Source organism: Streptomyces sp. NPDC005435 (assembly GCF_040703155.1).
Classification (GTDB): Bacteria; Actinomycetota; Actinomycetes; order Streptomycetales; family Streptomycetaceae; genus Streptomyces.
On sequence record NZ_JBEXEQ010000001.1, the window covers coordinates 1 to 56,734 of the forward strand.

50 protein-coding genes (1 of these 50 cut by a window edge) are annotated in these 56,734 nt (G+C 73.2%); 19 read left to right on the forward strand and 31 right to left on the reverse strand.

Features of this window, described 5'->3' with window-relative positions:
- Positions 1-344 precede the first annotated feature (344 nt).
- From proC to AB0898_RS00035, 7 genes are all read right to left on the reverse strand, one after another.
- Positions 345-1,157: a pyrroline-5-carboxylate reductase gene (gene proC / locus AB0898_RS00005; RefSeq protein WP_366800499.1), complete on the reverse strand. Its 813-nt coding sequence runs from the start codon at positions 1,155-1,157 to the stop codon at positions 345-347.
- 68 nt (positions 1,158-1,225) lie between these two features.
- Positions 1,226-1,987, reverse strand: coding sequence for an ABC transporter permease (locus AB0898_RS00010; protein ID WP_366800500.1), 762 nt, complete (start codon positions 1,985-1,987; stop codon positions 1,226-1,228).
- Positions 1,984-2,769 carry an ABC transporter ATP-binding protein gene (locus AB0898_RS00015; protein ID WP_366800501.1) on the reverse strand — a complete coding sequence of 262 codons (786 nt, stop codon included), beginning with the start codon at positions 2,767-2,769 and terminating at the stop codon, positions 1,984-1,986. The genes AB0898_RS00010 and AB0898_RS00015 overlap by 4 nt, the downstream gene beginning before the upstream one ends.
- 122 nt (positions 2,770-2,891) lie before the next feature.
- Positions 2,892-3,683, reverse strand: coding sequence for a class I SAM-dependent methyltransferase (locus tag AB0898_RS00020; RefSeq protein ID WP_366800502.1), 792 nt, complete (start codon positions 3,681-3,683; stop codon positions 2,892-2,894).
- A gap of 145 nt (positions 3,684-3,828) precedes the next feature.
- Positions 3,829-4,341: an EamA/RhaT family transporter gene (locus tag AB0898_RS00025; protein ID WP_366800503.1), complete on the reverse strand. Its 513-nt coding sequence runs from the start codon at positions 4,339-4,341 to the stop codon at positions 3,829-3,831.
- Between the two features lie 44 nt (positions 4,342-4,385).
- Entirely contained in the window at positions 4,386-4,748 is a 363-nt protein-coding gene (locus AB0898_RS00030) for an SH3 domain-containing protein (protein ID WP_366800504.1), read from the reverse strand.
- A 21-nt stretch (positions 4,749-4,769) separates the two neighbouring features.
- A complete protein-coding gene (locus tag AB0898_RS00035; RefSeq protein WP_366800505.1) occupies positions 4,770-5,087 on the reverse strand; it encodes an SH3 domain-containing protein in 318 nt (105 codons plus the stop codon).
- Positions 5,088-5,271: 184 nt separating this feature from the next.
- Here AB0898_RS00035 and AB0898_RS00040 point away from each other — a divergent pair, with 184 nt between their 5' ends.
- Positions 5,272-7,419, forward strand: a complete 2,148-nt coding sequence (locus AB0898_RS00040; protein WP_366800506.1) for a protein kinase domain-containing protein — start codon at positions 5,272-5,274, stop codon at positions 7,417-7,419.
- Between the two features lie 52 nt (positions 7,420-7,471).
- Here AB0898_RS00040 and ilvD read toward each other — a convergent pair whose 3' ends face one another.
- The 4 genes from ilvD to AB0898_RS00060 form a co-directional block, all read right to left on the reverse strand.
- Complete coding sequence (gene ilvD / locus AB0898_RS00045) at positions 7,472-9,325, reverse strand: dihydroxy-acid dehydratase (protein WP_366800507.1); 1,854 nt, start codon at positions 9,323-9,325, stop codon at positions 7,472-7,474.
- Between the two features lie 253 nt (positions 9,326-9,578).
- Positions 9,579-10,184 (reverse strand): TetR family transcriptional regulator, encoded by a 606-nt coding sequence (locus tag AB0898_RS00050; protein WP_366800508.1) that lies wholly within the window; start codon positions 10,182-10,184, stop codon positions 9,579-9,581.
- Positions 10,181-10,993, reverse strand: coding sequence for a sugar phosphate isomerase/epimerase family protein (locus tag AB0898_RS00055; RefSeq protein WP_407078266.1), 813 nt, complete (start codon positions 10,991-10,993; stop codon positions 10,181-10,183). Before AB0898_RS00055 ends, AB0898_RS00050 begins: the two co-directional genes overlap by 4 nt.
- Before the next feature lie 1,371 nt (positions 10,994-12,364).
- Positions 12,365-13,297 (reverse strand): Ppx/GppA phosphatase family protein, encoded by a 933-nt coding sequence (locus tag AB0898_RS00060; RefSeq protein ID WP_366800509.1) that lies wholly within the window; start codon positions 13,295-13,297, stop codon positions 12,365-12,367.
- A gap of 71 nt (positions 13,298-13,368) precedes the next feature.
- On the opposite strand from AB0898_RS00060, the gene AB0898_RS00065 reads away from it, so the two are divergent.
- On the forward strand, positions 13,369-14,226 hold the full coding sequence (locus AB0898_RS00065; RefSeq protein ID WP_366800510.1) for a hypothetical protein: 858 nt from the start codon (positions 13,369-13,371) through the stop codon (positions 14,224-14,226).
- Positions 14,227-14,244: 18 nt separating this feature from the next.
- Here the strand turns inward: AB0898_RS00065 and AB0898_RS00070 are convergent, their stop codons facing one another.
- Positions 14,245-15,945, reverse strand: coding sequence for a BACON domain-containing protein (locus tag AB0898_RS00070; RefSeq protein ID WP_366800511.1), 1,701 nt, complete (start codon positions 15,943-15,945; stop codon positions 14,245-14,247).
- A 242-nt stretch (positions 15,946-16,187) separates the two neighbouring features.
- On the opposite strand from AB0898_RS00070, the gene radA reads away from it, so the two are divergent.
- Both radA and disA read left to right on the forward strand, forming a co-directional pair.
- Positions 16,188-17,597 carry a DNA repair protein RadA gene (radA, locus tag AB0898_RS00075; RefSeq protein WP_366800512.1) on the forward strand — a complete coding sequence of 470 codons (1,410 nt, stop codon included), beginning with the start codon at positions 16,188-16,190 and terminating at the stop codon, positions 17,595-17,597.
- 90 nt (positions 17,598-17,687) lie between these two features.
- The gene (gene disA, locus AB0898_RS00080; RefSeq protein ID WP_026248940.1) at positions 17,688-18,812 is read left to right on the forward strand and encodes a DNA integrity scanning diadenylate cyclase DisA; all 1,125 of its coding nucleotides are present in this window, start codon (positions 17,688-17,690) and stop codon (positions 18,810-18,812) included.
- 211 nt (positions 18,813-19,023) lie between these two features.
- Here the strand turns inward: disA and AB0898_RS00085 are convergent, their stop codons facing one another.
- Complete coding sequence (locus AB0898_RS00085) at positions 19,024-19,863, reverse strand: hypothetical protein (protein ID WP_366800513.1); 840 nt, start codon at positions 19,861-19,863, stop codon at positions 19,024-19,026.
- 181 nt (positions 19,864-20,044) lie between these two features.
- Here AB0898_RS00085 and AB0898_RS00090 point away from each other — a divergent pair, with 181 nt between their 5' ends.
- From AB0898_RS00090 to cseC, 5 genes are all read left to right on the forward strand, one after another.
- The gene (locus AB0898_RS00090) at positions 20,045-20,920 is read left to right on the forward strand and encodes an A/G-specific adenine glycosylase (RefSeq protein ID WP_366800514.1); all 876 of its coding nucleotides are present in this window, start codon (positions 20,045-20,047) and stop codon (positions 20,918-20,920) included.
- Between the two features lie 267 nt (positions 20,921-21,187).
- A complete protein-coding gene (locus tag AB0898_RS00095; RefSeq protein ID WP_366800515.1) occupies positions 21,188-21,727 on the forward strand; it encodes a SigE family RNA polymerase sigma factor in 540 nt (179 codons plus the stop codon).
- 41 nt (positions 21,728-21,768) lie between these two features.
- Positions 21,769-22,365, forward strand: coding sequence for a hypothetical protein (locus AB0898_RS00100; protein WP_366800516.1), 597 nt, complete (start codon positions 21,769-21,771; stop codon positions 22,363-22,365).
- A 67-nt stretch (positions 22,366-22,432) separates the two neighbouring features.
- Positions 22,433-23,134 carry a two-component system response regulator CseB gene (cseB, locus tag AB0898_RS00105; RefSeq protein ID WP_366800517.1) on the forward strand — a complete coding sequence of 234 codons (702 nt, stop codon included), beginning with the start codon at positions 22,433-22,435 and terminating at the stop codon, positions 23,132-23,134.
- Between the two features lie 11 nt (positions 23,135-23,145).
- Positions 23,146-24,489 carry a two-component system sensor histidine kinase CseC gene (gene cseC / locus AB0898_RS00110; protein WP_366800518.1) on the forward strand — a complete coding sequence of 448 codons (1,344 nt, stop codon included), beginning with the start codon at positions 23,146-23,148 and terminating at the stop codon, positions 24,487-24,489.
- Positions 24,490-24,574: 85 nt separating this feature from the next.
- On the opposite strand, the gene AB0898_RS00115 is transcribed toward cseC, so the two are convergent.
- Entirely contained in the window at positions 24,575-26,170 is a 1,596-nt protein-coding gene (locus AB0898_RS00115) for an MDR family MFS transporter (RefSeq protein WP_366800519.1), read from the reverse strand.
- 119 nt (positions 26,171-26,289) lie between these two features.
- On the opposite strand from AB0898_RS00115, the gene AB0898_RS00120 reads away from it, so the two are divergent.
- Positions 26,290-26,889 carry a TetR/AcrR family transcriptional regulator gene (locus AB0898_RS00120; RefSeq protein WP_366800520.1) on the forward strand — a complete coding sequence of 200 codons (600 nt, stop codon included), beginning with the start codon at positions 26,290-26,292 and terminating at the stop codon, positions 26,887-26,889.
- Positions 26,890-26,948: 59 nt separating this feature from the next.
- On the opposite strand, the gene AB0898_RS00125 is transcribed toward AB0898_RS00120, so the two are convergent.
- Positions 26,949-27,497: a M23 family metallopeptidase gene (locus AB0898_RS00125; RefSeq protein WP_366800521.1), complete on the reverse strand. Its 549-nt coding sequence runs from the start codon at positions 27,495-27,497 to the stop codon at positions 26,949-26,951.
- 471 nt (positions 27,498-27,968) lie between these two features.
- On the opposite strand from AB0898_RS00125, the gene AB0898_RS00130 reads away from it, so the two are divergent.
- On the forward strand, positions 27,969-28,580 hold the full coding sequence (locus AB0898_RS00130) for an HAD family acid phosphatase (protein ID WP_366800522.1): 612 nt from the start codon (positions 27,969-27,971) through the stop codon (positions 28,578-28,580).
- A 99-nt stretch (positions 28,581-28,679) separates the two neighbouring features.
- Here the strand turns inward: AB0898_RS00130 and AB0898_RS00135 are convergent, their stop codons facing one another.
- Positions 28,680-31,208, reverse strand: coding sequence for an ATP-dependent Clp protease ATP-binding subunit (locus AB0898_RS00135; protein ID WP_366800523.1), 2,529 nt, complete (start codon positions 31,206-31,208; stop codon positions 28,680-28,682).
- Between the two features lie 430 nt (positions 31,209-31,638).
- On the opposite strand from AB0898_RS00135, the gene AB0898_RS00140 reads away from it, so the two are divergent.
- Complete coding sequence (locus AB0898_RS00140) at positions 31,639-32,391, forward strand: SCO3374 family protein (RefSeq protein WP_366800524.1); 753 nt, start codon at positions 31,639-31,641, stop codon at positions 32,389-32,391.
- Positions 32,392-32,414: 23 nt separating this feature from the next.
- Here AB0898_RS00140 and AB0898_RS00145 read toward each other — a convergent pair whose 3' ends face one another.
- The 10 genes from AB0898_RS00145 to AB0898_RS00190 form a co-directional block, all read right to left on the reverse strand.
- A complete protein-coding gene (locus AB0898_RS00145; RefSeq protein WP_366800525.1) occupies positions 32,415-32,750 on the reverse strand; it encodes an Lsr2 family protein in 336 nt (111 codons plus the stop codon).
- 203 nt (positions 32,751-32,953) lie between these two features.
- Positions 32,954-33,505: an amino-acid N-acetyltransferase gene (locus AB0898_RS00150; RefSeq protein WP_366800526.1), complete on the reverse strand. Its 552-nt coding sequence runs from the start codon at positions 33,503-33,505 to the stop codon at positions 32,954-32,956.
- 9 nt (positions 33,506-33,514) lie between these two features.
- Entirely contained in the window at positions 33,515-33,919 is a 405-nt protein-coding gene (locus AB0898_RS00155) for a BlaI/MecI/CopY family transcriptional regulator (RefSeq protein ID WP_407078278.1), read from the reverse strand.
- A 1,125-nt stretch (positions 33,920-35,044) separates the two neighbouring features.
- Positions 35,045-35,218, reverse strand: coding sequence for a hypothetical protein (locus tag AB0898_RS00160; protein WP_366800528.1), 174 nt, complete (start codon positions 35,216-35,218; stop codon positions 35,045-35,047).
- Between the two features lie 715 nt (positions 35,219-35,933).
- Entirely contained in the window at positions 35,934-36,857 is a 924-nt protein-coding gene (locus AB0898_RS00165) for a hypothetical protein (protein ID WP_366800529.1), read from the reverse strand.
- 107 nt (positions 36,858-36,964) lie between these two features.
- Positions 36,965-37,762: a type III pantothenate kinase gene (locus AB0898_RS00170; protein ID WP_366800530.1), complete on the reverse strand. Its 798-nt coding sequence runs from the start codon at positions 37,760-37,762 to the stop codon at positions 36,965-36,967.
- A gap of 4 nt (positions 37,763-37,766) precedes the next feature.
- The gene (gene nadC, locus AB0898_RS00175; protein WP_366800531.1) at positions 37,767-38,750 is read right to left on the reverse strand and encodes a carboxylating nicotinate-nucleotide diphosphorylase; all 984 of its coding nucleotides are present in this window, start codon (positions 38,748-38,750) and stop codon (positions 37,767-37,769) included.
- A 73-nt stretch (positions 38,751-38,823) separates the two neighbouring features.
- A complete protein-coding gene (locus tag AB0898_RS00180) occupies positions 38,824-40,521 on the reverse strand; it encodes an L-aspartate oxidase (protein ID WP_366800532.1) in 1,698 nt (565 codons plus the stop codon).
- Positions 40,518-41,519, reverse strand: coding sequence for a pantoate--beta-alanine ligase (gene panC / locus AB0898_RS00185; protein ID WP_366800533.1), 1,002 nt, complete (start codon positions 41,517-41,519; stop codon positions 40,518-40,520). Before panC ends, AB0898_RS00180 begins: the two co-directional genes overlap by 4 nt.
- A complete protein-coding gene (locus tag AB0898_RS00190) occupies positions 41,516-42,472 on the reverse strand; it encodes a DUF2520 domain-containing protein (RefSeq protein WP_366800534.1) in 957 nt (318 codons plus the stop codon). The genes panC and AB0898_RS00190 overlap by 4 nt, the downstream gene beginning before the upstream one ends.
- A gap of 162 nt (positions 42,473-42,634) precedes the next feature.
- Here AB0898_RS00190 and AB0898_RS00195 point away from each other — a divergent pair, with 162 nt between their 5' ends.
- The gene (locus AB0898_RS00195; RefSeq protein WP_366800535.1) at positions 42,635-43,825 is read left to right on the forward strand and encodes a beta-eliminating lyase-related protein; all 1,191 of its coding nucleotides are present in this window, start codon (positions 42,635-42,637) and stop codon (positions 43,823-43,825) included.
- A 395-nt stretch (positions 43,826-44,220) separates the two neighbouring features.
- Complete coding sequence (locus tag AB0898_RS00200; protein WP_366800536.1) at positions 44,221-45,327, forward strand: DUF5937 family protein; 1,107 nt, start codon at positions 44,221-44,223, stop codon at positions 45,325-45,327.
- Positions 45,328-45,415: 88 nt separating this feature from the next.
- Here AB0898_RS00200 and AB0898_RS00205 read toward each other — a convergent pair whose 3' ends face one another.
- On the reverse strand, positions 45,416-46,087 hold the full coding sequence (locus tag AB0898_RS00205; protein ID WP_366800537.1) for a response regulator transcription factor: 672 nt from the start codon (positions 46,085-46,087) through the stop codon (positions 45,416-45,418).
- Between the two features lie 65 nt (positions 46,088-46,152).
- Positions 46,153-47,358, reverse strand: a complete 1,206-nt coding sequence (locus tag AB0898_RS00210; protein ID WP_366800538.1) for a sensor histidine kinase — start codon at positions 47,356-47,358, stop codon at positions 46,153-46,155.
- 211 nt (positions 47,359-47,569) lie between these two features.
- Between AB0898_RS00210 and AB0898_RS00215 the strand changes: the two genes are divergently transcribed.
- Together AB0898_RS00215 and AB0898_RS00220 are read left to right on the forward strand one after the other, a co-directional pair.
- Positions 47,570-48,409 carry an NAD(P)H-binding protein gene (locus AB0898_RS00215; protein ID WP_366800539.1) on the forward strand — a complete coding sequence of 280 codons (840 nt, stop codon included), beginning with the start codon at positions 47,570-47,572 and terminating at the stop codon, positions 48,407-48,409.
- Between the two features lie 29 nt (positions 48,410-48,438).
- Entirely contained in the window at positions 48,439-49,458 is a 1,020-nt protein-coding gene (locus tag AB0898_RS00220; RefSeq protein ID WP_366800540.1) for an SAM-dependent methyltransferase, read from the forward strand.
- Between the two features lie 6 nt (positions 49,459-49,464).
- Here the strand turns inward: AB0898_RS00220 and AB0898_RS00225 are convergent, their stop codons facing one another.
- From AB0898_RS00225 to AB0898_RS00235, 3 genes are all read right to left on the reverse strand, one after another.
- Entirely contained in the window at positions 49,465-50,613 is a 1,149-nt protein-coding gene (locus tag AB0898_RS00225; protein WP_366800541.1) for an NADH-quinone oxidoreductase subunit D, read from the reverse strand.
- A gap of 170 nt (positions 50,614-50,783) precedes the next feature.
- Entirely contained in the window at positions 50,784-52,166 is a 1,383-nt protein-coding gene (locus AB0898_RS00230; RefSeq protein WP_366800542.1) for a hypothetical protein, read from the reverse strand.
- Positions 52,167-52,262: 96 nt separating this feature from the next.
- Entirely contained in the window at positions 52,263-53,396 is a 1,134-nt protein-coding gene (locus AB0898_RS00235; protein WP_366800543.1) for an alpha/beta hydrolase-fold protein, read from the reverse strand.
- A 204-nt stretch (positions 53,397-53,600) separates the two neighbouring features.
- Between AB0898_RS00235 and AB0898_RS00240 the strand changes: the two genes are divergently transcribed.
- The 3 genes from AB0898_RS00240 to AB0898_RS00250 form a co-directional block, all read left to right on the forward strand.
- Complete coding sequence (locus AB0898_RS00240) at positions 53,601-55,439, forward strand: phosphatidylglycerol lysyltransferase domain-containing protein (RefSeq protein ID WP_366800544.1); 1,839 nt, start codon at positions 53,601-53,603, stop codon at positions 55,437-55,439.
- Between the two features lie 126 nt (positions 55,440-55,565).
- The gene (gene folP, locus AB0898_RS00245; protein ID WP_366800545.1) at positions 55,566-56,480 is read left to right on the forward strand and encodes a dihydropteroate synthase; all 915 of its coding nucleotides are present in this window, start codon (positions 55,566-55,568) and stop codon (positions 56,478-56,480) included.
- A protein-coding gene (locus AB0898_RS00250) for a nuclear transport factor 2 family protein (RefSeq protein ID WP_366800546.1) crosses the window boundary here: on the forward strand, positions 56,477-56,734 show its beginning. 273 nt of this gene lie beyond the right edge of the window; 258 of the gene's 531 nt are visible here — the first part of the coding sequence; the start codon lies at positions 56,477-56,479; its stop codon lies off the right edge, out of view. Before folP ends, AB0898_RS00250 begins: the two co-directional genes overlap by 4 nt.

The following is a 56,734-nucleotide window of genomic DNA, read 5'->3' on the forward strand; positions in this document are numbered from 1 at the left end:
TCCCTTTCCGGCGGTTCCGACTCTATCAGATCCTTTTCAGTGTCTGACCCCCAGTCAGCGGGGTTTGTCTTCCCGGCCTCGCGGCCGTTCCGACGAGTGAGACTTTAGCGGATTCCCGGCCCCCGAAGCCAATCGGGGTCCCTGCGCTCTTTCGAACACGGATTCCTCATTTCGCAAATGCGCACAACGAAACAAGCGACGCAGGAGCGTCGATGTCGAGTGGGCCTTGCGGAATGGCTGTCCGGGGACCGACCGGAGTCGGCTCTCACGTCGGACAACTCGGAGAACATTACGCACCCCAGGAGGGAGTGTCAACCCCCTCCTGGGAAGAATCTTGGAGTGGGTCAGTCCTTGGTGCCGGAGGCCAGCTCACGGCTGCGGTCGCGGGCCGCTTCCAGGGCGGCGATGAGGGCGGCGCGTACGCCGTGGTTCTCCAGCTCGCGGATGGCGTTGATGGTCGTACCGGCCGGCGAGGTGACGTTCTCGCGGAGCTTGACCGGGTGCTCGCCGCTGTCGCGGAGCATCGTGGCGGCGCCGATGGCGGACTGGACGATCAGCTCGTGCGCCTTGTCGCGGGGCAGGCCGAGCAGGATGCCCGCGTCGGTCATGGCCTCGACCAGGTAGAAGAAGTACGCCGGGCCGGAGCCGGACAGGGCCGTACAGGCGTCCTGCTGGTTCTCCGGGACGCGCAGGGTCTTGCCGACGGCGCCGAAGATCTCCTCGGCGGTGGCGAGGTGGGCGGCGGTGGCGTGGCTGCCCCCGGAGATGACGGACATGGCCTCGTCCACCAGGGCGGGCGTGTTCGTCATGACGCGTACGACCGGGGTGCCCTCGGCCAGGTGCTCCTCGATGAGCGAGGTGGGGATGCCGGCGGCGCCGCTGATGACCAGGCGGTCGGCGGGGACGTGCGGGGCCAGTTCGGCGAGCAGCGTGCCCATGTCCTGCGGCTTGACGGTGAGGATCAGGGTGTCGGCGGTCTTGGCGGCCTCGGTGTTGGTGACCGGGGTGACGCCGTGCCGGGCGCGGAGCTCTTCGGCGCGCTCGGGGCGGCGGGCGGTGACCAGGAGATCGGCGGGGGCCCAGCCCGCCCGGATCATTCCGCTGAGCAGGGCTTCGCCGATCTTGCCGGTGCCGAGGACTGCGACTTTCTGGCTCATGCGGTTCATCCTCGCACCGGGGGTGCCGGGTGCGGGGGCTTGTCCGGTGGGCGGACCCCCGGTGGGGTTCAGTCCGTGCGGCGGCGCAGGGTGGCCGCGCCCAGGGCGAGGACCAGGAGGGCGCAGCCGGCCACGATCAGGACGTCGCGGAGGAAGGTCGTCGTCATGTCGGGGTGGTGGAGGACCTCGTTCATGCCGTCGACGGCGTAGGACATGGGGAGGACGTCGGAGATGGCCTCCAGTGCGGGGTGCATGTCGGGGCGCGGGGTGAAGAGGCCGCACAGCAGGAGCTGGGGGAAGATCACCGCGGGCATGAACTGGACCGCCTGGAATTCCGAGGCCGCGAAGGCCGAGACGAAGAGGCCGAGGGCCGTGCCGAGCAGGGCGTCCAGGAGCGCGACCAGGAGGAGGAGCCAGGGCGAGCCGGTGACGTCGAGGCCGAGGAGCCAGACGGCGAGGCCGGTGGCGAGGGCGGACTGGACGGCGGCTACGGCGCCGAAGGCGAGGGCGTAACCGGCGATGAGGTCGGCCTTGCCGAGCGGCATGGCCAGGAGGCGTTCCAGGGTGCCGGAGGTGCGTTCGCGCAGGGTGGCGATGGAGGTCACCAGGAACATCGTGATCAGCGGGAAGATCCCGAGCAGGGACGCGCCGATGTTGTCGAAGGTGCGGGGGCTGCCGTCGAAGACGTAGCGCAGCAGGACCAGCATCAGGCAGGGGACCAGGAGCATCAGGGCGATGGTCCGGGGGTCGTGGCGGAGCTGGCGCAGGACGCGGGCGGCGGTGGCGGTCGTGCGGCCGGGGTTCAGCGCGGCCGCGGTGGTCGTGCTCATCGGGTCGGCTCCTTGGTGCGGTCGGTGGCGGCGGCCTCGTCCACGAGGTGCAGGAAGGCGGCCTCGACGGTGTCCGTGGCGGTGCGGGTGCGCAGGTTCTCCGGGGTGTCGTCGGCGAGGACGCGCCCGTCGCGCATGAGGAGGAGGTGGTCGCAGCGCTCGGCCTCGTCCATGACGTGGGAGGAGACGAGGAGGGTGGTGCCCCGTTCGGCGGCGAGGGTGTGGAAGAGGGTCCACAGGTCGCGGCGGAGTACGGGGTCGAGGCCGACGGTCGGTTCGTCCAGGACGAGGAGTTCGGGGGTGCCGAGGAGGGCGACGGCGAGGGAGACGCGGCTGCGCTGGCCGCCGGAGAGGTTTCCGGCGAGGGCATCCGCGTGAGTGGTGAGGTCCACGTCGGCGAGGGCGCGGGTGACGGCGGTGCGGCGGCGGTCGGCGGCTGCGCGGCCGGGGTCGAGGATCGCGGCGAAGTAGTCGAGGTTCTGGCGGACGGTGAGGTCGTCGTAGACGGAGGGGGCCTGGGTGACGTAGCCGAGGCGGTGGCGCAGGGCGGGGTGGCCCGCCGGGCGGCCGAGCACGTCGAGGGTGCCGGTGACCTTGGCCTGGGTGCCGGCGATGGCGCGCATCAGCGTGGACTTTCCGCAGCCGGAGGGGCCGAGCAGGCCGGTGATGCGGCCCCGGGGGACGGTGAAGCCGAGGGCGTGGAGGACGGTGCGGGGGCCGCGTACGACGGTGAGGGCGTCGGCGTGGACGGCCGCCGGGGTGGGTGGAGGCTCGTTATTCATCACGTGATGAATAATTCTCCCGTGGCGTGTCGCCGTCAAGGGGCCGGGCATGCGGAACGGCGGCCGGGTAGGGGTACCGGGCCGCCGTTCCGTGGGGTTACGCCGTTACGGCGGGGTGGGCGTCAGGGTTTTACGGCGACGATCAGCTGCACGTCGTACGTCTCCTCGACCACGCCGTCCGGGAAGACCTTCCGCAGGTGGGCGCGCTCCTCGGCCATGAAGGCGGTGCGGTCCTCCTGCGGGGTGAGGAGGAAGGCGGAGTGGCTGCCGAGGTTCGCGAGGTGGACGTCGAGGGGGACGCGGCGGCTCCAGCGGACCACGCGGCGCCGGAAGTCGAGTCGGCCGCTGGGGTCGGCCAACTCGGTGCGGGCCGGCGCCTTGCGCTTCTCGGCGGGCAGGTCGAGGCCGAAGAAGCGCGCGATGCGCTCACCGGCCTCGGAGATCCACTCGATGTCGGGGGCGTCGGTGTTCCACCACAGCGCGAGCGCGCCGCCCGGACGCAGGACCCGCAGCGCCTCCGGCACCGAGCGGGCCGGGTCGGTCCAGTGCCAGGCCTGGGCGTAGGTGATGAGGTCGGCGTGGGCGCCGGCGACCGGGAGGGCGTTGCCGTCGCCCCGGACCAGGGGGACGTCCGGCAGGGCCCGGCGGAACTCGGCGGCCATGCCCGCGCCGGGCTCGACGGCGAGGACGCGTGCCCCGCGCTCGTGCAGCACGCGGCTCGCGATGCCGGTGCCCGCGCCCACGTCCACCACGCGGGCCCCGGCCAGGGGGCGGCCGGACAGCTCCTCCAGCGCGTCCAGGAGGGCGGGCGGGTAGGAGGGGCGGCTCGCGGAGTACTGGGCGGCGGCCGCGTTGAAGGAGTGGGCGCGCGTGGAGCGGGAGGGCGGGGCTGCGGTGGGTTCGCATGGGGGCATGCGGTCCATGGTGCGCGGGGTGGGGCGGGTGTGGGGAGTGGGTTTCGGGCGGGGGGTGCGTGGGGCGGGGTGCGCGGCAGGCTTCGCGCGGGACGGCTCGCGGGGCGCCCCGGCGCCTCGCCCCCGGCGCCGCCGCCCCCGTGTCCTACTTGCCGCGCTTTTTCTTCGCCGGGTTGCCCGTGCGGCGGGAGCGGGTGCGGGTGTACTCGGTGTGGGCCTTGTCGTACTCGGCGCGGGCGAGTTTTTCGCCGGGGGCTTCCAGGAAGGCGCGGCAGGCGTAGGCGAGGAGGGAGCCGACGAAGCCGATGGTGAGGAGGCCGCGCAGGGAGGCCTGGCGGTCGGGGTCGGGGCGGCGTTCGTAGCTCTGCCAGGTGTTGCCGAAGGCGAGCGCGCTGCACACGGCGAACATGCCGACGACCAGGAGCGTCACGAAGGAGCCGGTGCCCGCGATCTGGAGGCCCTGGTAGGCGAAGCGCAGGACCAGGCAGGCGGCGCCGGCGGCGGCGAGGGCGCCCAGGGCGGTGCCGGCGCGGCGGGCCGCGTAGCCGCTGCCGTGGTCCACCCAGGACGTGCCGTAGAAGCGCAGGGGCTCGGGGCGGGGGCCCGCGTCGCCGCCCCCGGCGCGGGTTTCGGGGCTGGTGCCGGTTTCGTCGCTCACGGGGACGATTATGGCGGCCCGGGGGCGGCGGCCGGCGGGCCGGGTCAGAGGCAGCGGTTGGCGACGTAGCCGTCGCTGCCGGTGTGCACGTAGGCGTCGGAGACGAACTCGCCGGAGCCTATGTTGTCCCAGATGTTCGAGGTGCCGTAGTAGCCGTTGACGGTGGTGCCCGGCGACTGGCAGTTGATGGTGACCTGGGCGCCCTCGGGCAGCTCGCGGATGAGGGCGTACCCGGTGCCGGGGCCGCTGCGGACGTTCAGACGGACGCCCGGAGCGACGGCGTAACTGGCCGTGGCGGTCGCGGGCGCGGCCGGGGCGGCACTCGCGGGGGCCGCGAGGCCCGTCACCAGGAGGAGGGCTCCCGCGGCGCCTGCGAGCAGGGCGGATCTGCGGCGTGGGGAAGTCATGTCGTTGCCTTTCCGGTGGGATCAGGAGCAGCGGTCGGCCACGTAGCCGTCGCTGCCGGTGTGCACGTAGGCGTCGGAGACGTACTCGCCGTTGTCGATGTTGTCCCAGATGTTCGAGGTGCCGTAGGGACCGCTGACCTTGGTGCCCGGCGTCTGGCAGAAGATCGGGACGCGGGCACCCTCCGGCAGGAGGCGGACGATGCCGTACCCGGTGCCGGGGCCGCTGCGGACGTTCAGACGGACCCCCGGGGCGACGGGGTAGGTGCTGACGGTCGCCTGCGCCGTGAGCGCTTCCGGCACGGTGGCGGTGGACACTTCCTCGGTACGGTCGACGGACATGACGCCCCCCCTCGGACCCCATGGCGGTCACGGGATCGTTCGACTACCGCGCATCGAATCATGAAACAGGCGTGCCTAGTTCGAACAAAACCCTCAATGGTCCCGGAGGGCCCACCCGGATTCGTACGGGTCATCGACTAGGCTCCCTGCGTCGCGCGTGACCCGAAGATCACGGGGGTGGTCCATGGCGCCACAGCCGAACACCGGAGCGGGCACGGAAGCGGAACTTCCCGAGTACGCCGGTAACTACCGCCTGGAGTCCCGGCTGGGGTCCGGCGGCATGGGCGTGGTGCACATGGCCCACAGCACCTCGGGACTGAAACTCGCAGTGAAGGTCGTCCATGCCGGATACGCCGAGAACCCCGAGTTCAGAGGCCGCTTCCGGCAGGAGGTGGCGGCGGCTCGCCGGGTGAGCGGCGCCTTCACGGCCCCCGTCGTCGACGCCGATCCGGACGCCGTACGGCCCTGGATGGCGACGCTGTTCATCCCCGGTCCGACGCTGGCGGAACAGGTGAAGCGGAATGGCCCGCTGGACGCGACGCAGTCCCGGCGGCTGATGGCCGGGCTCGCCGAGGCGCTGCGGGACATCCACCGGGCCGGGGTCGTGCACCGGGATCTGAAGCCGGGCAACGTGCTGCTCGCCGAGGACGGCCCGAAGGTGATCGACTTCGGCATCTCCCGGCCCGCGGACAGTGAACTGCGCACCGAGACGGGCAAATTGATCGGCACGCCGCCGTTCATGGCGCCCGAGCAGTTCCGCCGGCCGAAGGAAGTGGGACCGGCTGCCGATGTCTTCGCCCTGGGATCGGTGCTGGTGCACGCGACGACGGGGCGAGGACCGTTCGACTCCGACAGCCCCTATGTCGTGGCTTATCAAGTGGTGCACGACGAACCGGACCTGACCGGTGTTCCGGAGGATCTCGCGCCGCTCGTGCGGAGCTGCCTCGCCAAGGAGCCCGGGGACCGGCCGACCCCGGACGAGCTGATGCGGGAGCTGAGGTCGACGGCGGCCGCGTACGAGACTCGCCCGTTCTTCCCGGCACAGCGCCCCCTGGGGCCCGGACCGGCGCGGGAGGCCGCCGCCGAGGGCGCTTCCGTCGCCGGGGGCGTCTCCGCGACGACGCCCGCGGCTGCTTCCCGGGGGTGGCTGCGCGGCCGGGGGACTCGCGCGGCCGCGGCGGTCGTGCTCGTGGTGCTCGTCGTGGGCGGTGCGGCAGGTGCCGTGCGGTGGTTCGGCGGCGGCCAGGCCGCGGAAGGAACGGAGAAGGTCGCGGTGCGCGGCGCCGCGGCAGTCGCGCCATGGCTGCGGAAGCCCGCGGGCGACGGTTCCGGGATGCCTCAATGCGTCTACGACGAGGGAAAGTTGCTCTGCCTGCGCGCCGGAGAGGCGTTCGCGCTCGACGCGGCGCGCGGCACCCGGCTGTGGCGGCGGTCCGTCGCCGGGGACGGTACGAGCGGCAGGCCGTCGCTGTCGGGCGGTCTTCTCCAGGTGGTGACGGGGCGGCGCGTCGAGGCACTCGTCCCCTCGTCGGGCAGGACACGCTGGAAGCGGGAGGTGGCGGGGCAGGGCACCGCGCCCGGCACCGCACCCGGCTCCGCCGACGTGTTCCTCGTGACGGGCGCCGACGGGTCGGTATCCGGGATCGACGGCGGATCGGGCGGCACGCGGTGGCGGCGGGCGGTCCCGGGCGGTGGCACACCGACGCTCGCCTCGTTCCCCGGTGATCCGTCGGTGTACGCGGTGACCACCTCGGCGGACGGAACCTCCACGCACGTCATTGCCGTGGATCCGGTCACCGGTGCCGAACGCCTGCGGACGCGGCTGGCGGGCTCGCTGCGGCCGGTCGGCAGCGAAGGGGGCGCCCTGTACTTCCTCTCGGTCGATCGTGCCTCCGGGCAGACGGACGCGGTGGTGCGTTACACCCCGGCGACGAAGGCACTGCGGCGGGCGCCGCTCGCCGTCCCCCGGCTGGCACCCCAGGCCGGCGTCGGCGGCGGCGTCGTGTACCTGCTGGCCGCGGGCGGTGCGCTGGAGGCCGTCGATGTCTCACGCCCCAAGCAGGGATGGGTCCTTCAGACGGCGGTGAGCCGCGGCTCCGCACCGGTGGCCGCCGGTGGCCGCGTGTACTTCTCCGCCGCCGACGGACGCCTGATCGCCGTCGACGCGCGCCACGGAACACTCCTCGGGCAGACCCCGCCGAGGCTGGGGGCACACGCCGGCGAACTCGTCGGCTCGCTCCCGGCCCCTCTGGTGGCCGGCTCCCGCGTCTACGCCTCCGCTCCCGACGGGAGCGTCTTCGCCGTGGACGCGCGGCATCCGTCCGGCTGGTGACGACACGAAGGGGACCGGCGTCGCGCACCGGCCCCCTTTCGCTGTCGTCCGGTCAGCCCAGGAGGCTCACGTCGCGCACGGCGCCCCGGTCGGCGCTGGTGGCCATCGCGGCGTAGGCGCGCAGGGCGGCGGAGACCTTGCGGTCGCGGTTGGCCGGGGCGTAGACCCCGCCCAACTCCGCGTCGCGGCGGGCCAGTTCGGCGTCGTCCACGAGGAGTTCGATGGTGCGGTTCGGGATGTCGATGCGGATGCGGTCGCCGTCGCGGACCAGGGCGATGGTGCCGCCGGAGGCCGCTTCCGGGGAGGCGTGGCCGATGGAGAGGCCCGAAGTGCCGCCGGAGAAGCGGCCGTCGGTGATCAGGGCGCAGGTTTTGCCGAGGCCGCGGCCTTTGAGATACGAGGTCGGGTAGAGCATCTCCTGCATGCCGGGGCCGCCCTTGGGGCCCTCGTAGCGGATGACGACCACGTCGCCGTCCTTGACCTCCTGGGTGAGGATGCGCCGGACGGCCTCCTCCTGGGACTCGCAGACCACGGCCGGGCCCTCGAAGGTCCACACCGACTCGTCCACGCCGGCGGTCTTCACCACGCAGCCGTCGACGGCGAGGTTGCCCCTGAGGACCGCGAGGCCGCCGTCCTTGGAGTAGGCGTGCTCGGCGGAGCGGATGCAGCCGCCCTCGGCGTCGTCGTCCAGGGAGTCCCAGCGCTCGGACTGGGAGAATGCCTCGGCGGAGCGGACGCAGCCGGGCGCCGCGTGCCACAGCTCGACGGCTTCGGCGGAGGGTGAACCGCCGCGCACGTCCCAGGTCTTGAGCCAGTCGGCGAGCGACGGGCTGTGCACCGCGTGCACGTCCTCGTTGAGCAGTCCGGCGCGGTGCAGTTCACCGAGGAGGGCGGGGATGCCGCCCGCGCGGTGCACGTCCTCCATGTAGTACGTGCGGTTCTTCGCGACGTTGGGCGCGACCTTCGCCAGGCACGGGACGCGGCGGGAGACGGCGTCGATCTGCTCCAGGCCGAAGGGAACGCCCGCCTCCTGGGCGGCGGCCAGCAGGTGCAGGATCGTGTTGGTGGAGCCGCCCATGGCGATGTCCAGCGCCATGGCGTTCTCGAACGCCTGGAAGGAGGCGATCGAGCGGGGCAGGACCGTCTCGTCGTCCTGCTCGTAGTAGCGGCGGGTGATGTCCATGACCGTGCGCGCCGCGTCCTCGTACAGCGCCCTGCGGGCGGTGTGCGTGGCGAGGACCGAGCCGTTGCCCGGCAGGGAGAGGCCGATGGCCTCGGTCAGGCAGTTCATCGAGTTGGCGGTGAACATGCCGGAACAGCTGCCGCAGGTCGGGCAGGCGTTCTCCTCGATACGGAGGATGTCCTCGTCGGAGATCTTGTCGTTGACCGCGTCGGAGATCGCGTCGACCAGGTCCAGCGTGCGCACGGTGCCGTCGACCAGGGTGGCGCGGCCGGACTCCATGGGGCCGCCGGAGACGAACACGGTCGGGATGTTCAGGCGCAGGGCGGCCATCAGCATGCCCGGGGTGATCTTGTCGCAGTTGGAGATGCAGACCAGGGCGTCGGCGCAGTGGGCCTCCACCATGTACTCCACCGAGTCCGCGATCAGGTCGCGGGAGGGCAGGGAGTAGAGCATGCCGCCGTGGCCCATGGCGATGCCGTCGTCCACGGCGATGGTGTTGAACTCGCGCGGGATGCCGCCCGCCTCGCGGATCGCCTCGCTGACGATCCGGCCGACCGGCTGGAGGTGGGTGTGACCGGGCACGAACTCGGTGAAGGAGTTGGCCACCGCGATGACCGGCTTCCGGCCGATGTCCGCACCGGGTACACCCGAGGCACGCATAAGGGCGCGGGCGCCCGCCATGTTGCGGCCGTGGGTGACTGTGCGGGACCTCAGCTCGGGCATCGTCGCTCGCTCCTTCGGGGAATGACGGGTCAGAGACGCCTCTGACTGCTGCCGAGCGTACGCCGGTCATCCAGCGGGCGGGACGATGTGTCCGGAATGCGGGACGGGTGTCTTGTGGCGGGTCTCGTCGTACGGCGGGTTCGGGTGGTCCGCGCGCCCAGTTGTACGGCGGGCTCGGACGGTCCGCGCGCCCAGTTGTACGGCGGGCTCGGACGGTCCGCGCGCCCAGGTGTACGAAAATCCGCCCGGCCGCTCACTCCCCCGTGAGATGCCCCTGCACCACCGGTGCCAGCCGCTCCACGATCCGCTCCACGTCCGCCGAGGCCAGCGGCTCCACCTTGATCACGTACCGGAGCATGGCCGTGCCGACCAGCTGGGCGGCCGCCAGTTCGGCGCGCAGCTCGGCGTCGGGACCGCCGAAGCGGCTCGCGATACGGCCCAGCAGCTGGGCGGCGACCAGCCGGCGGAAGACGGCGGCGGCGCCCTCGTTGTTCACCGCCGAGCGGACGATGGCGAGCAGCGGGGCGCGGGTCGCGGGGTTCTCCCAGATGCCGAACACGAAGCGGGTGAACCGCTCCCCCACCGTCTCCAGCGGGCCGTCCGCGAGGGCGTCCGGGGCGGCGAAGGCGGGCGCGAAGGAGACGGTGACGGCCGCCTCGAAGATCTTCTCCTTGGTGCCGAAGTAGTGGTGGACCAGGGCGGAGTCGACCCCGGCGGCCTTGGCGATGCCGCGTACGGAGGTCTTCTCGTAGCCGCGCTCGGAGAACTCCTCGCGGGCCGCGGCGAGGATGCGGTCGCGGGTGTCGCCGGACTCGGTGCGCGGGGGCCGGCCCCGGCGGCGCCCGGTGCCGTCGCTCACGGCCGGGGCACCCGGACGTCGGCCGCGAGGTGGCGGCGGGTGAACTCCAGGGCCTCGGCGAGGTCCGCCTCGCGCTCGGCGCTGGACATCGCGCGCCGGGTGTTGACCTCCAGGACGACATGGCCGTCGAAACCGGTCCGGGTCAGCCGGTCCAGCACCTCCGCGCAGGGCTGGTCGCCCCGGCCGGGCACCAGGTGCTCGTCCTTGGCGGAGCCGCGCCCGTCGGCGAGGTGGACGTGGCCGAGCCGGTCGCCCATGCGGTCCAGCATGTCGAGCGCGCTGGTGCGGGCGGTGGCGGTGTGGCTGAGGTCGATCGTGAAGTGCCGGTAGTCGTCCTTGGTGACGTCCCACTCGGGGGCGTAGGCGAGCATCTCGCGGTCGCGGTAGCGCCAGGGGTACATGTTCTCGACGGCGAACCGTACGTCCGTCTCGTCGGCCATGCGCCAGACGCCCTCGACGAACTCACGGGCGTACTGCCGCTGCCAGCGGAAGGGCGGGTGGACGACGACCGTGGAGGCGCCCAGCTTCTCGGCGGCCGACTGCGCCCGGCGCAGCTTGGTCCACGGGTCGGTGGACCAGACCCGCTGGGTGATCAGCAGACAGGGCGCGTGCACGGCGAGGATCGGCACACCGTGGTGGTCGGACAGCCTGCGCAGCGCCTCGATGTCCTGGCTGACGGGATCGGTCCACACCATGACCTCGACCCCGTCGTACCCGAGGCGCCCGGCCATCTCGAAGGCCGTCGCCGTCGACTCCGGGTAGACGGAGGCCGTCGACAGGGCGACCTTTACGTCCCTTGGTTCAGCCACGGGGACACCTTACGGGGTGGGGTGAGAGCGGCGCGGGGCGTCCCCGGACGGGGCGGAGATACGGGGACTGACGGGCGGCCGGGGAGAGGGGCTGGGCGATGGCGTGCGGGCGCCGGGGTGGGGCGCGCGACGGGAGCGGGGGCGGAGACACCGGGGGGGGGCGGGCACCGCCGGGCTGGGGGGCGGGCACCGCCGGGCCGGGGGGCGGGCACCGCCGGGCCGGGGGCGAGGAAGCGGGCACGGGAGCTCGGGGCGAGCCAGGGCGACGGGCGCGGCCGCCGAGGTGAGGCGCGCGACCGGAGCCGGGGCGGAGACACCGGGGGGCGTGCACCGCCGGACCGGGGGGGCAGGCGCCGCCGGGCCGGGGAGCGGTGACGCGGGCACGGGAGCTCGGGGCGGGCACGGGCGACAGGCGCGGCCACAGGGGTACGGCGGGCGGCCGCAGCCGGGCGGAGGCACCGGGGTGGCGGGCACCGCCGGGGCAGGACCGGGGCGTAGGCGCGGGACCGTCGGGCGGGCCAGAGCGACGGTGGACGCTCCCGCAGCCGGAGCGGGCCAGGGGCGACAGGCGCCGCCACAGGGGTACGGCGGGCGACCGCCGCCGGGGTGGCGGGCGCCCCCGGGGCAGGACCGGGGCGTAGGCGCGGGACCGCCGGGCGGGCCAGAGCGACGGCGGACGCTCCCGCAGCCGGAGCGGGCCAGGGGCGACAGGCGCCGCCACAGAGGTGCGGCGGGCGACCGCCGCCGAGGTGGCGGCCACCGCCGCGACAGGACCGGGGCGTAGACGCGAGACCGCCGGGCGGCCCAGGACGACGGCGGACGCGCCCGCAGCCGGGGTGGGCCAGGGTGACGGGCACCGCCACAGAGGTGCGGCGGGCGACCGCCGCCGGGCGGAGACACCGGGGTGGCGGGCACCGCCTGACCGGGGAGTAGGGGCATGGGAGCCCGGGGTGAGGGAGGGTGCGCGGCTGCGGGATGGGGCGGGCGGCGGACGAGGCCGACAGGTGCCGTCAGGGGAAGGCGGGCGGGTGGCTGTCAGCCGGCGCCGGGACGCGGGGGCTGCCGGGCGCCCGGGGCACAGGGCCGGCGCCCCGAGGCGGAGCGGACACCGCCACGGGCCCGGCCCACCGGGGGCAGCGCGCGAGGGCGGGACCTCACCGGGCAGGCGCCGGAGAGCACACGCCCTCCCGAGCGCCACCGAACCGGCACCGGACCCCACCCAGCAGCCGTACCCCACTCGGCAACCGCACCCCCACCCCGCAGCCGCACCTCACCTCACAGCCGCACCCCATCCCACACCCGCACCCCATCCCGCAGCCGCACCTCACCCCACACCCGCACCCCACCCGCAAGGCCCGGCGCAGCCGGTCCTCACCCCGCCCCCATGTGGTCAAGCCGTCGCAGGATCACGCCTTCCCGCAGAGCCCACGGGCAGATCTCCAGGCTCTCCACCCCGAAGAGGTCCATCGCGCCCTCCGCGACCAGGGCGCCCGCGAGGAGTTGGCCGGCGCGGGACTCGGAGACGCCGGGGAGTTCGGCGCGCTGGTCGGCGGACATGGCGGCGAGGCGGGGGACCCAGGCCTCCAGGGACTCGCGTTTGAGTTCCCGCTGCACGTAGAGGCCGTCGGCGTCGCGGGCGGCGCCGGCGAGGCGGGCCAGCTGCTTGAAGGTCTTGGAGGTGGCGACGACGTGATCGGGGGCGCCGTGGCGGACGAACTCCCCGACCGTGCGGGCGATCTCCGTACGGACGTGCCGGCGCAGGGCGCGTACCGAGTCCGGGTCGGGCGGGTCGGCCGGCAGCCAGCCCGCGGTCAGGCGGCCCGCGCCGAGCGGCAGGGAGACGGCCGCGTCCGGCTCCTCGTCCAGGCCGTAGGCGACCTCCAGGGAGCCGCCGCCGATGTCGAGGACCAGCAGCTTTCCGGCCGACCAGCCGAACCAGCGGCGCACCGCGAGGAAGGTGAGCCGCGCCTCCTCGGCCCCGCTGAGCACCTGGAGCCGTACCCCGGTCTCGTCCGCGACCCGGGCGAGCACGTCCTCGGCGTTGCGGGCGTCGCGCACGGCGGAGGTCGCGAAGGGCAGCAGGTCCTCCACGCCCTTGTCCTCGGCCGCCTCCAGCGCCTCCCGTACGACCGCCACGAGCCGGTCGACCCCCTCGTCCCCGATGGCCCCGTCCCCGTCGAGGAGCTGGGCCAGCCGGAGGTCGGCCTTGTGCGAGTGCGCGGGCAGCGGACGCGCACCGGGATGCGCGTCCACGACCAGCAGATGCACCGTGTTCGAACCCACGTCCAGGACACCGAGTCTCATGTACGGAACGCTACTGCCATTGCCCCCGCCGGCGGCCCCGATCAGGGGGTTCGGCCACTTACCCTGGACCCGTGCCAAAGACGAAAAAGGCGAAGGACGAGAAGGCCGCCAAGCACGACAAGGCGGACAAAGTGTCCAAGAGGCGCAAGGACGCCGCGCCGGTGGACGACGAGCAGGGGCTCGACTTCGCGCGCGCGTGGGTGGAGTTCCCCGACCCGGCGGACGACGAACAGGTCTTCCGCTGCGACCTGACCTGGCTGACCTCGCGCTGGAACTGCATCTTCGGCAGCGGCTGCCAGGGCATCCAGGCGGGCCGCGCGGCCGACGGCTGCTGCTCGCTGGGCGCGCACTTCTCCGACGAGGACGACGAGAAGCGGGTCGCGGAGCACGTGGCCCGGCTCACCCCGGACATCTGGCAGCACCACGACGAGGGCGTGCGCGGCGGCTGGGTCGCCGAGGACGACGAGGGCTCCCGGCAGACCCGCCCCTTCCAGGGCTCCTGCATCTTCCAGAACCGCCCCGGCTTCGAGGGCGGCGCGGGCTGCTCGCTGCACATCCTGGCCCTGAAGGAGGGCCGCGAGCCGCTGGAGACCAAGCCGGACGTGTGCTGGCAGCTGCCGATCCGCCGGACGTACGACTGGATCGACCGCCCCGACGACACCCGGGTCCTCCAGGTGTCCATCGGGGAGTACGACCGCCGGGGCTGGGGCCCGGGCGGCCACGACCTGCACTGGTGGTGTACCTCGGCGACCTCCGCGCACGGCGCGGGCGACCCGGTCTACGTCTCCTACCGGGCCGAGCTGACCGAGCTGATGGGCAAGGCGGGGTACGACCGGCTGGTCGAGCTGTGCGAACAGCGGCTGGCCTCGCGGCTTCCGCTGGTGGCCCCGCACCCGGCGGACCCGGCGCGGCCGGGCGAGTCGGGCTGAGAACGGTCCCCGGACCGGTCAGTCGGCCACCGGGACCGAGGGGTCCGGGTCGGTGGGCGGGGTCGGGGTCACGGGCGGCGGCTCGGAGGTCGCCGGGTCCGGCGGCGTGGGACTCGGGCTGTCGCTCGGCGGGGGCTCGCTGCTGGGCGGGTCCGTCGGCGGCGGGGTCGGGGAGGCCGGGGGTGTGCTGCTCGGCGGGGCCGAGGTCGCGGGCGGGGTCGTACGGGCCCTGCCGTACCCGGTGATCGTGACGACCGCGCCCGCCGGGGCGACGGCGACCCGGGCGCGCCAGTGCCCGGCGGGTTCGCGCAGGTGGTCCACGTACACCCGGACCGTGAGCGTGTCGCCGGGCGCGAGGGTGCCCGAGGAGCGGCTGAGGTAGAGCCAGGGCTGCCGGGTGGCGGCGGACCAGTGGACGGGCCCGGAGCCGGAGGCGCGCAGGGTGATCAGCGTGGTGTCGCCCTCGGTGGCCGCGCCGATCGTGAGCTGTCCGGCGCCCTTCTTGCCCGCGCCGGAGACGCTGACCACCTCGACCGAGACGTCCGGGTCGGCCGTGCCGCCGGGCCGGGGTTCGGGCTTCACGCTGGCGTTGCCCGCGTTCTCGTACGCCCCCGGGTGGTCGCCGTCGAGCGTGTCCGGGCCGCTCGCGCCGGGCGCGGCGGCGGGGCGGCCGTCGTCGGCGGTGGGGGCGCTGCGGTAGGCGGCCCACAGGGCGAGGACGGGGGCGGCGACGACGGTGGCGACCACGGTCGTGGTGACGGCCCGCGCGCGGAGCCGGTCGCGGCGGGCCGCGCGGTCCTTGGGGTCCATGGGGAAGCCGCGCCGGTCGAAGCGCGGTACGGCGGCTCCCCGCGCGCGGGGATGGCCGGCGAGCGCGGCGTGCAGGGCGGCCCGGGGTGCCTGGAGGACGGGCAGCTCGGCGGGGGTGACCGTGGCGCCGGGCCAGCGGCCGGGCACCGCGCGCTCGGCGGTGCGGCGGCAGCGCGGGCAGTCGTCCACGTGCCGGACCAGCTCGCGGCGCAGGGCCGCGCTGAGGACGAGACGGCTGTCGCCGGTCAGGTGGGCCACGCTCGGGCAGCCGCCGGTCTCGACCACGGCGAGCGCGGCGCGGGTGCGCTCGACCTCGCAGGCGGCGGAGGAGAGCAGATCGCGGGCGGCGGCGGGCTCCAGGCCGAGCACGGCGGCGACCTCGGGGGCGGCGAGCCGGTGCCGGACGGCCAGCTCCAGGGCCTCGCGCTGCTCGGGAGTCGTACCGGCCGCCTCCGGCCAGGCGAGCAGGGCGAGTTCGCGGCGTCGGCGCTCCTGGACCTCGGAGGAGGGCTGCGGCGCGGAGGGTTCGGCGGCTCCGGCGGCTTCGGTGCCGTGGGCCGGGCGGCCCGCCGCGTGGGTGGCCTGGCGGGTGCGGCGGGCCTCGGCGAGACCGCGCAGACAGGCCCAGCGGGCCAGCGCGTACAGCCAGGCCCTGCGGTCGGCGGTGGTCTTCGGGACGCGCGGGCCGCGCCGCTCGGCCAGCGCGAGGACCTCTCCGAGGGCGGCGGTGGCCGCGTCGTGGTCGCAGAGCACCGAGAGGCAGTAGGTGAACAGACCATCCAGGTACGGCTCGTGGCACGCCGAGGGCCGCCGGGCGATGTTCCGCGCGGCGGCTCGGTCACGCGCCTCCCGGTGCGCCCGGTGTGCGCCGGTGGTGCGGGTCGTGGTCTCCGGACTGCTGCTCCTCACCTGTGCGACCGTAGGCGCCCGCGGAGTGCCTCTTCTCGCACCTTGAGCCCTTTTAATCCGTACGGGTGAAACGATCCCTCATAAGGGGACACGGATGCTCCGCCCGGCGGCTCCCGACCGGAGCATCGCGACGCCCGCCGGACCACCCGCGTGCACCCGGACGCCCCGTGTGCGCCCCTCGGCGACGGGTGCCTGCGGGAGCACGCGGGGGCGTTGTCAGTGGGGCGGACTACGGTGTCCGCATGGCTGCCCGTACCAAGACCACCAAGGACCGTCCGTCCTACCGCTGCACCGAGTGCGGCTGGCAGACGGCCAAGTGGCTCGGCCGCTGCCCCGAGTGCCAGGCCTGGGGGACGGTCGAGGAGTACGGCGCGCCCGCGGTGCGCACGACGGCACCCGGCCGGGTCACCAGCTCCGCGGTGCCCATCGGCCAGGTCGACGGCCGCCAGGCCACCGCCCGCACCACCGGCGTGCCCGAGCTGGACCGGGTGCTCGGCGGCGGACTCGTGCCCGGCGCGGTCGTGCTGCTCGCGGGCGAGCCCGGCGTCGGCAAGTCCACCCTCCTGCTCGACGTGGCGGCCAAGTCCGCGAGCGAGGAGCACAAGACGCTGTACGTCACCGGTGAGGAGTCCGCGAGCCAGGTCCGGCTGCGCGCGGACCGCATCGGCGCCCTGGACGACCACCTCTATCTCGCCGCCGAGACCGATCTGTCCGCCGTCCTCGGCCACTTGGACGCGGTCAAGCCCTCCCTGCTGATCCTGGACTCGGTGCAGACGGTCGCCTCCCCGGAGATCGACGGCGCCCCCGGCGGCATGGCCCAGGTCCGCGAGGTGGCCGGCGCCCTGATCCGCGCCTCCAAGGAACGCGGGATGTCCACGCTGCTCGTCGGCCATGTCACCAAGGACGGCGCGATCGCGGGACCGCGCCTGCTGGAGCACCTGGTGGACGTCGTCCTGAGCTTCGAGGGCGACCGGCACGCCCGGCTGCGCCTGGTCCGGGGCGTCAAGAACCGCTACGGCGCGACGGACGAGGTCGGCTGCTTCGAGCTGCACGACGAGGGCATCACCGGACTCGCCGACCCCAGCGGACTGTTCCTGACCCGGCGCGCCGAGCCGGTGCCGGGCACCTGTCTCACCGTGACCCTGGAGGGCCGCCGCCCGCTGGTGGCCGAGGTGCAGGCGCTGACCGTGGACTCGCAGATCCCCTCCCCCCGCCGGACCACCTCGGGTCTTGAGACCTCCCGGGTGTCGATGATGCTGGCGGTGCTCGAACAGCGCGGCCGGATCAGCGCGCTCGGCAAGCGGGACATCTACTCCGCGACCGTGGGCGGGGTGAAGCTCTCCGAGCCCGCCGCCGACCTCGCGATCGCGCTCGCGCTGGCCTCCGCCGCCAGTGACACCCCGCTGCCGAAGAACCTCGTGGCGATCGGCGAGGTGGGTCTCGCCGGTGAGGTCAGACGGGTCACGGGCGTGCAGCGCAGGCTCGCGGAGGCGCACCGGCTGGGCTTCACGCACGCGCTGGTCCCCGGCGATCCGGGCAAGGTACCGGCCGGGATGAAGGTCCTTGAGGTGGCGGACATGGGCGACGCGCTGCGGGTGCTGCCCCGCTCGCGTCGCCGGGAGGCCCCTCGGGAGGCGGAGGAGCGCCGGTAGACTTTGTGCAGGTCTCGCCCGTCCGTACGAAACGCGCGTCGGGACGGGAGCGCGTCGAAACGCGTCAGAACCTGCGACCGGAGGAGTGCAGTGGCAGCCAACGACCGGGCAGCAGCTCCCGGAAAGTCCGGTGGGAGTGCCGGTCCCGATGGCCTGATGCGCGCCTCGCTGAGCGCCGTGGCACCTGGTACGGCCCTGCGCGACGGTCTGGAACGGGTCCTGCGCGGCAACACCGGCGGCCTCATCCTGCTCGGCTGGGACAAGACGGTCGAGGCGATGTGCACGGGCGGCTTCGTCCTGGACGTGGAGTTCACCGCGACCCGGCTGCGCGAGCTGTGCAAGCTCGACGGCGGCATCGTGCTCTCCTCGGACCTCTCCAAGATCCTGCGCGCCGGCGTCCAGCTGGTCCCGGACCCCACGATCCCCACCGAGGAGACCGGCACCCGGCACCGCACCGCCGACCGCGTCTCCAAGCAGGTCGGCTTCCCGGTCGTCTCCGTCTCCCAGTCGATGCGGCTGATCGCGCTCTACGTGGACGGTCAGCGCCGGGTCCTGGAGGACTCGGCGGCGATCCTCTCCCGCGCGAACCAGGCGCTGGCCACCCTTGAGCGGTACAAGCTCCGCCTGGACGAGGTCGCGGGCACGCTGTCCGCGCTGGAGATCGAGGACCTGGTCACCGTCCGGGACGTGTCCGCGGTCGCGCAGCGCCTGGAGATGGTCCGGCGGATCGCCACCGAAATCGCCGAGTACGTGGTCGAGTTGGGCACGGACGGGCGTCTTCTCGCGCTTCAGCTGGAGGAGTTGATCGCGGGCGTCGAGCCGGACCGCGAGCTGGTCGTGCGGGACTATGTGCCCGAGCCGACGGCGAAGCGGTCGCGGACGGTGGAGGAGGCGTTGTCCGAGCTGGACGCGCTGAGTCATGCGGAGCTGCTGGAACTGGGGACTGTGGCGCGGGGGTTGGGGTACACCGCGTCCCCTGAGTCGCTGGACTCTTCTGTGTCGCCTCGCGGGTTCCGGTTGCTGGCGAAGGTTCCCCGGTTGCCCGGTGCGATCATTGATCGGCTGGTGGAGCACTTTGGTGGCTTGCAGAAGCTGCTCGCTGCCAGCGTGGATGATCTGCAGGCTGTGGATGGGGTTGGAGAGGCTCGGGCTCGTAGTGTGCGGGAGGGGCTCTCGCGGCTGGCCGAGTCCTCGATTCTCGAGCGGTACGTCTAGGTTCTTCGCGGTTCGTTTTCGGGTGCGGGTCGTGGTGGGCTGGTCGCGCGGTTCCCCGCGCCCCTCAAAGACCCCGGTTGCCCCGCGCTCCTCGGAAACCCCGGTTGCCCCGCGCTCCTCGGAAACCCCGGTTGCCCGCGCCGCCTGAAAACACCGGCCGCCCGCGCCCCTCGAAGACCGCGGTTGCCCCGGGTCTCGCCTGCGAGTACCCCTAGTCCGCCGACAGTACGAACGACGTCTGGGTCTTCCCGAAGCCCTGGGCCTTCGCTTCCAGTAGGTACGTGCCCGGCTTCGCCTTGTTCGGCTGGGGGGTTGTGCACTTCGGGGTGGTCTGGGCGCGGTCCCACTTGACCGTGTAGGTGATGCTCTGGCCGGCCGGGACCTTGAAGACGAGGCTTGTCGCGCCCTGGGGGCAGTCGTCCGAGGACCAGAAGGGGTCGTCGCCGTCGGCCGGGGTGATCGACAGGACGGCGTGCCGGGGGCCGAGGTCGGTCTTGCAGGCGGCGGAGCCCGTGTTCTTGACGACCAGTTCGAAGGTCGGGGTCTGGTCGGGCGAGTAGGAGTTGTGGACGCTGCGCAGGCTGAGGCTGACCGCGCCGGGGGCGCAGTCGGGCAGGGAGGAGGAGGCCGGGATCGTGTCGGACGCACCGACACCCCCGCCGCCGGAGCCGGAGCCCGTACCGCCCGAGCCCGAGCCCCCGGTGCCCGAGCCGTCGTCGGAACCGGAACCGGAACCGTCGCCGTCGTCCGAGCCGGAGCCGCCGCCGGAGCCCGACCCCGAGCCGGAGTCGTCGCCGCCGTCCCCCGACTCGTCGCGCCCGCCCGGGTGTTGGCTGATCGCCGGGCCGGACGAGGAGGGGCCCGGGGCGATGGTGGACGCGGGATTCTTGCCGTTGGTGCCGTCGGCGTTCTTCTTGCCGCCACCGCCGCCGGACGTGACGATCCAGGTGACCAGGAGCGCCAGTACGGCGACCACGGACACCAGTACGACCCTCCGTCGCCAGTAGATGGACGAGGGAAGCGGCCCGATCGGATTGCGCAGAGATCCCACGGGCGAACTCTACGAGAGATCACCCCGCCGGACGGCGTCCCCCGCCGCCCCGACGCCAACTTTTCCGGATCATCATCCCGGCAACTGCCGTCAAGTACGGGCGTCTTGTGAACGCCCCGACGCTCCGTGCGCGCACGGTCACCGACGATGACCGTGCGCGGCGTGGCAGGATCGAAGGGTCATGACTGAGAAGCTGCACACCCCCGTGATCGCCTGGTTCGACCTCCACGCCCGCGACCTCCCCTGGCGCCGCCCGGAGGCGGGGCCGTGGGGCGTGATGGTCAGCGAGTTCATGCTGCAGCAGACCCCGGTGAACCGGGTGCTGCCCGTCTACGAGCAGTGGGTCGCCCGCTGGCCGCGCCCCGCCGACCTCGCCAAGGAGGCGCCCGGCGAGGCGGTGCGCGCCTGGGGCCGGCTCGGCTATCCGCGCCGCGCGCTGCGGCTGCACGGCGCGGCCGTCGCCATAACGGAGCGGCACGGCGGTGACGTGCCCACCGACCACGCCCAGCTCCTCGCGCTGCCCGGCATCGGCGAGTACACGGCCGCCGCCGTGGCCTCCTTCGCCTACGGCCAGCGGCACGCCGTCCTCGACACCAATGTGCGCCGGGTCTTCGCGCGCGCGGTGACGGGGGTCCAGTACCCGCCGAACGCCACCACGGCCGCCGAGCGGCGCCTGGCCCGCGAGCTGCTGCCCGAGGACGAGAAGACGGCCGCGCGCTGGGCCGCCGCCTCCATGGAGCTCGGCGCGCTGGTGTGCACGGCGAAGAACGAGGGCTGCGGAAGCTGCCCGATCTCGGACCAGTGCGCCTGGCGGCTCGCGGGCAAGCCGGAGCACGACGGGCCGCCGCGGCGCGGCCAGACGTACGCCGGGACCGACCGGCAGGTGCGCGGCAAGCTGCTCGCGGTGCTGCGGGAGGCGCACGTGCCGGTGCCGCAGTCCGCGCTGGACCGGGTGTGGCACGAGCCGGTGCAGCGGGCCCGCGCGCTGGACGGGCTCGTGACGGACGGACTCGTGGAGCCGCTCGCGGGCGGTCTGTACCGGCTGCCGCTGAGCTGACGCACCGCCGCGTCACAGGGAGCGGGTCCGTGTCACCGGACGACCGGACCGGCAATTCCCCGTGAAACGGGGCAAGATGACCACTCTCCTTACCCCGGACCTACTTCCGTTACACAACCGACGTACAGCCGAGCGCCCGCCGCAGGCTGCTCCGCACAGCCCCGTGACAACAGCTCCGTAGGTTTCTTCCGTGCCCGGCGGACCACCGGGCCGAAGACGTCAGGCGTGAGCCTGGGCAGGGCGACGGGGAGACGGAGGCGGTCGATCATGGCGCAGGGCGAGGTGCTCGAATTCGAGGAGTACGTCCGCACGCGGCAGGACGCGTTGCTGCGCAGCGCGCGCCGGCTGGTGCCGGACCCCGTGGACGCCCAGGACCTGCTCCAGACGGCGCTGGTGCGGACGTACGGCCGCTGGGAGGGCATCGCGGACAAGCGGCTCGCGGACGCCTATCTGCGCCGGGTCATGATCAACACGCGGACCGAGTGGTGGCGGGCCCGCAAGCTGGAGGAGATCCCCACCGAGCAGCTCCCGGACGCGTGCGTGGACGACGCCACCGAGCAGTACGCGGACCGCTCCCTGCTGATGGACATCATGAAGGTGCTGGCTCCCAAGCAGCGCAGTGTCGTGGTGCTGCGACACTGGGAGCAGATGTCCACGGAGGAGACGGCCGCGGCCCTCGGCATGTCGCCGGGCACGGTCAAGAGCACGCTGCACCGGGCGCTCGCCCGGCTCCGCGAGGAGCTGGAGGCCCGCGATCTGGACGCACGCGCGCTGGAGCGTGAGGAGCGGGAGCGTTGCGCGGCCTGAGCGGCGACGGGTCCGACGGGACCCGGCGGAGTTCACGGGCGGTGATCACGGCTGCGGCCGCGCTCACCGCCGTCGCCCTTTTCGCCGCCGCGTGCGGCACCGGGGGCACCGGCGCGCGGGACGAGGGCCCGGCGCACGCCTCGGCAGTGGCCGGTGCCGCCTCCCCGACGCCGAGCCCGGCCGGTACGTACAAACGGGTGGACGCGGTGCGGCTGCTGAAGGCCGACCCCGGGGTCTCGGCGGCGGTGAAGAAAGAGCTGAAGCCGTGCGGCGGGGACGACTACCCGGTGGACGTCTCCTACGGCGATCTGACCGGCGGGGCCCGGGACGACGTGGTGATCAACGTGCTGACCTGCACGGACGCGGTCGGGATCGGGTCGTATGTGTACCGGGACGCGAGCGGCTCGTACCAGAACGTCTTCCGGACCGAGGAGTCGCCGGTCTACGCGGAGATCGACCAGGGTGTGCTGAGCGTGACCAAGCAGGTGTACCGGAAGGGGGACCCCATCTCCAGCCCGTCCGGGGAGGACGTGATCCCGTACCGGTGGAAGACCGGCCGGTTCGTGCAGGGCAAGCCGGTCCACACCGACTACAGCGGTGCCGTCGGCGAGCAGCCCAGCCCGGTCCCGGGCACCTGACGCCCCCACCCGCGACGCCCCACCGGGCCGACCACCAGACGCCGACCACGAGACGGAGAGCAGCCGGATGTCAGAGCAGACCCACGTCCTGTTCGTCGAGGACGACGACGTCATCCGTGAGGCCACCCAGCTCGCCCTGGAGCGGGACGGCTTCGCGGTGACCGCCATGCCGGACGGGCTGTCCGGTCTCGCGGCGTTCCGCTCCGACCGGCCGGACATCGCGCTCCTGGACGTGATGGTGCCGGGCCTGGACGGGGTGAGCCTGTGCCGCCGCATCCGGGACGAGTCGACGGTGCCGGTGATCATGCTGTCGGCGCGGGCCGACTCCATCGACGTGGTGCTCGGCCTGGAGGCGGGCGCCGACGACTATGTGACCAAGCCGTTCGACGGGGCGGTGCTGGTGGCCCGTATCCGGGCGGTGCTGCGCCGCTTCGGGCACGCCGGGCACACGGCGGACGGCGCGGGGGCCGGCGCCGACTCCGGCGGGATGCTGGCTTTCGGGGACCTGGAGATCGACACCGAGGGCATGGAGGTGCGCCGGGCGGGCCGGCCCGTGGCGCTCACCCCGACCGAGATGCGGCTGCTTCTTGAATTCTCCGGCGCCCCTGGCACCGTCCTCTCCCGCGACAAGCTGCTCGAACGCGTGTGGGAGTACGGCTGGGGCGGGGACACGCGGGTCGTGGACGTGCATGTGCAGCGGCTGCGGCAGAAGATCGGCCAGGACCGGATCGAGACCGTTCGCGGCTTCGGCTACAAGCTGCGGGCCTGAGCGGAGCCGACATGCCGGGATTCGTCCGGCGCCCGGTGCGGCGCATGGCGGGGGTGGGCCTCAGAACGGGGCTCCGATGGAAGCTGAGCGCGGCGATCGCGCTGGTGGCGGGCCTGGTGGCGATCGGGCTGAGCCTGGTCGTGCACAACGCGGCCCGGGTCTCGATGCTGGACAACGCCCGTGACCTCGCCAACCAGCGGGTGCAGATCGCCCAGCGCAACTACGAGCTGTCCGGGCGCCCCAACTTCCCCAACGTCAAGATCGACGACCCGCAGCTGCCGGGCCCGCTGCGGGACAAGGTGGAGGACGGGCGCCGGGCCAGTTACGTCAGCGACCAGGGCACCGGGGAGCCGGACATCTGGGCGGCGGTGCCGGTCAAGGGCGGACACGTGCTGTCCCTGCACAGCTCCTTCCCGGACCGCTCGACCGACATCCTGACCGACCTCGACCAGGCGCTGGTCATCGGCTCCATCGCGGTGGTGCTCGGCGGCAGCGCGCTCGGCGTGCTGATCGGCGGGCAGCTCTCCCGGCGGCTGCGCAAGGCGGCGGCCGCCGCGAACCAGGTCGCCAAGGGCGCGACGGACGTACGGGTGCGCGAGGCCATCGGCGGGGTCGTACGCGACGAGACCGACGACCTCGCGCGCGCGGTGGACGCCATGGCGGACGCGCTCAAGCAGCGCCTGGAGGCCGAGCGCCGGGTCACCGCCGACATCGCGCACGAGCTGCGCACCCCGGTGACGGGCCTGCTGACGGCCGCCGAGCTGCTGCCGCCCGGCCGGCCCACGGAACTGGTCCTGGACCGCGCCAAGGCCATGCGCACCCTCGTGGAGGACGTCCTGGAGGTGGCCCGGCTCGACGGCGCCTCCGAGCGGGCCGAGCTGCAGGACATCATGCTGGGCGATTTCGTCGCCCGGCGCGTGACCGCCAAGGACCCGGACATCGTCGTACGGGTGGTGCACGAGTCCGAGGTCACCACGGACCCCCGGCGGCTTGAGCGGGTGCTGTTCAACCTGCTCACGAACGCCGCCCGGCACGGCAGGCCGCCCATCGAGGTGACCGTCGAGGGCCGGGTGATCCGCATCCGCGACCACGGCCCCGGCTTCCCCGAGGAGCTGCTCGCCGAGGGCCCGCGCCGCTTCCGCACCGGCAGCGAGGACCGCTCGGGCCAGGGCCACGGGCTCGGCCTCACCATCGCGGCCGGCCAGGCCCGGGTCCTGGGCGCCCGCCTCACCTTCCGCAACGTCCGCCCCCCGGGCGCCCCGCCGGGCGTCCCGTCCGAGGGCGCGGTCGCGGTCCTGTGGCTCCCGGAACACGCCCCGACGGACACGGGGAGCCATCCGGTGCTGCCGGTGTAGCCGGTGCGACGGGTGCGGCCGCAGGCAAGGCGAAGGCCCCCGGGGCGGACACGCGCCGGGGGCCTTCGGGCTGTGCTGCGGTGGGTCAGACCGCTTCGACGACCGGGAGCGGGGCGGCGTCGGCGCCGTCCGCCTCGGTCTTCTGGGGGCCGCCGCCGCGCAGCGGGACCTCCTTGACGAACAGGGACGCGACCAGGACCACGATCGCGACCGCCGCGCCGAGCAGGAAGGCGGAGTGGATACCGGACGAGACCGCGTGCTTGTACGCGTCCTGCAGCGGGACCGGGAGCAGGCGCAGGTGCGCCGCGTCCAGCTGGGCGGACTTCTCGGTGACCTTGCGGGCCATGGCGCCGCCGCGCTCGGCCATGGTGTCGTTCACCCGGTTGTTGAACAGCGCGCCCATGACCGCCACGCCGAACGAGGAACCGAGCGTACGGAACAGGGTGGCGGAGGACGAGGCGACGCCCATGTCCTTCATCTCCACGCTGTTCTGCGCGACCAGCATGGTGATCTGCATCAGGCAGCCCATGCCCGCGCCGACGACGGCCATGTAGATGCCGGAGGTCACCCGGGTCGTGTCGACGCCCATGGTGGACATCAGGTAGAGGCCGACGATCATCAGGGCGCCGCCCACGATCGGGAACGCCTTGTAGCGGCCGCTGTTGGTGGTGACCCGGCCGGCGACCATGGACGTCACGAGCATGGCGCCCAGCATCGGCAGGAGCAGCAGACCGGAGTTGGTCGCGGACGCGCCCTGGACGGACTGCTGGTAGAGCGGCAGGAAGAGCGTGGCGCCGAACATCACGAAGCCGGTGATGAAGCCGATGAGGGCCATCAGGGTGAAGTTGCGGCTCTTGAAGATGTGCAGCGGCAGCACCGGCTCGGCGGCCTTGGTCTGCCAGAACACGAACCCGACCAGCGAGGCCACGCCGAGCGCGATGAGCTCCATGATGCGCGCGGAGGACCAGGCGTACTGCGTGCCGCCCCAGGTGGTGACCAGCACGATGGAGGTGATGCCGACGGTCAGGAGCACGACACCGAGGTAGTCGATGCCGGCCTTGGCCCGCTTCTTCGGCAGGTGCAGCACGGCGGTGACCAGCGCGAGCGCGACCGCGCCGAGCGGCAGGTTGATGTAGAAGGTCCAGCGCCATCCCCAGTTGTCGGTGATGGTGCCGCCGACCAGCGGGCCGCCGATCATGGCGAGCGCCATGACACCGGCCATCATGCCCTGGTACTTGCCGCGCTCACGCGGCGGGATCAGGTCGCCGATGATCGCCATGACGCCGACCATGAGGCCGCCGGCGCCGAGACCCTGGATGGCACGGAAGCCGATCAGCTGGCCCATGTCCTGGGCCATGCCGCTCAGCGCCGAACCGATGAGGAAGATCACGATCGAGCTGAGGAAGGCGCCCTTGCGCCCGAACATGTCGCCGACCTTGCCCCAGACGGGGGTGGAGGCCGCGGTCGCGAGCGTGTAGCCGGTGACCACCCAGGACAGGTGCTCCAGCCCGCCGAGGTCGCCGACGATGGTCGGCATCGCGGTGCCCACGATCATGTTGTCCAGCATCGCGAGCATCATCGCGATCATGAGCGCCATCAGAACGACGCGTACGCTCTTCGGCTGCTTCTCCGGCTCCGCGGGTTTCCCCTGGTCCGCGGGGACCGTCTGTGTGTCCGCCATCTCTCCCACTCCCTTGCGACAGGTACTTACTTGCCGCCCGGCTAGTTCACTACACTGAAGGTAGCCAGTTTACTAGCCGGGCGTCAAGTAAGTTTCCCGGAAGCGCGAGGAGTACGAGGATGGGTGGCACGATGGACGGCACCAAGCAGCAGCGCCGCGGCAACACCCGCCAGCGCATCCAGGACGTGGCGCTAGAGCTCTTCGCGGAGCAGGGCTACGAGAAGACGTCTCTGCGCGAGATCGCGGAGCGCCTCGACGTGACCAAGGCAGCCCTGTACTACCACTTCAAGACCAAGGAAGAGATCATCGTCAGCCTCTTCAAGGATCTGACGCAGCCGATCGAGGACCTGATCGAGTGGGGACAGGGACAGCCGCACACCCTGGAGACCAAGCAGGAGATCGTCCGGCGCTACAGCGAGGCGCTGGCCGGAGCGGAGCCGCTCTTCCGGTTCATGCAGGAGAACCAGGCGACGGTACGGGAGCTGCGCATCGGCGAGACCTTCAAGGACCGGATGCGCGGCCTCAGGGACATCATCATCGACCCCGAGGCCCAGCTCACCGACCAGGTGCGCTGCATCAGCGCGCTGTTCACGCTGCACGCGGGGATGTTCGTGATGCAGGACCTGGAGGGCGACGCCGAGAAGAAGCGCCAGGCCGTTCTCGAAGTCGCCGTGGACCTGGTGACGCAGGCGCACGAGGGCGCCCGCGGCAGGCAGTGAGAACGGCGCCCTGATGTCAGGGCGCCGTCACGTCACGTCCCGTGCGGGACGCGCGCCGCTCAGACGTGGACGCCGTGAGCGCGCAGGAAGACGACCGGGTTGACGGCGGAGCCGTAGTTCGGGGTCGTACGGATCTCGAAGTGCAGGTGCGGGCCGGTGGAGTTGCCGGTGCTGCCCGAGAGGGCTATGTGCTGGCCGGTCTTGACGATCTGGCCGACGCGCACGTCGATGCGGGACAGGTGGGCGTACTGCGAGTACAGGCCGTTGTCGTGCTTGATGACGACGGCGTTGCCGTAGGCGGGACCGTCACCGGCGCCGTTCGGGCCGGCCTTGACGACCGTGCCGCCGTGCGCCGCGAGCACACTGGTGCCGGTGGGCACCGCGAAGTCCTGACCGCTGTGCTTGTGGGCCCAGTGGCTGCCGGCCTGGTTGAAACCGGCCGAGAGCGTGTAGTGCTGCACCGGGTCCACCCAGGAGGTCGCGGGGGCGGTCGCGGCGCTCGCGACCCCGCCACCCAGCACGGCCGCGGCGCCGACTCCGGCGGCCATGACGGCCACGCGGCTGCGGAGGGACGTACGGGCGGGGCGAGACGTGGAACGCTTGAACATCTATACCTCGTGAACTCGGGGGACAGAGCGCCACCCGGCACACGGATGTTTCACCGTTCGCCGGGCGGGACCACACATTGGTAACCCGGCATTCCATTCGCACTCAAACCCCCCTCACTACGGCGAGGCATAGTAGAGCCCGCCAAAACACCCAATTCTCGACAGAACCCACACTCCGGACTCCGGCCGTGCCCACATCGCGGTATCACCCAGAGTCCCGGGATGAATGTCCCATTTTGGCTGGATAAGGTTTCCCACTATCCGGTGTAGTAACGGACATTTCGCCTGTGCGGCATGTCACCGGCGGGGGTATTCGGCCCTCCCGTAAATGTGACCCGCGCCTCTGGCCACCTACCCCCCGGTAACCCTACGGTTCCCCTCGCGCCACCCCCTTCGCAGAGCATGTCCCTGACATTTCCGGTCTCCGGGACCCGCCCTGCCCCGTACGGACGCGAGAGGAACCCCCCACCGATGACCAGACGCCCCTGGGCGCGCCGCACCGCCACCGCCGCCGTCTGCCTGGCCGCGCTCACCGCCCTGGCCACCCCCGCCCAGGCCGCCGAGGCGGCCCCCACGGCGGCCGCGGCCACCGTCGACTACGCCACCTGGCAGCGCGACTGCGCGGCCGTCATGGACCAGGCGCTGCCCTACGTCCAGAGCCGTATCGCCGCCGCCCCGGCCGGCGAACGCCAGGCGATCGTCTTCGACATCGACAACACCACCCTGGAGACCGACTTCGGCTTCAGCTACCCGCAGCCCGCCAACAAGCCCGTCCTGAACGTCGCCCGCTACGCCCAGGACCACGACGTCGCCCTCTTCTTCGTCACCGCCCGCCCCGGCCTCCTGTACCTCCCCACCCAGTACAACCTCGCCCACGACGGCTACGACGTCACCGGCCTCCGCGTCCGCGGCCTCACCGACCTCTTCAAGGACGTCGCCGCCTACAAGACCGCCCAGCGCGCCGACATCGAGTCCCAGGGCTACAAGATCATCGCCAACATCGGCAACAGCACCTCCGACCTCACGGGCGGCCACGCGGAAAAGACCTTCAAGCTGCCGGACTACGACGGCCAACTGTCGTAGGAGCCCGGCTCACCGCTCGTAGAGCCCCCGCGCACGCGAAAGGGCCGGTGCTCGAAAGCACCGGCCCTTTCGGGGTTTCTCAGGCGAGGCCCCGGAGGGTCACGCGTCCTTGCTCAGGTTCGGGCCCGCGCCGCCCGCCGCCTGCTCGATCGGCGGGGCGTCGGGGAGGGCCGACTTCTCCTCGCCGCGGAAGGTGAAGGTCTGGTTGTCGCCCTCGCCCTCCGTGTCCACGACCACGATGTGGCCGGGGCGCAGCTCGCCGAAGAGGATCTTCTCCGAGAGGGTGTCCTCGATCTCGCGCTGGATCGTGCGACGCAGCGGACGCGCGCCCAGCACCGGGTCGTACCCCTTCTTGGAGAGGAGCTCCTTGGCGGACTGGGAGAGCTCGATGCCCATGTCCCGGTCCTTGAGGCGCTCGTCCACCTTGCCGACCATCAGGTCGACGATCCGCAGGATGTCGGCCTGGGTGAGCTGCGGGAAGACGACCACGTCGTCGACGCGGTTGAGGAACTCGGGGCGGAAGTGCTGCTTGAGCTCGTCCGAGACCTTGTTCTTCATGCGCTCGTAGTTGGTCTTCGTGTCGCCCGAGGCCGCGAAGCCCAGGTTGAAGCCCTTGGAGATGTCCCGGGTGCCGAGGTTGGTCGTCATGATGATGACCGTGTTCTTGAAGTCCACGACCCGGCCCTGGGAGTCGGTCAGGCGACCGTCCTCCAGGATCTGTAGCAGCGAGTTGAAGATGTCCGGGTGGGCCTTCTCGACCTCGTCGAAGAGGACGACCGAGAACGGCTTGCGGCGCACCTTCTCGGTGAGCTGGCCGCCCTCCTCGTAGCCCACGTAGCCGGGGGGCGAACCGAAGAGCCGCGAGACCGTGTGCTTCTCGCTGAACTCCGACATGTCGAGGGAGATCAGCGCGTCCTCGTCGCCGAAGAGGAACTCGGCGAGCGCCTTGGACAGCTCGGTCTTACCGACACCGGACGGACCGGCGAAGATGAACGAGCCACCGGGACGCTTCGGGTCCTTCAGACCGGCGCGCGTACGACGGATCGCCTTCGACAGCGCCTTGACGGCGTCGACCTGGCCGATGACCCGCTTGTGGAGCTCGTCCTCCATGCGCAGCAGACGCGAGGACTCCTCCTCGGTCAGCTTGAAGACCGGGATGCCGGTGGCGGTCGCGAGGACCTCGGCGATGAGCTCGCCGTCGACCTCGGCGACGACGTCCATGTCGCCGGCCTTCCACTCCTTCTCGCGCTTGGCCTTGGCGGCCAGGAGCTGCTTCTCCTTGTCGCGCAGGGAGGCGGCCTTCTCGAAGTCCTGCGAGTCGATCGCGGACTCCTTGTCCCGGCGGACACCGGCGATCTTCTCGTCGAACTCGCGCAGGTCCGGCGGCGCGGTCATCCGGCGGATGCGCATCCGGGAGCCGGCCTCGTCGATGAGGTCGATCGCCTTGTCCGGCAGGAAGCGGTCCGAGATGTACCGGTCGGCCAGGGTGGCGGCCTGGACCAGCGCCTCGTCGGTGATGGAGACGCGGTGGTGCGCCTCGTACCGGTCGCGCAGGCCCTTGAGGATCTCGATCGTGTGCGGCAGCGACGGCTCCGCGACCTGGATGGGCTGGAAGCGGCGCTCGAGGGCCGCGTCCTTCTCCAGGTGCTTGCGGTACTCGTCCAGCGTGGTGGCACCGATGGTCTGCAGCTCACCACGGGCCAGCATCGGCTTGAGGATGGAGGCGGCGTCGATCGCGCCCTCGGCGGCGCCCGCACCGACCAGCGTGTGCAGCTCGTCGATGAACAGGATGATGTCGCCGCGGGTGCGGATCTCCTTGAGGACCTTCTTCAGGCGCTCCTCGAAGTCACCGCGGTAGCGCGAGCCGGCGACCAGGGCACCGAGGTCCAGGGTGTAGAGGTGCTTGTCCTTGAGGGTCTCGGGCACCTCGCCCTTGACGATGGCCTGGGCGAGGCCCTCGACGACGGCGGTCTTGCCGACGCCGGGCTCACCGATCAGCACCGGGTTGTTCTTGGTGCGCCGGGACAGCACCTGCATGACCCGCTCGATTTCCTTCTCGCGCCCGATGACGGGGTCGAGCTTGGTCTCCCGAGCGGCCTGGGTGAGGTTCCGGCCGAACTGGTCCAGGACGAGGGAGGTCGAGGGGGTGCCCTCGGCCGGACCGCCCGCGGTGGCCGCCTCCTTGCCGCCCTGGTAACCGGAGAGCAGCTGGATGACCTGCTGCCGCACCCGGTTGAGGTCTGCGCCCAGCTTGACCAGGACCTGGGCGGCGACGCCCTCGCCCTCGCGGATCAGGCCGAGCAGGATGTGCTCCGTGCCGATGTAGTTGTGGCCCAGCTGAAGGGCCTCGCGGAGCGACAGCTCCAGGACCTTCTTGGCACGGGGGGTGAAGGGGATGTGGCCGGACGGGGCCTGCTGGCCCTGACCGATGATCTCCTCCACCTGCTGGCGGACCGCCTCAAGCGAAATGCCGAGGCTCTCCAGGGCCTTAGCGGCGACACCTTCACCCTCGTGGATGAGACCCAGGAGGATGTGCTCGGTGCCGATGTAGTTGTGGTTGAGCATCCGGGCTTCTTCCTGAGCCAGGACGACAACCCGCCGCGCGCGGTCGGTGAACCTCTCGAACATCGTTAATCGCTCCTCAGAGCGGTCAGGCAGTGGGGGGAACTTCCCCTCCCTGTCCTTCCGCAGCTTAGTCCCGCAAGCGGGGACCGCTCATTCCAACTGCCGACACCGTCGATGGCCTCCTGACCCCTGACGCCGACATCTGCTCCAACCCGATGGTGCGAGACGATGTTCCCGCAGGCCAGGCAGTTACCCCAGTCGCCAGTACGCCGTTGGCGAACGTGAGACGCCCCGTTCTGCGTGTCGCCCCCTCCCACTAGGCATGTCTTACCCGCGGGGACCGACAGTCCATGCCGCGCGCCCCGCATCCCTCCGCTATGGGCGAACAACCTTGTGCCACCGTGCGCTCCCGCGCACTCCCCCTGGGTGGACGCTGCGGGACCGTCCGGCTGCCCAGCGTAACCACCGGGCGCCGGACGAGGTTGCTCCGGACATGTCCACGGTGCTCCCGGCGTCCGCGATTCCCGGCCCCCGGCGTCCGTCCGCCGGCCCCGCTCTCCCCCTCGCCGCGGCGAGGCGCTGGTACGAGGGGGTGCTGGGCTGGCCGACGGCCCCCGGTACGCCGCTGCGGCTGGTGACGGGGGTGCGGTTCGACGTGCTGGACGTGCCGGCCGGCGCGGGCACGGCGGCGCTGCGGCATCTGGGCCCCGGCTCACCGGTGGCCCTGTGCGGCGGGCGGATGCTGCTCCTGGTGGCCGCGGGCTCGGCGGAGGAGCTGCCGGGGCTGCTGGAGTGGCTGGAGTGGGCGCCGCTGCCGCTGGATCTGCGGGCGCTGGGCGCGGGCGGCCTCATGACGGCGCCGGAGCCGCCCGTACGCGCCCGTGCGGGGGCGCGGCGGGAAGACGCGCCTGCCGCTGTGCGGCCGGTCGCCGTACGCGCCCGTACGGGAGCGCGGCAGGCCGGCCAGGTCCCCGCCGCCGAGGAGGCGGCCGTACGCGACCGTACGGAGGCGCGGCAGCCGCCCGGCGCGGCGCGGGAGGCCGCCGTGTGGCTGCGGCCCCCCGGGGCGTGCCGCCGGGACGGGGCCGCGCTGCCGGCGCTGCCGGGCGTGGGGGGCGCCACGGGTGCCCCCGATCTCGTACGGGTCGTGGGCACCGTCGCGGCGGAGTGCCACCGCGTCCGGCTGCGGCGCGCGGGCGCCGGGTCGGGCGGCCGCGCGCGGGCCCGGCCGACGGGCCTTCGGTAGCCGTCGGCCCTCGGGCGGGCGGATCAGCCGTTGGCCTTCTCGTACGCCTCGCGGATGGAGGCGGGGACGCGGCCGCGGTCGTTCACGTCGTAGCCGTTCTCCTTGGCCCAGGCGCGGATCGCCGCGGTGTCCTGGTTGCCGCCGGAAGAGGCGCGGGACTTTCCGCGGCCGGCGGAGGAACGGCCACCGGTACGACGGCCACCCTGGACATACGGACCGAGAAGGCCGCGCAGCTTGTCCGCATTGGCGGTCGTCAGATCAATCTCGTAAGTCTTGCCGTCCAGCGCGAACGTCACCGTCTCGTCCGCCTCGCCGCCGTCGAGGTCGTCGACAAGAAGGACCTGAACCTTCTGTGCCACGGGATTTCCTTTCATCGATAACGTGAGTGCGGGGAGGTGCGCGGCGTCGCCGTTTTGCCGCCCCTGTTATATGCAGTGCTGCAGTACGCCGGAAAGCAAACCGCTTTTGCCGGAAAAACACAAACCCTCGGGGAGAGGGGCAGGGAGGAGGGCCCGTCCGGAAACGTGCGCGTTTCGGACATAGGGAACCGGGGCAATGGCGATCACAGATGCAGAAGCATCCGGCTGTTGCCCAAGGTGTTCGGTTTCACTCGTTCGAGACCGAGGAACTCGGCGACACCCTCGTCATAGGAGCGCATCAGCTCCGCGTACACATCGGTGTCGACGGGAGTCTCGCCGATCTCCGTGAAGCCGTGCTTGGTGAAGAAGTCGACTTCGAAGGTCAGACAGAAAACGCGGCGAACACCGAGCCAACGAGCGGTCTGGAGCAGCTTCTCCAGCACCAGGTGGCCGACGCCGGAGCCCTTCAGGCCGGGCCGGACGGCGAGAGTGCGCACTTCCGCGAGGTCTTCCCACATGACGTGCAGGGCGCCGCAGCCGACCACCTCGGCGTTGTCGTCGCGTTCCGCGACCCAGAACTCCTGGATGTCCTCGTAAAGCGTGACCGTTGCTTTGTCGAGCAGGATGTGCTCGTGCGCGTAGAGGTCGAGGAGTCGGCGTACGGCGGGAACATCGCTGGTCCGGGCGCGGCGGACGGTGACCGCTTTCCCGGGGCCTGCGGCTTTCCCGGGGACTTCGGGGCGCTCTGCTGACATGAGCGGACGCTATCGCCCGCCGGTGTCCTCCGCCGAACCGGGGTTCTCCTCTCGGGAAGGTTCCCTGGGTTCCCTCGGTTCCCGTGTTTCCGGTCCCTGGACGATACGGATCGCGTCACTGAGTGCCTGGCGTTGTTCCTCGCTCATCATGCCGAAGAAGGCGACGAGAGCGGCGGCGGGGTTGTCGCTCTGGGTCCAGGCGTCGTTCATGAGCGCGGCGGCGTAGGCGGCTCGGGTGGAGACGGCCTCGTAGCGATAGGCGCGGCCTTCCGCCTCGCGGCGTACCCAGCCCTTCTGATGAAGATTGTCCAAAACGGTCATGACCGTGGTGTACGCGATGGAGCGTTCCCGCTGGAGGTCTTCCAGGACTTCTCGAACGGTCACCGGGCGGTTCCACTTCCACACCCGCGTCATGACGGCGTCTTCGAGTTCTCCCAATGGCCTCGGCACGCTTAGAACAATAGTGGGAGATCCCGCCAATGGCGTGCGGGACGTGCACTTAGGTAGGAAACACTGCCAAAAGGGACGCGAATGCCTGCGGCGCCTTGGCGGGGGGGTGCCTGCGGCGGCGGGGGCGGGTTACGTCGCGGTCAGACCTCCGCTCTCCGTGTGGGCGGGGATGGTGCCTTCCCGGCGGCGGTCTGGCGTGGGGCGCCGTTCAGGCATCCGTGGCGACGCGGTCGGCGCTTCGTGGCTGTGCGGGGAGGGGGCGCGGGCGGCGCGGCTCAGGAGCCGGTTGCGGCTCTCCGAACGCCCAGGGGGCATGTGCGGCGCGGCTTCAACGGGTGCGCTCCGCGGGATCAGGAGCCGGTCGCGGCCTGGAGGGTGCCCTCCGGACGACCAGGGGATGTACGGCGCGGCCCAGCGGGTGCGCTCGGCGCCGGCTGGGGGACGGGCGCGGCCCGACAGGTGCTCTCCGGATGTCAGGGGGCGCGAGCAGCGCGGCTCAGGCGTCCGTGGCGGCAGCCTGGCGGGCGTTCTCCGTGTGGACCGGCGGCCGCATGCAGGGTGGCGTCTTCGCTGCTTTGGGCAGCGCGGGGGCCTGCGGCGCCGGACGGGCGGGTCCAGGCGTCCGTGGCGGCAGCCGGGCGGGGGCTCTCCGCACGGGTCGGCGCCGCAGGGCGGCGTCTTCCCTGCCCTGGGCAGCGCGAGATGCCTGCGGCGCGGGACGGGCGGGTACGGCGTGGGTCAGGCGTCCATGGCCGCAGCCGGGCGGGTGCCCTCCGCACGGGCCGGCGCCGCGTCCCGGGCGGCGTCTTCGCTGCCCTGGGCAGCGCGGGGTGCCTGCGGCGCGGGACGGCGGGCCAGGCGTCCGTGACCGCAGCCGGGCGGGTGCTCTCCGCGTGGGCCGGCGTCGCATGCAGGGGGGCATCTTCCCTGCCCTGTGCAGCGCGGGGGGGGCCTGCGGCGCGGGACGGGCGGGTACGGCGCGGGTCGGGCGTCCGTGGGCGCAGCCGGGCGGGTGCCCTCCGCGTGGGCCGACGTTGCGACCAGGGTGGCGTCTTCCCTGCTCTGGGGAGCGCGGGGGCCTGCGGCGCGTCAGGCGTCTGTGGTGGCCTGGCGGGTGCTCTCCGCGCGGGCCAGGGCCGCGTCGACGGCGGCGTCTTCCTTGCTCTTGGCGGCGCCGCCCTGGGTCTTCACGATCACCCGGACCACACCGATGAACAACGCGGCCATGACGACCGGGGGAACGAGCGCGGAGACGTATTCCATGCGACCAGAGTAGCCAGCGGGGGTGGGCACCAAGGGGCGGGGTGCCTGGAGCAGGAAACCTGCCTCGCGGCCGTCCCGGCGCGGCCCTCAGGGTTGTCCCGGGGGCCTGTACGGGGCGGGGTGCCTGGGAATCAGGGCCTTCGACCCCCTGGGGTGCCCCGGCGGCCTGTCCGGGCCGGAACACCCGGGAACCGGGGCTCCTTGCCGCGCCGTGCCGGTGCGGCCCAGGAGCCGGGGCCGCGTTTCCGGGGCCGTCCCGGCGCGGCGCGGCTCCCTGGGGTCCCCCAGCGGCCCGTGCGGGCGCTGCTCGTCGCCGGGCTGGTAGGGCTCTCGGGGCGTCCCGGCGCCTGCACGGCCGGGGGTGCCTCAGAGCCGGGGGTCCCGCCCGTCTCGCCATCCGGGGTGACCCCTGGGATTTCCCAGGGGTCCGTGCGAGCGATGCGCCCCGGAAGCGGGGGCCCATCCCCGGAGCGTCCCGGCGGGCCGGTACGGGGCCAGAGACCCCTGGGAGCGAGACCCGTCACCCTCCCGGTGTACCCCCGGGGTGCCCGGCAGCCCGTACGGAAGTGGGGGCCCGTCCCCGGAGCGTCCCGGCGGGCCGGTACGGGGACAGGGGCCCCTGGGAGCGAGGCCTGTCACCGTCCCGGTGTGCCCCCGGTACGGAGGCGAGGGGCGTCCCGGCCCGCACAGGCGGGGTGGCGGTGGCCCCCGAGGGTCAGCCTGCTGCGAGGTGGTCTGGGGATTGGGTTGGGGGGGTGGGGGGTTTGCGGGGTGGGAAGACCTCGCCGGGGGTGGGGACCGGGCGTTTGGGGTGATCGGGTTCTGTCGCCGGGCGCTCGGGCTCGGGGGCCGCGGGCTTGCGGCCCGGCTTGGCGGGGTCGGCCGCGCCGCCGGGGAGGGCGAGGAGGCGGGTGCGGGGGAGTTCCATGACGGCCGGCACCAGCGCGGCGGCCGGGAGCTCCGAGGCCAGGATGGCGGCGGCCGGGATACCGGGGACCGGGGTGGCGGGGGCCGAGAGCACCGCCGAGGGCACCATGACGGCCGGGACCGCCGTGACCGCCTGGGCGGGGGAAGCGGCGAGCGCGAGGACCGGGGCGGCGGCCGGGGCCGTCAGGGGCGGGAGCAGGGCCGCGCCGGAGGGCGGTGCCACTCCCGCGAAAGCGGGGTCGGGGGCCGCCCCTGCGGGAGCGGGGTCGGGGGCCGGCGCCGGGGGTGGGACCAGGGGTGTCGTACCCGGGGTCGCCGGAGGCGCCGGGCGCTGGTGCTGGACCGGGACTCGTCGGCACGTGGCCAGGAGGGTGGCGGCCTGGGGGTTGCCGCTCAGGGCCTTCAGGGCGGCCAGGTCGTCGGGGGTGGGGCGGTGGCCGGTGCCGAGGGCTTCCGCCAGCAGGGAGAGGTAGCCGGTCGCCGTGGCCGGGAGGGCCGCTCGGTAGCGGCCGAGGTCGGCCAGCAGGAAGGCGCGCAGCCGGGCCGCTTCGGCCAGCGCCTCGTCGAGCGACTCGGCGAGGCGGAAGCAGTCCTGGACGTCCTCGGCCGAGGCGGTTCCGGGGTGGAGGGCGAGGGCGAGGGCACGGCGGAGCACACGCAGCTCCTCCGCGCCGAACGCCATGCCGCCGCGAGATCCGTATGGCGTGGGCATGGGGCGACGGTAGCTCTAATCGGACAAAAGTGACGAAACACAGCGTTGTGTCGACGCGTGTCGTGCCCGCATTCCTCCGGCCGGCGCCGCATCCGGCGCCGGCCCCCTCACCTGCGCGGGATGTTCCGCTCGTAGACCAGCCGCAGCCCGATCAGCGTCAGCCACGGCTCGTGCTCGTCGATCACCGAGGACTCGCCGAGCACCATGGGCGCGAGCCCGCCCGTGGCGATCACCGTGACGTCGTCCGGATCGTCGGCCAGCTCGCGGGCCATCCGGGTGACGACGCCGTCGACCTGGCCCGCGAAGCCGTAGACGATGCCGGACTGCATCGCCTCCACCGTGCTCTTGCCGATCACGTTGCGCGGCCGGGCCACCTCGATCTTGCGCAGCTGGGCCGCCTTGACGCCCAGCGCCTCCACCGAGATCTCGATGCCGGGCGCGATCACCCCGCCGACGTACTCCCCGCGCGCGGAGACCGCGTCGAAGGTGGTCGCCGTGCCGAAGTCGACGACGATCGCCGGGCCGCCGTACAGCTCGTTCGCGGCGACCGTGTTGATGATCCGGTCGGCGCCGACCTCCTTGGGGTTGTCGAACTGCACCGGCACGCCCGTCTTGACGCCGGGCTCGACCAGTACGGAGGGCACGTCGCCGTAGTAGCGCCGGGTGACCTCGCGCAGCTCGTGCAGCACCGACGGGACGGTCGCGCAGATCGCGATGCCGGTGATGCCGTCGCCCAGGCCGCTGCCGAGCAGCGGGTGGGTGCCCATCAGCCCGCGCAGCAGCACCGCCAGCTCGTCGGCCGTGCGGCGCGGGTCGGTGGACACGCGCCAGTGCTCGACGATGTCCTCGCCGTCGAAGAGACCGAGGACGGTGTGGGTGTTGCCGACGTCGATCGTGAGCAGCATCCCGTCACTCCGCCGCGCGCAGGTCCAGGCCGATGTCCAGGACCGGCGCGGAGTGGGTGAGGGCGCCGACGGCCAGGAAGTCCACCCCGGTCTCGGCGTACGCGCGCGCGTTCTCCAGCGTGAGCCGGCCCGACGCCTCCAGCTGGGCGCGCCCGGCGGTGATCGCGACGGCCTCCTCGCACTCCCCCGGCGTGAAGTTGTCCAGCAGGATCAGGTCGGCGCCCGCGTCCACGACCTCGCGCAGCTGGTGCAGGGTGTCCACCTCGACCTCGACGGGCACGTCCGGGAACGCCTCCCGTACGGCCTTGAACGCCTGGGCCACGCCGCCCGCGGCGACCACGTGGTTGTCCTTGACCAGGGCGGCGTCGGACAGCGACATGCGGTGGTTGACGCCGCCGCCGCAGCGGACCGCGTACTTCTCCAGGGAGCGCAGGCCCGGCGTGGTCTTGCGGGTGTCGCGGACGCGGGTGCGGCTGCCCTCCAGCGTGTCGGCCCACGCGCGCGTGGCGGTGGCGATGCCGGACATGCGGCCGAGGATGTTCAGCGCGCTGCGCTCGGCGGTGAGCAGGTCGCGGGTGCGGGCGGTGACCGTCAGCAGCTTCTGCCCGGCCTCGACCAGGTCGCCGTCCTCGACGTGCCGCTCGACCTCGAACTCGTCCTCGCAGACCACGGAGAGCACGGCCTCGGCGACCCTGAGGCCCGCGACCACGCCCGTCTCGCGGGCGGTGAAGTCACCGGTGGCGCGCGCGTCCTCGGGGATGGTCGCGACGGTGGTCACGTCGACACCGCCGGCCAGGTCCTCCTGGACCGCGACGTTGGCGATGTCCTCGACCTCGACCGGGTCGAGCCCGGCGTCGGCCAGCAGTTCGGCGAGCGCGGGGTCGAGCCCGCACTCCAGGTACTCCTCGCCCTCCTCGCCGCCGGCGCCGCAGGCGCAGCCGTCACCGCAGCCGCCGGTGGGGGCGAGGGGAAGGTCTTCGGTGCTCACGTTCGTCACTGCTCCTGGGGACGGGTGCGGGTGGGACAAGTCTGCGCGGGGTCACCGGGCCGGAGGGCCGGAATCACCGGGTCGGTGGGAAGTCCGCGGTGTCGGTGAGGCGCTCGGCCAGGGAGCGGTCCGGGCGGAGCGTCACCACGATGTGGCGGCGCCAGTGGTCGTCATCGCGCCCGGGGCGGTCCTCGCGCCAGTGGCAGCCCCGGGTCTCCTCACGCAGCCGGGCGGCGGCGACCAGGACCCGGGCCACGTCCAGGAGGTTGGTGGCCTCCCAGGTGTCCACGCCGGGCTCGGGGGTCTTGCCGTCGGTCTCCAGGGCCTCGCGCGCCTCGTCGTGGAGCCGCTTCAGCCGCTCGGCCGCGCGCGCGAGGGAATCCGCCGAGCGCAGCACGCCCGCGCCCTCGGTCATGATCCGCTGGACGGCGAGCCGGGACTCGGGCGCGAGCAGCGGGTGCGCGGGGCGCTCGGCGTACGGCACGGGGGCGGGCACGCGCGCGGAGAGGCTGCCGTCGGCGTGCGCGGCCGCGAGGTCGGCGGCGATGCGCTCGGCGTAGACGAGCCCTTCGAGCAGGGAGTTGGAGGCGAGCCGGTTGGCGCCGTGGACGCCGGTGCAGGCGGCCTCTCCGCACGCGTACAGGCCGGGAACCGTCGTACGGCCCCGGTCGTCGGTGCGGACGCCGCCGGAGGCGTAGTGGGCGGCCGGGGCGACCGGGATCGGCTCGGTGACCGGGTCGATGCCATGGGCGCGGCAGGCGGCCAGGATCGTCGGGAAGCGCTGCTCCCACATGTCGGCGCCGAAATGCCTGGCGTCCAGATACATGTGCTCGGCGCCCGTCTCCTGCATGCGCCGGGTGATGCCCTTGGCGACGATGTCGCGCGGGGCCAGCTCGGCCAGCTCGTGCTGGCCCACCATGAAGCGCACGCCGTCGGCGTCGACCAGGTGGGCGCCCTCGCCGCGCACCGCCTCGGAGACCAGCGGCTGCTGGCCCTCGGCGTCGGGGCCGAGGAACAGCACGGTCGGGTGGAACTGCACGAACTCCAGGTCGCTGACCTCGGCGCCCGCGCGCAGGGCCAGGGCGACGCCGTCACCGGTGGAGACGGGCGGGTTGGTGGTCGCGGAGAACACCTGGCCCATGCCGCCGGTCGCGAGGATCACCGCGGGCGCGTGCACGGCGCCCACGCCGTCGTGCTGGCCCTCGCCCATGACGTGCAGGGTGACCCCGGCCGTGCGGCCCTCGGCGTCGGTGAGCAGGTCGAGCACGAGCGCGTTCTCGATGGTGCGCAGGCCGCGCGCGCGGACCGCGTCGACCAGCGCGCGGGAGATCTCCGCGCCGGTGGCGTCCCCGCCCGCGTGCGCGATACGGCGGCGGTGGTGGCCGCCCTCGCGGGTGAGCTCGATGGTGCCCGCGTCGTCGGTGTCGAACCGGGCGCCGGTCGAGATCAGCCGCCGTACGGCGCCCGGCCCCTCGGTGACCAGGAGGCGTACGGCCTCCTCGTCGCACAGGCCCGCGCCCGCGACCAGGGTGTCGTCCAGGTGCTGCCCGGGCGTGTCGCCCTCGCCGAGCGCGGCGGCGATGCCGCCCTGGGCCCAGCGGGTCGAACCGTCGTCCAGGCGGGCCTTGGTGACGACGACCGTCGTCAGTCCGGCCGCCTCGCAGCGCAGGGCGGCGGTCAGCCCGGCCACGCCGGAGCCGACGACCACCACGTCGGCCGGGATGGCCCAGCCGGGGGCGGGCGCGTGCAGTCGTATGCCTGTGCTGGTCACGAGGCGGCTCCGGGGGTTCCGAAGGTGAGTGGGATGTTGTCGATCAGCCGAGTCGAGCCGACCCGGGCGGCGACGGCGAGGACGGCCTCGCCGGTGAAGCCGTCGCCGATCTCGGTGAAGTCGGCGGGGTCGACCAGGGCGAGGTAGTCCAGGACGAGCGGCGGCTCGAAGTGGACGCCCTCGTCCAGGATCTGGCGGGCGGCCGCGCGGACGGCGGCCGGGCCGCCGGGTACGGCGGTGGCCACCGCGTGCGCGTCGGCCGCGGCGCGCGACTCGCCTATGGCGCTCAGCGCCTCGGCGCGCGCGTGCGTGGACGGCACCTCGCGGGCCCGGGCGCGCAGCGCCTCCTGGGCGGCGTGCCGGTCGCGGCCCGCGAACAGCGCGCGGGACAGCGTGAGCGCGGTGTCGCGCTCCTCGGGCGAGAGGTAGCGGTTGCGGCTGGAGAGGGCGAGGCCGTCCTCCTCGCGGACGGTCGGCACGCCGACGATCTCCACGCCGAAGTTGAGGTCGCGCACCATGCGCCGGATCAGGGCGAGCTGCTGGGCGTCCTTCTGGCCGTAGAGGGCCACGTCGGGACGGGTGAGGTGCAGCAGCTTGGCGACGACGGTGAGCATGCCGTCGAAGTGGCCGGGGCGCGTGGCGCCCTCCAGGCGCTCGCCCATGGGGCCCGCCGTGATCCGGACCTGGGGGTCGCCGCCGGGGTAGACCTCGTCCACCGAGGGCGCGAAGACGGCGTCGGCGCCCGCGCGCCCCGCGAGCGCGAGGTCGGCCTCCAGGGTGCGCGGGTAGCGGTCCAGGTCCTCGTTCGCGCCGAACTGGAGCGGGTTGACGAAGACCGTGACGACGACCTCGCCCTCGGGCCCGGCGATCTCGCGCGCGGCGCGGATCAGCGTGGCGTGGCCCTCGTGCAGGGCACCCATGGTCATCACGACGGCACGGCGGCCGCGCCGCACGCGCGCGTGCAGCTCGTCGGCGGTGCTCAGCAGGGTGGTGGTCATCGGGCGTTCCCCTCGGGGCCGTTCGTTCCGTTCGTTCCTTCGGTGCCGTCACCGGTGGGGGCGAGCGCCCCCAGCAGGTCCTCGGCCAGCTCGGGCTTGAGCAGTCCGGAGGCCAGCGCGCGGTCGGCGGTGGCGCGGGCCATCGCGAGGTAGCCCTCGACGGTGGCCGGGGCGTGCCGGCGCAGCTGGTCGAGGTGCGCGGTGACCGTACCGGCGTCGCCGCGCGCGACCGGGCCCGTCAGGGCCGCGTCACCGGAGCGCAGCGCGTTGTCCAGGGCGGCGCCGAGGAGCGGGCCGAGCATCCGGTCGGGGGACTCGACACCGGCCGTGCGCAGCAGCTCCATGGACTGCGCGACCAGGGTGATGAGGTGGTTCGCGCCGAGGGCGAGGGCCGCGTGGTAGAGCGGGCGGTTCTCCTCGGCGATCCACTCGGGCTCGCCGCCCATCTCGATGACCAGGGCCTGCGCGGCCAGCCGCAGTTCCTCGGGCGCGGTGACGCCGAAGGAGCAGCCGGCCAGGCGCTGCACGTCCACGGGGGTGCCGGTGAAGGTCATCGCGGGGTGCAGGGCGAGGGGCAGCGCGCCCGCGCGCAGGGCGGGGGCCAGGACGGAGACGCCGTACCGCCCCGAGGTGTGCACCAGGAGCTGGCCCGGGCGGACGGCGCCGGTCTCGGCGAGGCCCGTGACCAGGCCGGGCAAGGCATCGTCGGGGACGGTCAGCAGGACCAGGTCGGCACGGCCGAGGACCTCGGCGGGCGGCACCAGCGGCACGCCCGGGAGCATCGCCTCGGCGCGCCTGCGGGAGGCGTCGGAGACCCCCGAGACGGCGACCGGGGTGTGCCCGGCGAGTTGCAGGGACGCGGCCAGGGCGGGGCCCACGCGTCCGGCGCCGACGACGCCCACGGTGAGCCGCGCGGGGCGGTCCTTGTTATCTGGCTGGTGGACTGTACTCACGCGACCGTGGCCTTCCCGTTCCAGTCCGCTCTGGGTACCGGACGATTTCTCGTCATGTTAACGCTATCCGGGAAGGCGGCTCCGGTTGTCCACAGGCTGTGGGCGGCGGGGGGCGGAAAACCCCGGCACCCGGGGACGGGGGCGCGGGGCATCATCGGCCGTATGACGGATACGGCGGGGCAGGGCGGCGGCCCGGAACAGGGCGAGGGCGGGGCGGCGGCCTCGCTGCGGGAGCGGCGTGCGGTGGCGCGGCGCGGGGCGCGGCGGGTGCTGTCGCGCGCGGGCTGGCGGGGCACGCTGCGTGAGCGCCTGGCGCACCTCCAGGAGGCGGCGCCCGGGGTGTACGACCTGGACGAGCCCGCGGACGTGTACGGCGACCGGGTCGTGGCCGCGCTGGAGGAGCGGGTGGCCGGGCTGCTCGGCACCGAGGCGGCCGCGTTCTTCCCGACCGGCACGATGGCCCAGCAGGTGGCGCTGCGCTGCTGGGCGGCCCGTACCGGCAACCCCGTCGTCGCCCTGCACGCCCTCGGCCACCCCGAGCGGCACGAACGCCATGCGCTGAGCCAGGTCGCGGGGCTGCGGCCGGTGATCCTGACGGCCGAACACCGGCCGCCCACGGCCGAGGAGATCAGGGAGTTCCCCGAGCCCTTCGGCACGCTCATGCTCGAACTCCCCCTGCGGGACGCCGGGTTCCTGCTGCCGACCTGGGACGAGCTGACCGAGGCCGTCGAGGCGGCGCGCGAGCGGGACGCGGTGGTGCACTTCGACGGGGCGCGCCTGTGGGAGTCCACGGTCCGTCTCGGCCGCCCGCTGGAGGAGATCGCGGGCCTGGCCGACAGCGTCTACGTGTCGTTCTACAAGTCCCTCGGCGGCTTCGGCGGCGCGGCCCTCGCCGGTCCCGCGAGCCTGATCGAGGAGGCCCGCACCTGGCGGCACCGCTACGGCGGCACCGTCTTCCAGCAGTTCCCGACCGCCCTGTCCGCTCTCGTCGGCCTGGACCGGGAACTCCCCCGCCTGCCGGAATACGTCCACCACGCGCGCGTGATCGCCGCCGCGCTGCGCGAAGGCCTCGCCGCCGCCGGCCTCCCCTGGTCCCGTGTCCACCCCGAGGAGCCGCACACCCACGAGTTCCAGGTCTGGCTCCCCTGCGACCCCGACACGGCCGCGGAGGCCGCCGTACGGCAGGCCGGGGAAACGGGCACGATGCTCTTCGCCAACGCCTGGGACGCGGCGGGCCCCGGCCTCGCGGTCACGGAGGTGACCGTGTCCGAGGCGGGCCTCACGTGGACCCCGGAGGACGTGAAACGGGCGGCGGCGGAGTTCGCGGAGCGGCTGCGGCCGGCGAAGGGGTGAGCCGGGCTCTGGGGCCGGCGCGGGACTGAGCCGGGCTCCGGGACCGCCCCCGGACCTACGACGTCCGGGACCGGCTCCCCAGCCACCCGGCCAACGCCGCACGCCACCGCCCCCTCACCAAACGCCCCGCCAGGACCGCGTGAAAACGCCGGCGGTCGCGGGCCGTGCGCAGGAAAGCCACCGTTCCGCTGCCGAAGGCGGGCGGTTCGGGAACGGCGTGGGTGCGGGCGCGGTACGTGTCGAACAGGTGCTGCTGGGTGATGCTCACGGGGCTCCGCCTCTCGGGATGGGGACCGGGCCCACGCTGCTCCCCCGGCGGGGACGGCGTCCCGTCGATTGACGGCTCGGGTCAATCGATCGCCGGACCGCCGGAGGCGACCGGCACCATGGACGCCATGAGCGTGACCATCGACATCGACGGGCTGTCCGCGGAGCGGATCACCGCCGTGCCCTCTCCGCTGGCGGAGCTGGGCATGGCGCTGCACGCCCTCAGCGAGACGGGCCATCACCCGCAGCTGCACGGGTGGGCGACCGGGGTGAGCGGACGGCTTGAAGCATCTCTCGCGGACCGGTTGTGCGAGGGGGAGTTCCTGTGGCGGACGTCGATCGCGGACATCTTCTGGCCGTTCGCCGCGGTTCCCGGGCGGCGGACGCTGCCGGGGGCCACGCTGCCCGACGAGCTGGAGCTGCTCGACAAGCTGACGGACGACCAGTTCGTGCTGGCGGCGACGGAGTTCAGCTGCATGCCCTACCGGCACATCCGGCCGGACGCGAGCCCGCTCACCGACCCCGAAGCCCGCTGCCGGGTCCTGGAGCTGGCGGCCGCGCGCGGGGCGCGTCAGGAGCGGTTCACACGGCGGCTCCTGGACGATCCGCCCGCCGTACGCGCCTGGTTCCGCAAGCTGGTGCTCGACTGCGAGGAGGCGTTCTTCGCGGACCTCTGGGCCCGCACCCAGACCCAGCTCGCGGCGGACGCCCGGCACCGCACCGAGCTGCTGCACCGCAAGGGCGTCGCGGAAGCCCTCTCCTCGCTGTCCAACGCGATCACCGTGGACGAGGAGACGCACACGGTCACCGTCGACAAGCTCCTGGTGGGCCGTACCGCCACCGGTGACGGCGGCCTGGTCCTGGTGCCGACCGGCATCGGCTGGCCGCACCTCCTGGTCCTGCACCGCGGCGGCTGGCAGCCCGTGATCGTCTACCCCGCCCAGGCGTCCCGCCCGCAGGCACCCACCGTCGAGCAGCTCACCCGCCGCCTGGAGGCGCTCGCCCATCCGACCCGGCTGCGGCTGTGCCGCCATCTGGCGCGCGGCCCGTACAGCACCAGCGAACTGGCCGACGCGCACGGCATGTCGGCGCCGGAGATCTCCCGCCATCTGGCCGTGCTGAAGAAGGCCGAGCTGATCACCAGCTGCCGGCGCGGCCGGTACGTACGCCACCAGCTCGACCTGTCGGCGGTGGCCCGGCTCGGCAGCGACTTCCTGGAGGGCGTTCTGCGCTGAAACGGTTCTTCAGAACGAGGGTCCTTCAGAACGACGGTTCTTCGGAACGACGGTCCTTCGGAACGCGCTCCCCCGAAGAGCCCCCGCCTCAGCCGTTCCCGCCCGCCCGCACCAACCCCGTCTCGTACGCCAGCACCACCACCTGCACCCGGTCCCGCAGCCCCAGCTTGGTCAGGATGCGGCCCACATGGGTCTTCACGGTGGCCTCGGACAGGACCAGGCGCGCGGCGATCTCGCCGTTCGACAGCCCCTGCGCGACCAGGATCATGACCTCGCGCTCCCGCTCGGTCAGCCGGGACAGCCTCGCCTGCGGCGGCTGCGGCCCGGCGGCGGGGAGCATCGGCGCGAAGCGGTCGAGCAGCCGGCGGGTCGTCGAGGGGGCGACCACCGCGTCACCGCTGTGCACCGCGCGGATCGCGCTCAGCAGCTCGCCCGGCGGCACGTCCTTGAGCATGAAGCCGGAGGCGCCCGCCTTGAGCCCGGAGAACGCGTACTCGTCCAGGTCGAAGGTGGTCAGGATGAGCACCTTCGGCGGGTCGGGCTCCAGGCAGATCCGCCGGGTGGTCTCCACGCCGTCCAGCTTGGGCATCCGCACGTCCATGAGGACCACGTCGACCTCCGTGGCGCGCAGCACCTGGAGCGCCTCCACGCCGTCGCCCGCCTCCGCGACGACCTCCATGTCCGGCTGGGCGGCGAGCACCATCCGGAACCCGGTGCGCAGCAGCACCTGGTCGTCGACGAGCATCACGCGGATCGTCATGGGTCCTCTTCCGGTATCGGGGGATCGGTGTGAACAGGGCGTACGACAGGGGGCGTACGAAAAGATCAGTGCGCCGGTTTGAGCGGCAGCAGCGCGCTGATGCGGAAGCCGCCGCCCGGCCGGGGTCCCGCGTCCAGGGTGCCGCCGACCATGCCGACCCGCTCGCGCATGCCGATGAGCCCGTGCCCCTGCCCGTCGGCGCCGCCCTCCTCGTACAGCTCGTGCGGCGCGCCCTTGCCGTCGTCCTCGACCAGCAGGCCGAGCCCGTCGTCGAAGTAGACGAGCCGCACGCTGGCGCCCGCCTCCGGGCCACCGTGCTTGCGCGTGTTGGTCAGCGCCTCCTGCACGATGCGGTACGCGGTCAGCTCCACCCCGCTGGGCAGCGGGCGCGGGGTGCCCTCGACCTTGAAGTCCACCGGGAGGCCGGAGCTGCGGCACTGCTCGACCAGGTCGTCGATCTGGCCGACGTCGGGCTGGGGGACGTACTCCCCGCCCTCCTGGTGCTCACCGGTGCGCAGGACGCCCAGCAGGCGGCGCATCTCGGCGAGGGCCTGGCGGCCGGTGGAGGAGATCGTCTCCAGGGCCTTCTTCGCCTGGTCGGGGGCGGCGTCGAGGACATAGGCGGCGCCGTCGGCCTGGACCACCATGACGGACACGTTGTGCGCGACCACGTCGTGCAGCTCGCGCGCGATCCGGGCGCGCTCGGCGGCCACCGCGACCTTGGACTGCGCCTCGCGCTCCTTCTCCAGGCGGGCCGCGCGCTCCTCCAGCTGGGCGAAGTAGGCGCGCCGGGTGCGCATGGAGTCGCCCAGCACCCAGGCGAGCGCGAACGGGACGGTCTGAAACACGGCGAGCGCGATCTGTCCGAGCCCGCTGGTGTGCTCGTTCGGCCAGCGCACCTGCGCCATCGAGGCCGCGACCAGACTGCCGGCGAGCGCGAGCCGGGAGGCCCAGCGGGTACCGGTCGCGGCGACCGTGTACGTGATCACCAGCATCGCGAAGTCCGCGGCGACCGGCTCCACGTCCAGGACGAGCTGGGCCACTCCGGTGGCGAGCACCACGAGGAGCATCGCCTCGGGCAGGCGCCGGCGCAGGGCCACGACCGCGCACAGGATCACGGAGACCGTCCAGGCCGCCGCGTACGAGCCGTGGTGGCCCGGGGTGCCGTCCACGTTCACGACGCTCACACCGGAGAGCCCGAGCAGGACGACGGCCCAGAAGCAGTCGACCCACGTCGGGTGGCGGCGGAGGAAGTCATAGAGACGCTGCACGTAACCCAGAGTAGGTAGCGGGAAAGTACCCGGGGTCAGCCGGAGGGGCGATCCGTACGCGATACGTGTACGCCGCAAGGTGGATGCCGTGGCCCTGGGGCCGGGGAGGGAGGACGCGCCGGTCCTCAAACCCGATGCGCGCCGCGGGTCCGGCCTCCTAGGCTCGGCCCCGCCAGACAAGGACGATCCACCCGAGCCCCAGGAGTTCATCGTGATCGCAGTCACCGGCGCCACCGGCAACGTGGGACGTGCCCTCGTCGAACGGCTCGTCGCCGCGGGCGCACCGGTGCGGGCCCTGACCCGCGACCCGGAACGCGCCGGCCTCCCCGGGGGCGCCGAGGTGGTCCGCTTCCGGCCGGACGATCCGGGCACCGTGTTCGACGGCGTGACCGGGCTGTTCCTCTACGTCCAGGCCGGGGGCGGCGACCTCCCCGGCCTGCTCGCCGCCGCGCGCGAGGCGGGCGTACGGCACGTCGTGCTGCTCTCCTCCGGGATCGTCGGCGGGAGCGAGGAGGACGAGACCCACCCCATCCACGTCATGCACGCCACGGCCGAGCGGCAGATCCGCGACAGCGGCCTCACCTGGACGTTCCTGCGCCCGAACGCGTTCGCGCTCAACGCCCTGCAGTGGGCGCCGCAGCTGCGCGGGGGCGACACCGTGCGCGGGGTCTTCGCGGACGCGCTCACCGCGCCCATCCACGAGGACGACATCGCCGCCGTGGCCGAGCGCGCGCTCCTCGACGGCGGCCATGAAGGCGCCGTACACCGCCTCACCGGGCCGGAGGCGACCACCAACACCGACCAGATCGCCGCCATCAGCCGGGCCACCGGACGCGAGCTGACCTTCGTGGAGGTGTCGCCGGAGCAGGCCGGGCCCGAGCTGTTCCCGTACGTCCCGCCGGAGTTCGTACGGTCCCTCCTGGAGAGCTTCGCCGCCACGGTCGGCGTGGACCCGGAGATCACCGACACGGTGGAGAAGATCACCGGCACCCCGGCGCGGGCCTTCGGGCGGTGGGCCGAGGACCACGCGGGCGACTTCCGGAAGGGCTAGGGGGTGTCCCGGCGGCCTAGGCTGTCCCGGTGACGAAGGAACCCGGCGCGGAGAGCGCGTGGCGCGGCTGGCGGGCGGCCACCGAGGACGCCCTGTACGGCCCCGGTGGCTTCTACCGGCGCCCCGAGGGTCCCGCCGGGCACTTCCGCACCTCCGTGCACGCCTCGCCGCTGTTCGCGGGCGCGGTGGCCCGGCTGCTGTGCCGGGTGGACGAGGCGCTGGGGCGCCCTGAGCGGCTGGACTTCGTGGACCTCGGGGCGGGGCGCGGGGAGCTGGTCGCCGGGGTGCTGGCCGCGCTGCCCGCCGAGGTGGCGGCCCGCACGCGCGCGTACGCCGTGGAACTCGCCGACCGCCCGGCCGGCCTGGACGGGCGGATCGACTGGCGGGAGGAGCTGCCGGACACGGTCACCGGGCTGCTGTTCGCCAACGAGTGGCTGGACAACGTCCCCGTGGACGTGGCCGAGACGGACCCGGCGGGCGTGGTCCGGCACGTCCTGGTCGCCCCGGACGGCACCGAACGGCTCGGGGAACCGCTCGAAGGACCGGCGGCCGACTGGCTGGCCCGCTGGTGGCCGCTGCCCGCCGAACCGGGCGCGCGGGCGGAGATCGGGCTCCCCCGGGACCTGGCCTGGGCGGCGGCCGTGCGCCGGGTCGCGCGCGGGCTCGCGGTGGCCGTCGACTACACCCACGCGCTCGGCGCACGCCCCCCGTTCGGCACCCTGACCGGCTTCCGGGAGGGCCGGGAGACGGCCCCGGTGCCGGACAGGGCGTGCGACATCACGGCGCATGTCGCGCTGGACGCGTGCGCGGCGGCCGGAGCCGAAGCCGCCGCCGGAGCCGCCCCCCGCCTGCTCACCCAGCGCGAGGCCCTGCCCGCCCTGGACGTGACCGGCGCACGCCCCCCGCTCACGCTCGCCGCCACGGACCCCGCCGGTTACGTCCGCGCCCTCGCGCGCGCCGGAGAGGCGGCCGAGCTCACCGCGACCGGCGGCCTCGGCGACTTCGGCTGGCTCCTCCAGCCGGTGGACCTGGACGCGACTCCCCTGTAGCGGCGCCTACTTGTCGATGTCGCCGACCACGAAGAACATCGACCCCAGGATCGCCACCATGTCCGCCACCAGCGTCCCCGGCAGCAGCTCGGCGAGCACCTGGATGTTGTTGTACGACGCCGAGCGCAGCTTGAGCCGGTACGGCGTCTTCTCGCCCTTGCTGACCAGGTAGTAGCCGTTGATGCCGAGCGGGTTCTCGGTCCAGGCGTAGGTGTGGCCCTCGGGCGCCTTGAGCACCTTGGGCAGCCGCTGGTTGACCGGGCCTGGCGGCAACTCGGCGAGCCGGTCCAGACAGGCGTCCGCGAGGTCGAGGGCGTTGTGGGTCTGCTCAAGGAGGACCTCGAAGCGGGCCAGGCAGTCGCCCTCGGTGCGGGTGACGACCTTGAGGGTGTCCTGGAGCTCGCCGTAGGCCAGGTACGGCTCGTCGCGGCGCAGGTCGAAGTCGACGCCGGAGGCGCGCGCGATGGGCCCGCTCACGCCGTAGGCGTGCACGGCCTCCGGCGCGAGCGCCCCCACGCCCCGGGTGCGCCCCCGGAAGATCTCGTTGCCGAGCACCAGGTCGTCGAAGACGTCCATGCGCGAGCGCACGGCGGCGACGGCCTCCCGCGCGCGTCCGGTCCAGCCGTCGGTCAGGTCCTCCTTGAGGCCGCCGACCCGGTTGAACATGTAGTGCATCCGCCCGCCGGAGACCTCCTCCATGACGTTCTGGAGCACCTCGCGCTCCCGGAACGCGTAGAAGACGGGCGTGATCCCGCCCAGCTCCAGCGGGTACGAGCCGAGGAACATCAGGTGGTTGAGCACCCGGTTCAGCTCGGCGAGCAGCGTGCGCGTCCACACCGCGCGCTCGGGGACCTCCATGCCGAGCATCCGCTCCACCCCGAGGACGACGCCCAGCTCGTTGGAGAACGCCGACAGCCAGTCGTGGCGGTTGGCGAGCATGATGATCTGGCGGTAGTCGCGGGCCTCGAAGAGCTTCTCGGCGCCCCGGTGCATGTAGCCGATCACCGGCTCGGCGTGCCGGATGCGCTCGCCGTCCAGCACGAGCCGCAGCCGGAGCACGCCGTGCGTGGAGGGGTGCTGGGGGCCGATGTTGAGCACCATGTCGGTGCTCTCGGCGGCGCCGCCGATCCCGACCGTGGTCTGGGTCGCTGTCATGGTCCCAGTCTCTCCCACCCGTGCGGGGACACGGAAAACCGGCGCTTGCACAATTGTGCAAGTCCCCTTTCGGCCGCTACGCGCGCGTGTCCGCGGAAACGGGCGAGCCCGGCGCTCCCTGGTCGGGAGGGCCGGGCTCGGGGGCGTACGGAGTGGGCGTACGGCGCCGGTCAGGAGACCACGCTGCGCAGCCCCTGTACGTCGATGTGCTCGGTCTCGTCGTGCGCGGTCAGGTCGATGACCTGGCCGGCCTCGCCGGTGGCGGGCTTGTAGCCGGACTCCGCCTCCGCCTTGTGCAGCGCGAGCGCCTCCTGGCCGACGACGTCCGCGAGGTCCTCGTTCTGCACGGCGCCCAGGGCGGGCGTCCCGGCCTGCTTCTGGGTGCCGAAGAAGTCGAACCCGCCCTCGACACCCGGGCGCCGCGTGGGCTGGGGCGATACGACGGCCACGGCGGTCGGCACGGTGAAGTGGCCGTCACGCCGCGCGTGCCGGGCGGAGACGGGGGCCGGCGCGGGCACCTCGGCGGCGGGCTCGGGGGCGGCTTCGGCGCGGGTGTGGGTGTCGGGGTCGGGGTCGGTCGCGGTGTCCGGAGCGGTCCCGGCGTCCGGGGTGGTCCCGGTGGCGGACGCGGTGCCGGTGGGGGTGCCGGCCGCCTCGCCGCCGTCCGCCCCGGCCTTCACGCCGACAACCCCGGGCTTCACGGACGCGGACCCGACGGGCTTCGCCGCCGCCTCGCCCCGCTCGGCCCCGGCCTTCACGGCGTCGCGCTTCGCGGCCTCAGCGTCGGCCTTGGCCTTCGCCGCCTCGGCCTCAACCTTCGCGGCCTTCGCCTCCGCCTCCGCCTTGGCCTTCGCAGCCTCGGCCTCCGCCTTCGCGGCCGCCCGGTCCCGGTCGAGCCGTGCCAGTGCCGTCCCGGCCCGCCGGTACAGCTCCGCGCCCTCGGCGGAGAACGCCGCGGCGCCCTCGGGTATGGACTCCGGGCGCGCTGCCACCACGTCCTCGACGGCGGCCTGAGGCTCCGTCTGCTCGGCCACGGTGTCCGTCACTTCGGGCTCCGCGCCCGTACCCGGCGGCAGCGCCAGCGTGTCGGCGGAGTCGCCCGACTCCAGCTCAAGGAGCCGGCGGCCCTCCAGGGCGCTGGCGCGCTCGGTCTCGGCCGTGGCGTACCGGCGCAGCAGGGACGCGTGTTCGTTGCGCAGCCCGGCCAGTTCGGCGCGCTTCGCGCGCAGCCGGCGCTCCAGCTTGGCCCGCAGCTCGCGTGCTTCTTCGAGGTCGGTCTCCAGTTCGGCGACGCGTTCCTCGAACCGCCACTCGTCGCTGGCCCGCGCGCGCGTGAGGTCGGCGACCTGCTTGCCCGCCTGGGCGTCCCAGCGGTGCATCACGACGGCACCGGCGACGGCCGTCAGCGCGACGACGGCGGCCAGCGCCCGCAGCACCCCGGCACCGGCGAACACCCAGGGGCCCAGCGCGCAGACGACGGATACCCCGGCGATCGCCGTGGAGGGCAACAGCCGGTGCAGAGGCGGGGAATGACGATGGCGTCCACGTGGCATGGCCAGAAACTTACCGCGCGTAGGCGGCTGGTGGGCCCGGGTGGCCTAAAAATCCGGCCATCCGGCAAGCGTCACAGAGTGTCAGGTTGTCCGGTTTCAGCGGTCGGTGAGCCGTCCGCTGAGCCACTGAAGGGCCGGCGGGATCTCCCGTCGCCAGGTGTTGAAGTTGTGGCCGCCGCTGTCCAGGATGATGGAGGAGATCCTGGTCCGGCCCGTGGCCCGGACCTCGTCGATGAACCTCAGGGTGTCCTTGTAGTTGTGCTCGCCCACCCGGCTGCTCGTGACGAGCAGCGAGGTGTCGGGCGCCGGTTCGTGCCGCAGCAGCCAGTGCAGGTCGGCGTGATCGCGCAGGTTCTGGTCGCCCTGGAAGAGATCGCCCGTGGTCGGGTCGAGCGGCGCGGAGTAGTACGCGGAGAGCCCGGCGGCGGCCGCGTAGGTGCCCGGGTGGCGCATCGCCAGCTTCAGCGCGCAGTAGCCCCCGGTGGAGTCCCCGACGATGCCCCAGCTGCCGGGGCGCTTGCCCACGCGGTAGTGCGCGAGCAGGGCCTCGGGCAGGTCCTTGGCGAAGAAGGTCTCGGTCTGCGGGCCGCGCGGCACGTCCACGCACTCGGTGTCGCGCGGCGGCGCGAGGGTCGGCCGCAGCATCACCAGGATCATCGGCTGCATCCGGCCGTTCTTCGCCAGTTCCCGCGCGGTGCGCGGATAGTGCAGCTTGGAGATCAGCGCCTCGGCCGTACCGGGGTAGCCGGTCAGCACGACGGCGGCGGGGAAGGTGCGGGTGCGGTACTGCGGCTGGAAGTACTCGGGCGGCAGATAGACGTACGCGGGGGTGGCCAGGCGCGAGGTGCGCCCGACGATGTCCACCTTCTGGAGCTGGCCCGCGGTCCGGGGGTCGGCGTCCGAGCCCGAACCGCCCTTCACGCGCGCGGTGGAGACGACCTGGAGCGGGCCGCCCGTACCGCTGTTGGCGGACTGGTCGATGACGATGCCCTGGTCGGTCTCCTTGCCGAACAGGTCCGCCCAGCCCGCGTAGAAGCCGAACGCCTGGTTGGCGGCGAGCCCCAGGCAGCAGATGAGCGCGAACTGTGTGACGAGCAGCAGCCCGGCGCGGCCGGCGAGGGCCCGCCAGTGCGATCTGGCCAGCCGGGGCCACAGCCACAGCGTCGCGCAGAAGAGCGCGATGGCGAACACGACCGCCAGCAGCAGCAGTTTGTTGCTCGTGAGACCCATGGGGTGAATTCCTGTCCGCGTATTCCGCCCCCGGCCGCCACGCGTCGTCGCGCGGTCTTGCCCGGGGCTTTCCCTGACCTTTGACCCGGCTTTCCGAAGAGGAGTGAACCTCTGAGTCCGGCACACCGTCCTAGAAGGCGCAATGCGACCGGATGCCCCGATCGGCACCGGGTTTCAAGGTCTCTCGCAGAACTACGGGATGCGATGTCTGTCAGGATAGATGGGGAAAAGTCAGGCCAGGTTCCGGGCCGACCGAGCCGGGCGCGGCGCCTTCCGCGCGGCCCGCGCCCGGAGGCCGTTCCCGTCCTGACGGGCCGGGCGTGCGCCCTCGTGGGCGTTCTGGACATCGCCGCGGGGGTGTTCCCACGCTTCCGTCACAGCCGTATGCACGCCCTCGCGGAAGTGCTGCCCGGCTCCTTCGGGCCGTTCGCGGCGGCGCTCTCACTCAGCGCGGGCGTGCTCCTGCTGCTGCTCGGCCACGGGCTCAAACGGCACAAGCGGCGGGCCTGGCGGGCCGCCGTCGCGCTGCTTCCGGCGGGCGCGGTCGCCCAGTTCCTGTACCGGCACTCGCTCATCGGCATGTTCATCTCGCTGGTGCTGTTCACGGTCCTGCTCTGCTACCGCCGTGAGTTCGCCGCGCTGCCCGACCCGCGCAGCCGCTGGTGGGCACTGGCCAACTTCGTCCTCATGAGCGCCGGTTCCCTGGCCCTCGGCCTCGTCATCGTCAGCGTCCACCCGGACCGCACGATCGGCGACCCGAGCCTGGCCGACCGGCTGACGCACGTCGTCTACGGCCTCTTCGGCTTCGAGGGCCCGGTGGACTACCGGGGCAGCACCTCCTGGACGGTCGCCTTCTCACTCGGCGCGCTCGGCTGGCTGACCGCCGTCACCACCAGCTATCTCGCCTTCCGCCCCGAGCACCCGGCCGCCCGCCTCACCGAGGAGGACGAGAGCCGGCTGCGCGCCCTGCTGGAGCGGCACGGCCGCCGCGACTCCCTCGGCCACTTCGCCCTGCGCCGCGACAAGGCCGTCGTCTTCTCCCCGAGCGGCAAGGCCGCCGTCACCTACCGCGTCGTCTCCGGCGTGATGCTGGCCAGCGGCGACCCGATCGGCGACGTGGAGGCGTGGCCCGGTGCCATCGAGCGCTTCATGGACGTCGCCAAGGCCCACTCCTGGGCCCCGGCCGTCATGGGCTGCTCGGAGACGGGCGGCGAGGTGTGGACCCGCGAGACCGGTCTCGACGCCCTGGAGCTGGGCGACGAGGCGGTGGTCGACGTGGCGGATTTCTCGCTCGCCGGACGCGCGATGCGCAATGTGCGCCAGATGGTCAAGCGCATCGAGCGGGCCGGCTACGAGACCCGGGTACGGCGGGTGCGTGACCTCGGGGACGCCGAGCTGGAACGCATTCGCCGCGCGGCCGAGGACTGGCGCGGCACCGACACCGAGCGCGGCTTCTCCATGGCGCTCGGCCGCATCGGCGACCCGTCCGACGGCGACTGCCTGATCGCCACCGCCCACAAGCAGGACGAGGTGCCGGGCCCCTACGGCGACCTGAAGGCGATCCTGCACTTCGTGCCCTGGGGACAGGACGGCGCCTCGCTCGACCTGATGCGCCGCGACCGCTCCGCCGACCCCGGCATGAACGAACTCCTCATCGTCGCCGCCCTCCAGGCCGCGCCCCGCTTCGGCATCACCCGGGTCTCGCTGAACTTCGCGATGTTCCGCTCCGCCCTCGCGCGCGGCGAGAAGATCGGCGCGGGCCCGGTGCTGCGCGCCTGGCGCGGGCTGCTCGTGTTCCTCTCGCGCTGGTTCCAGATCGAGTCGCTGTACAAGTTCAACGCCAAGTTCCAGCCGCGCTGGGAGCCCCGCTTCCTGGTCTACCGCGCCTCCGCCGACCTGCCCCGCATCGGCTTCGCCGCCATGCAGGCGGAGGGCTTCGTCAACCTCGCGCTGCCCCTGCCGCGCTTCCTGCGCGGGCGCCGGGCGACCACCCCGCGCCCCTGCGGGCACGCCGCCGTCGAACACGACGTACGCGCCGCCTGACCGGCACCGCGCGCCCCTTCCGAGCCCCCGCGACGGCCCGGACCGGCACCCGGCCCCTTTTTCACCGGGCCGCCCGGTCCGGGCCGTCGCGCGAGCCGGGCCGTCTGCGGGGCCTACGCTGAACGTATGAACAACCACAGCGGACGCGGCCGGGTGACGGGCCTGCCGGAATGGGACCGGTGCGCGGTCATGGGGGTCGTCAACGTGACCCCCGACTCCTTCTCCGACGGCGGCCGCTGGTTCGACACGACCAACGCCGTCAAGCACGGCCTCGACCTGGTGGCCGAGGGCGCCGACCTGGTCGACGTGGGCGGCGAGTCCACCCGCCCCGGCGCCACCCGGGTGGACGAGGCCGAGGAGCTGCGCCGGGTCATCCCCGTGGTGCGGGGCCTGGCCGCCGAGGGCGTGGTCGTCTCCGTGGACACCATGCGCGCCTCGGTCGCCGAGCAGTCCCTCGCGGCGGGCGCCGCGCTCGTCAACGACGTCAGCGGCGGCCTCGCCGACCCCGCGATGCTCCCGGTGGTGGCCGCCGCCGGGGCCCCCTTCGTGGTGATGCACTGGCGCGGCCTGCTGGCGGGCGGCAACGTCCGGGGGCACTACGCCGACGTCGTCACCGAGGTCACCGACGAGCTGCGCGCGCGGGTGGACGCCGTCCTCGCGGCCGGGGTCGCCCCGGACCGGATCGTGGTCGACCCGGGCCTCGGCTTCTCCAAGGACGCGGCCGACGACCTCGCCCTCCTCGCGCACCTGGACCGGCTGCGCGCGCTCGGCCACCCGCTGCTCGTCGCCGCCTCCCGCAAGCGCTTCCTCGGCCATGTCCTGGCCGGACCGGACGGCGTCACCCCGCCCGCGCGCGAGCGCGACGCGGCCACCGCCGCCGTCTCCGCGCTGGCCGCGCAGGCGGGCGCCTGGGCCGTACGGGTGCACGAGGTGCGCGCCACGGCCGACGCGGTCCGCGTGGCCCGCGCGGTCGAGGCGGCCCGGGAACAGGGCCCCGCAGCCGGCACGTCGGCCGGTACGCCGTCGGAAGGAGCGCGGTGAGCGCGCCGCATCTGGACGTCGAGCAGGTGGGGGCCGCCAACACCGCCTTCTACGAGGCGCTGGAGCGCGGCGACTTCGAGGAGCTGGCCGGTCTCTGGCTCACCCCGGCCGACCTGGGCGTGGACGAGGAGTACCACGACCCCGCCGACGCGGGCGTGATCTCCTGTGTGCACCCCGGCTGGCCGGTGCTGACCGGGCGCGGCGAGGTCCTCAGGTCGTACGCGCTGATCATGGCGAACACCGACTACATCCAG

What these genes read in the sequence shown, in the direction of transcription:
- AB0898_RS00015 (WP_366800501.1), bottom strand. Translation starts at nt 2,769, where the DNA reads ATGAATAACGAGCCTCCACCCACCCCGGCGGCCGTCCACGCCGACGCC.
- AB0898_RS00165 (WP_366800529.1), bottom strand. Translation starts at nt 36,857, where the DNA reads ATGCCCACGCCATACGGATCTCGCGGCGGCATGGCGTTCGGCGCGGAG.
- ilvD (WP_366800507.1), bottom strand. Translation starts at nt 9,325, where the DNA reads ATGCCCGAGCTGAGGTCCCGCACAGTCACCCACGGCCGCAACATGGCG.
- AB0898_RS00130 (WP_366800522.1), top strand. Translation starts at nt 27,969, where the DNA reads ATGACCAGACGCCCCTGGGCGCGCCGCACCGCCACCGCCGCCGTCTGC.
- AB0898_RS00095 (WP_366800515.1), top strand. Translation starts at nt 21,188, where the DNA reads ATGGCGCAGGGCGAGGTGCTCGAATTCGAGGAGTACGTCCGCACGCGG.
- AB0898_RS00115 (WP_366800519.1), bottom strand. Translation starts at nt 26,170, where the DNA reads ATGGCGGACACACAGACGGTCCCCGCGGACCAGGGGAAACCCGCGGAG.
- AB0898_RS00235 (WP_366800543.1), bottom strand. Translation starts at nt 53,396, where the DNA reads ATGGGTCTCACGAGCAACAAACTGCTGCTGCTGGCGGTCGTGTTCGCC.
- AB0898_RS00155 (WP_407078278.1), bottom strand. Translation starts at nt 33,919, where the DNA reads ATGACGCGGGTGTGGAAGTGGAACCGCCCGGTGACCGTTCGAGAAGTC.
- AB0898_RS00135 (WP_366800523.1), bottom strand. Translation starts at nt 31,208, where the DNA reads ATGTTCGAGAGGTTCACCGACCGCGCGCGGCGGGTTGTCGTCCTGGCT.
- cseB (WP_366800517.1), top strand. Translation starts at nt 22,433, where the DNA reads ATGTCAGAGCAGACCCACGTCCTGTTCGTCGAGGACGACGACGTCATC.
- AB0898_RS00125 (WP_366800521.1), bottom strand. Translation starts at nt 27,497, where the DNA reads ATGTTCAAGCGTTCCACGTCTCGCCCCGCCCGTACGTCCCTCCGCAGC.
- cseC (WP_366800518.1), top strand. Translation starts at nt 23,146, where the DNA reads ATGCCGGGATTCGTCCGGCGCCCGGTGCGGCGCATGGCGGGGGTGGGC.
- AB0898_RS00200 (WP_366800536.1), top strand. Translation starts at nt 44,221, where the DNA reads ATGAGCGTGACCATCGACATCGACGGGCTGTCCGCGGAGCGGATCACC.
- folP (WP_366800545.1), top strand. Translation starts at nt 55,566, where the DNA reads ATGAACAACCACAGCGGACGCGGCCGGGTGACGGGCCTGCCGGAATGG.
- AB0898_RS00040 (WP_366800506.1), top strand. Translation starts at nt 5,272, where the DNA reads ATGGCGCCACAGCCGAACACCGGAGCGGGCACGGAAGCGGAACTTCCC.
- AB0898_RS00090 (WP_366800514.1), top strand. Translation starts at nt 20,045, where the DNA reads ATGACTGAGAAGCTGCACACCCCCGTGATCGCCTGGTTCGACCTCCAC.
- AB0898_RS00120 (WP_366800520.1), top strand. Translation starts at nt 26,290, where the DNA reads ATGGGTGGCACGATGGACGGCACCAAGCAGCAGCGCCGCGGCAACACC.
- AB0898_RS00060 (WP_366800509.1), bottom strand. Translation starts at nt 13,297, where the DNA reads ATGAGACTCGGTGTCCTGGACGTGGGTTCGAACACGGTGCATCTGCTG.
- AB0898_RS00230 (WP_366800542.1), bottom strand. Translation starts at nt 52,166, where the DNA reads ATGCCACGTGGACGCCATCGTCATTCCCCGCCTCTGCACCGGCTGTTG.
- AB0898_RS00225 (WP_366800541.1), bottom strand. Translation starts at nt 50,613, where the DNA reads ATGACAGCGACCCAGACCACGGTCGGGATCGGCGGCGCCGCCGAGAGC.
- AB0898_RS00035 (WP_366800505.1), bottom strand. Translation starts at nt 5,087, where the DNA reads ATGTCCGTCGACCGTACCGAGGAAGTGTCCACCGCCACCGTGCCGGAA.
- radA (WP_366800512.1), top strand. Translation starts at nt 16,188, where the DNA reads ATGGCTGCCCGTACCAAGACCACCAAGGACCGTCCGTCCTACCGCTGC.
- proC (WP_366800499.1), bottom strand. Translation starts at nt 1,157, where the DNA reads ATGAGCCAGAAAGTCGCAGTCCTCGGCACCGGCAAGATCGGCGAAGCC.
- AB0898_RS00195 (WP_366800535.1), top strand. Translation starts at nt 42,635, where the DNA reads ATGACGGATACGGCGGGGCAGGGCGGCGGCCCGGAACAGGGCGAGGGC.
- AB0898_RS00150 (WP_366800526.1), bottom strand. Translation starts at nt 33,505, where the DNA reads ATGTCAGCAGAGCGCCCCGAAGTCCCCGGGAAAGCCGCAGGCCCCGGG.
- AB0898_RS00020 (WP_366800502.1), bottom strand. Translation starts at nt 3,683, where the DNA reads ATGCCCCCATGCGAACCCACCGCAGCCCCGCCCTCCCGCTCCACGCGC.
- AB0898_RS00205 (WP_366800537.1), bottom strand. Translation starts at nt 46,087, where the DNA reads ATGACGATCCGCGTGATGCTCGTCGACGACCAGGTGCTGCTGCGCACC.
- AB0898_RS00010 (WP_366800500.1), bottom strand. Translation starts at nt 1,987, where the DNA reads ATGAGCACGACCACCGCGGCCGCGCTGAACCCCGGCCGCACGACCGCC.
- AB0898_RS00030 (WP_366800504.1), bottom strand. Translation starts at nt 4,748, where the DNA reads ATGACTTCCCCACGCCGCAGATCCGCCCTGCTCGCAGGCGCCGCGGGA.
- AB0898_RS00170 (WP_366800530.1), bottom strand. Translation starts at nt 37,762, where the DNA reads ATGCTGCTCACGATCGACGTCGGCAACACCCACACCGTCCTCGGTCTC.
- AB0898_RS00140 (WP_366800524.1), top strand. Translation starts at nt 31,639, where the DNA reads ATGTCCACGGTGCTCCCGGCGTCCGCGATTCCCGGCCCCCGGCGTCCG.
- AB0898_RS00160 (WP_366800528.1), bottom strand. Translation starts at nt 35,218, where the DNA reads ATGGAATACGTCTCCGCGCTCGTTCCCCCGGTCGTCATGGCCGCGTTG.
- AB0898_RS00240 (WP_366800544.1), top strand. Translation starts at nt 53,601, where the DNA reads ATGTCTGTCAGGATAGATGGGGAAAAGTCAGGCCAGGTTCCGGGCCGA.
- panC (WP_366800533.1), bottom strand. Translation starts at nt 41,519, where the DNA reads ATGACCACCACCCTGCTGAGCACCGCCGACGAGCTGCACGCGCGCGTG.